At 62.1% G+C, this 42,775-nt stretch carries 36 protein-coding genes and 1 pseudogene; 10 read left to right on the top strand and 27 right to left on the bottom strand.

The window, feature by feature from the left end; translation table 11 throughout:
• On the top strand, positions 1-1,303 hold a 1,303-nt coding region (locus tag SPHV1_RS18550), incomplete at its 5' end, for a bifunctional diguanylate cyclase/phosphodiesterase (protein WP_231634742.1).
• 246 nt (positions 1,304-1,549) lie between these two features.
• Here SPHV1_RS18550 and rnk read toward each other — a convergent pair.
• From rnk to SPHV1_RS18450, 22 genes are all read right to left on the bottom strand, one after another.
• A complete protein-coding gene (rnk, locus tag SPHV1_RS26155; protein ID WP_082431059.1) occupies positions 1,550-2,308 on the bottom strand; it encodes a nucleoside diphosphate kinase regulator in 759 nt (252 codons plus the stop codon).
• Between the two features lie 557 nt (positions 2,309-2,865).
• The gene (locus SPHV1_RS25855) at positions 2,866-3,222 is read right to left on the bottom strand and encodes a hypothetical protein (protein ID WP_231634741.1); all 357 of its coding nucleotides are present in this window, start codon (positions 3,220-3,222) and stop codon (positions 2,866-2,868) included.
• Positions 3,223-3,254: 32 nt separating this feature from the next.
• Positions 3,255-4,361: a Fic family protein gene (locus tag SPHV1_RS18535; protein ID WP_054947513.1), complete on the bottom strand. Its 1,107-nt coding sequence runs from the start codon at positions 4,359-4,361 to the stop codon at positions 3,255-3,257.
• A gap of 406 nt (positions 4,362-4,767) precedes the next feature.
• On the bottom strand, positions 4,768-5,448 hold the full coding sequence (locus tag SPHV1_RS18530) for a response regulator transcription factor (protein WP_054947512.1): 681 nt from the start codon (positions 5,446-5,448) through the stop codon (positions 4,768-4,770).
• Positions 5,445-6,890 (bottom strand): DUF4118 domain-containing protein, encoded by a 1,446-nt coding sequence (locus tag SPHV1_RS18525; protein WP_054947511.1) that lies wholly within the window; start codon positions 6,888-6,890, stop codon positions 5,445-5,447. Before SPHV1_RS18525 ends, SPHV1_RS18530 begins: the two co-directional genes overlap by 4 nt.
• Positions 6,891-6,915: 25 nt before the next feature.
• Positions 6,916-8,820, bottom strand: a complete 1,905-nt coding sequence (locus tag SPHV1_RS18520; protein WP_054947519.1) for a potassium transporter Kup — start codon at positions 8,818-8,820, stop codon at positions 6,916-6,918.
• A 301-nt stretch (positions 8,821-9,121) separates the two neighbouring features.
• Positions 9,122-10,234 carry a Fic family protein gene (locus SPHV1_RS18515; protein WP_156367390.1) on the bottom strand — a complete coding sequence of 371 codons (1,113 nt, stop codon included), beginning with the start codon at positions 10,232-10,234 and terminating at the stop codon, positions 9,122-9,124.
• Positions 10,235-10,721: 487 nt separating this feature from the next.
• Positions 10,722-11,057, bottom strand: coding sequence for a GFA family protein (locus SPHV1_RS24530; protein WP_082431057.1), 336 nt, complete (start codon positions 11,055-11,057; stop codon positions 10,722-10,724).
• 224 nt (positions 11,058-11,281) lie between these two features.
• Complete coding sequence (locus tag SPHV1_RS18510) at positions 11,282-11,692, bottom strand: DUF1801 domain-containing protein (RefSeq protein ID WP_054947510.1); 411 nt, start codon at positions 11,690-11,692, stop codon at positions 11,282-11,284.
• Complete coding sequence (locus tag SPHV1_RS18505) at positions 11,689-12,096, bottom strand: VOC family protein (RefSeq protein ID WP_054947509.1); 408 nt, start codon at positions 12,094-12,096, stop codon at positions 11,689-11,691. The genes SPHV1_RS18510 and SPHV1_RS18505 overlap by 4 nt, the downstream gene beginning before the upstream one ends.
• 26 nt (positions 12,097-12,122) lie before the next feature.
• Positions 12,123-12,620 carry a helix-turn-helix transcriptional regulator gene (locus SPHV1_RS18500; RefSeq protein ID WP_231634740.1) on the bottom strand — a complete coding sequence of 166 codons (498 nt, stop codon included), beginning with the start codon at positions 12,618-12,620 and terminating at the stop codon, positions 12,123-12,125.
• A 158-nt stretch (positions 12,621-12,778) separates the two neighbouring features.
• Positions 12,779-12,937 carry a DUF6771 family protein gene (locus SPHV1_RS26150; RefSeq protein ID WP_369817950.1) on the bottom strand — a complete coding sequence of 53 codons (159 nt, stop codon included), beginning with the start codon at positions 12,935-12,937 and terminating at the stop codon, positions 12,779-12,781.
• 76 nt (positions 12,938-13,013) lie between these two features.
• Positions 13,014-13,517 (bottom strand): hypothetical protein, encoded by a 504-nt coding sequence (locus SPHV1_RS18495; RefSeq protein WP_054947508.1) that lies wholly within the window; start codon positions 13,515-13,517, stop codon positions 13,014-13,016.
• 373 nt (positions 13,518-13,890) lie between these two features.
• Positions 13,891-14,244, bottom strand: a complete 354-nt coding sequence (locus SPHV1_RS18490; RefSeq protein WP_054947507.1) for a hypothetical protein — start codon at positions 14,242-14,244, stop codon at positions 13,891-13,893.
• Between the two features lie 80 nt (positions 14,245-14,324).
• Positions 14,325-15,485, bottom strand: coding sequence for a tyrosine-type recombinase/integrase (locus SPHV1_RS18485; RefSeq protein WP_231634739.1), 1,161 nt, complete (start codon positions 15,483-15,485; stop codon positions 14,325-14,327).
• Positions 15,486-15,660: 175 nt separating this feature from the next.
• Positions 15,661-16,167: a hypothetical protein gene (locus SPHV1_RS18480; protein WP_054947506.1), complete on the bottom strand. Its 507-nt coding sequence runs from the start codon at positions 16,165-16,167 to the stop codon at positions 15,661-15,663.
• A 77-nt stretch (positions 16,168-16,244) separates the two neighbouring features.
• Entirely contained in the window at positions 16,245-16,733 is a 489-nt protein-coding gene (locus tag SPHV1_RS18475) for a hypothetical protein (protein ID WP_054947505.1), read from the bottom strand.
• Positions 16,730-17,356, bottom strand: a complete 627-nt coding sequence (locus SPHV1_RS18470) for a hypothetical protein (RefSeq protein WP_054947504.1) — start codon at positions 17,354-17,356, stop codon at positions 16,730-16,732. The genes SPHV1_RS18475 and SPHV1_RS18470 overlap by 4 nt, the downstream gene beginning before the upstream one ends.
• A gap of 2 nt (positions 17,357-17,358) precedes the next feature.
• On the bottom strand, positions 17,359-17,838 hold the full coding sequence (locus tag SPHV1_RS18465) for a hypothetical protein (RefSeq protein WP_156367389.1): 480 nt from the start codon (positions 17,836-17,838) through the stop codon (positions 17,359-17,361).
• A 1,040-nt stretch (positions 17,839-18,878) separates the two neighbouring features.
• A complete protein-coding gene (locus tag SPHV1_RS18460) occupies positions 18,879-20,141 on the bottom strand; it encodes a replication initiator protein A (RefSeq protein WP_054947502.1) in 1,263 nt (420 codons plus the stop codon).
• Between the two features lie 106 nt (positions 20,142-20,247).
• Positions 20,248-21,321 carry a ParB/RepB/Spo0J family partition protein gene (locus SPHV1_RS18455; protein WP_054947501.1) on the bottom strand — a complete coding sequence of 358 codons (1,074 nt, stop codon included), beginning with the start codon at positions 21,319-21,321 and terminating at the stop codon, positions 20,248-20,250.
• Between the two features lie 115 nt (positions 21,322-21,436).
• On the bottom strand, positions 21,437-22,579 hold the full coding sequence (locus tag SPHV1_RS18450; protein ID WP_082431061.1) for an AAA family ATPase: 1,143 nt from the start codon (positions 22,577-22,579) through the stop codon (positions 21,437-21,439).
• 956 nt (positions 22,580-23,535) lie between these two features.
• Here SPHV1_RS18450 and SPHV1_RS18445 point away from each other — a divergent pair.
• The gene (locus SPHV1_RS18445) at positions 23,536-24,285 is read left to right on the top strand and encodes a DUF2279 domain-containing protein (RefSeq protein ID WP_231634738.1); all 750 of its coding nucleotides are present in this window, start codon (positions 23,536-23,538) and stop codon (positions 24,283-24,285) included.
• A 169-nt stretch (positions 24,286-24,454) separates the two neighbouring features.
• On the opposite strand, the gene SPHV1_RS18440 is transcribed toward SPHV1_RS18445, so the two are convergent.
• The gene (locus SPHV1_RS18440; protein WP_054947499.1) at positions 24,455-26,524 is read right to left on the bottom strand and encodes a TonB-dependent receptor; all 2,070 of its coding nucleotides are present in this window, start codon (positions 26,522-26,524) and stop codon (positions 24,455-24,457) included.
• Between the two features lie 144 nt (positions 26,525-26,668).
• On the opposite strand from SPHV1_RS18440, the gene SPHV1_RS18435 reads away from it, so the two are divergent.
• Positions 26,669-27,949: a hypothetical protein gene (locus tag SPHV1_RS18435; protein WP_054947498.1), complete on the top strand. Its 1,281-nt coding sequence runs from the start codon at positions 26,669-26,671 to the stop codon at positions 27,947-27,949.
• A 303-nt stretch (positions 27,950-28,252) separates the two neighbouring features.
• On the opposite strand, the gene SPHV1_RS18430 is transcribed toward SPHV1_RS18435, so the two are convergent.
• On the bottom strand, positions 28,253-30,334 hold the full coding sequence (locus SPHV1_RS18430) for a spermidine synthase (RefSeq protein ID WP_054947497.1): 2,082 nt from the start codon (positions 30,332-30,334) through the stop codon (positions 28,253-28,255).
• Positions 30,335-30,595: 261 nt separating this feature from the next.
• Between SPHV1_RS18430 and SPHV1_RS18425 the strand changes: the two genes are divergently transcribed.
• The 5 genes from SPHV1_RS18425 (at position 30,596) to SPHV1_RS18400 (ending at position 36,605) form a co-directional block, all read left to right on the top strand.
• Positions 30,596-32,062: a glycosyltransferase family 39 protein gene (locus tag SPHV1_RS18425; RefSeq protein ID WP_156367388.1), complete on the top strand. Its 1,467-nt coding sequence runs from the start codon at positions 30,596-30,598 to the stop codon at positions 32,060-32,062.
• A 462-nt stretch (positions 32,063-32,524) separates the two neighbouring features.
• A complete protein-coding gene (locus SPHV1_RS18415; RefSeq protein WP_054947494.1) occupies positions 32,525-32,722 on the top strand; it encodes a hypothetical protein in 198 nt (65 codons plus the stop codon).
• A 196-nt stretch (positions 32,723-32,918) separates the two neighbouring features.
• Positions 32,919-34,352, top strand: a complete 1,434-nt coding sequence (locus SPHV1_RS18410; protein WP_054947493.1) for a DUF6880 family protein — start codon at positions 32,919-32,921, stop codon at positions 34,350-34,352.
• 420 nt (positions 34,353-34,772) lie between these two features.
• A complete protein-coding gene (locus SPHV1_RS18405; protein ID WP_054947492.1) occupies positions 34,773-35,888 on the top strand; it encodes a Fic family protein in 1,116 nt (371 codons plus the stop codon).
• Between the two features lie 207 nt (positions 35,889-36,095).
• Positions 36,096-36,605 (top strand): SgcJ/EcaC family oxidoreductase, encoded by a 510-nt coding sequence (locus SPHV1_RS18400; protein ID WP_082431060.1) that lies wholly within the window; start codon positions 36,096-36,098, stop codon positions 36,603-36,605.
• Between the two features lie 149 nt (positions 36,606-36,754).
• On the opposite strand, the gene SPHV1_RS18395 is transcribed toward SPHV1_RS18400, so the two are convergent.
• Both SPHV1_RS18395 and SPHV1_RS18390 read right to left on the bottom strand, forming a co-directional pair.
• A complete protein-coding gene (locus tag SPHV1_RS18395; RefSeq protein ID WP_054947490.1) occupies positions 36,755-36,988 on the bottom strand; it encodes a hypothetical protein in 234 nt (77 codons plus the stop codon).
• A 100-nt stretch (positions 36,989-37,088) separates the two neighbouring features.
• Positions 37,089-37,952, bottom strand: coding sequence for a hypothetical protein (locus SPHV1_RS18390; protein ID WP_231634736.1), 864 nt, complete (start codon positions 37,950-37,952; stop codon positions 37,089-37,091).
• Between the two features lie 341 nt (positions 37,953-38,293).
• Here SPHV1_RS18390 and SPHV1_RS18385 point away from each other — a divergent pair, with 341 nt between their 5' ends.
• Positions 38,294-40,330, top strand: a complete 2,037-nt coding sequence (locus SPHV1_RS18385; protein ID WP_054947488.1) for a TonB-dependent receptor — start codon at positions 38,294-38,296, stop codon at positions 40,328-40,330.
• Here the strand turns inward: SPHV1_RS18385 and SPHV1_RS18380 are convergent.
• Complete coding sequence (locus SPHV1_RS18380; RefSeq protein ID WP_197277746.1) at positions 40,249-41,898, bottom strand: winged helix-turn-helix domain-containing protein; 1,650 nt, start codon at positions 41,896-41,898, stop codon at positions 40,249-40,251. The two genes, SPHV1_RS18385 and SPHV1_RS18380, sit on opposite strands and share 82 nt — an antisense overlap.
• Before the next feature lie 261 nt (positions 41,899-42,159).
• Here SPHV1_RS18380 and SPHV1_RS18375 point away from each other — a divergent pair.
• Positions 42,160-42,775: pseudogene (locus SPHV1_RS18375) on the top strand (hypothetical protein); the annotation flags it as partial.

Raw genomic sequence — 42,775 nt, 5'->3', positions numbered from 1 at the left:
GCGGGAAGGCCACTTGTTCCTCGTCCCCCCCCGCCGATCGGCGGGCCTGCTGTTCGTGGATCTCGACCATTTCAAGGAGGTCAACGACGGATATGGCCACGCGGCCGGCGATGCCCTGCTGGTTGAGGTGGGACGCCGACTCGAGCAGGCGGTTCGTCCCGGAGACCTGGTTGCAAGGCTAGGCGGTGATGAATTCGTAGTCCTCTTATCCGATCTGCCCTCTCGCGAAGAATGCCTCGAGGTGGCCCAGCGCCTGCTTGGGGAATTTGAGAAGCCGATTGAGATCGACGGACAAGCCATGACGATCGGCGCGAGCATTGGCGCTGCCGTCGCCTCTGACGACGGGATGACGGCAGACGAACTTCTGCGCGCGGCCGATCTTGCCATGTATGAGACGAAGGTCGGCGGACGCAATGGCTTCTCCGTCTTCGACGCCAGCATGCGCGAACAGATGCAGGAAAGGCGAGATCTGGCGACCGGGCTGCGAAACGCGATCGGACGCAACGAACTGGAGCTTCACTACCAACCGCTTGTCGATCTACCCACCGGACAGACCGGGGGATATGAGGCGCTCGTGCGCTGGAATCATCCCGCCAAGGGAGTCCTGAATCCCGATGTTTTCATACCGATCGCCGAAGAGAGCACGCTTATCAACGAGTTGGGGGAATGGGTGATCCGCAACGCCCTCGCCGAAGCGGCCACGTGGCCGGATCATTTGACCATCGCCGTCAACGTCTCGCCGGCCCAAATGCGGGACAAGGGCTTTCTGAGGCTCGTCGCAAACGCGCTCGCCGCAAGCGGTGTGCAACCTCAGCGGCTTGAGCTCGAAGTGACCGAAAGCCTGTTCATCCGCGACGAGGAAGAAGTTCTCAAGCTGCTTCAGAGTTTCCGGAGAATGGGCGTGCGGATCAGTCTCGATGATTTCGGAACAGGCTATTCCTCTTTGAAATACCTGCAAGCGTTCCCGTTCGACAAAATCAAGATCGACCGCAGTTTCGTGTCTGGACTACTTGACCGCGAAGACTGCCAAGCCATTGTACAATCCGTCATCGCCTTGGCCAAAGACCTTGAGATCAGCACGACCGCTGAAGGTGTCGAGACCGATGACCAACTGGAAGCCTTGCGACAACGGGGTTGCGCCCAAGTGCAGGGTTTCCTTTTCAGCAAAGCGGTGCCTTCGCGAAACTTGCCCTTCAACCGGTCAGAAGGATCCGCTGAACGAGACCTGGAATCCAGCCTGGAATTGTCCGATGACAGCCTATCTCCAGTGCTCAAGGCCTCCTCTCAACGCGGAACGAGATGATGGCGAGAACGAATGCCGGTAATCGCCGACTTTGGTGCTGCTCGGGCCCTCGCAGGAACTGACGGGGCAGTCGTCAGAGCCCCGTCATGGTTCGTGCGGGGGCGCCGTAGCCGTGGATGAACGGGATGATCTCGGGCACCATACGCCAGGTTTTGGCGAGAGCGTGATTGGCGGACGGATCGCCGAGTAGCTCGACCCGGGAATGCAGTCGATCTAGTGGATTCGAACTTCCCTTCGACCCAGTCGCTAACCCTGATGCTCCCGTCTTCGAAGCAGGTCAGACACAACGAAATTGGCGGTCAATTTCCGGATGCCTGGCAAATTCGCCATCAGGCCGCTTTTGACGTGTTCGTACTCTCCAATGTTCTTGAGGCAAAGACGTAGCGAGTAGTTCATGTCGTTGGACAGCAGCAGGCACTCTTGCAGATTGGGCCAGTTCAATACGGCCTCTTCAAAGCGCGCGCGATACCCTGGTTGGCGTCGATCGATTTCGATCTGGATGATGACATCGATGCCGACCTGTTGCTCGGCTGCCGGTTCGGGCAAGCTGGACAAGCCTTCGGCGCGCAGCGGTTTCGCCGCAGGTTGCGGCGTCTCGGGCTGGGTGTCTTGCACAACTTTGATGACCGTCAGGAGCCTCTCTTGCCCCTCCCGGTCAGGCCATAGGATCGATTGCCCCTCGCGCAGACCTACAAGGCCAGCGCCTATCAAAGTGAGTATGGAAATTCGCCCCTGAACGATATCGGCTTCGCGGGGGTAGACCAATTGTACCCAGCGTGCAGTGCCATTCGCTTCGTCGCGATACTTCACTGTGGCACGCATGGTGACGACGTCTTTCGGGATGCGCTCGGCTTTCAATACCTTGGCGCGCAGAATCTCCTCAAGCAGGAGCTTGCTGACGTCGGGCGCAAGCTTCTCCGCTGAGTAGGCAAGCCCCGAGAGCGCATCGGCTTCGACGTCTATCAAGTGAATTGGCGGCCGCTTTGCCGCTCCTGACTTTGGCATGGCTGTAACTTTCCGGTGGATGGCATGGAGCAGCGCCGCTGTCGGGCGCCGTAGTTTCACCTTCACCCCGAGTTCGGGGCGCTATCCACCTGAACCCGGGGCTAAATGCCTGCGAGAAGCTGCCCCCCATGGCGGGCGTACCGGAAATGCCGAACGTCAAGAATCATGAGGTAAGGTTGCCGCAATCCGTGAGAGCAGTCAAATTGCGAGCCCGTGATCGGTCATGGTTTGGTCTTCACCGATCTCTCGCATCTGGCCAGCCACAGATCCCAATGCAGCCCCGCGAAACTCGATCAAGTGCGGGCCATGGTCGCCCCAAGGCGTAAGACCTCGATCCCGACAATCCTGAACGGGTCTACATTCCCATGGCGGAAGTTAGAGCGACCTTCGAATCCGCCTGATCCAGACAGGCACGTTGGCCGCCCAGCCATCCCAGACCCAACCCGATTTGGATGTCCGATTCCCTCCGCAGGAAAATCGCTGTCGAACGGCAAGGGTGGGCGCACGTTTGCCACTCCTTTCTCAGCGCAAGGCTCGCCGTTTCGGCGCGACTTTTCCTAAGCTTCTACTGCGATCCGTTCTACCTTGAGCGCGCGTACGCCAGCTAGGTCATAGGCCGACTGCATGCGAAGCAGGGTATCGGCCTTGATCCCGAATGCCCGTTCAGCAGAGTGCTGAGGGCTTGGCGCGAAAATCTCGTGAAAGGTCTCGGGTTTCATGCCCGCAAGCAACTCCTCGAGCGTGTAGTCCGGCTTCAGGACCGGCTTGATGATGAGCCGACCGCCCTCCTTGCGAATCTCGACTTCCTGACCGACATTCAGTGCGGCCGCGGCCGGGCATGATCGTCTTCCAGATGAGGGCGAAGGAACCCGGCCAGATTGTTTGACCGCGTGCGCACCGGCCAAAGGGACCAAAGCGGCGTTTCACTCTTCGGGCCCATCGCCCGCTATTTGCCCAGGTCGAGATAGTAGCGAGTTGATTTCAACGTGCCGGTCTGCCCCAATGCGCCCATACTGACCAACTGCTGCAAATCGCGGGTGGCGGTCGCACGAGAGGTGCCTGTGATGGTGATGTAATTGGCCGCACTCAGTCCCCCTGTGAAGCCATCCACCCCTTCGCGGAACATCCGGGCGATAACGCGGGCCTGCCGCTCGTTGAACCGGCCCCGGAAACGGTCGTAGAATTGCGTCTTGGTGATGAGAAAGTCGATCAGGGTAAGACTGTGCGTCTGAGCGTCCAGCACGGTTTCGGCGAAATAGGTCAGCCACGCAGTGATTTCGGTATGCTTGTTTGCAGCTTCCAGCGCATCGTAATAGGCGGCGCGCTTGCGCTGAATGACATGTGAAAGGGCGATTAGGCTTGGCTGGCCGATTGCCTGTGACAGCACCTTTTCGGCTAGCGCACGGGCCACACGACCGTTGCCGTCCTCGAACGGATGGATCGACACGAAATAAAGGTGAGCGATCCCGGCCCGGGTCAACCCTGGCAAGGGTCTTGGACCGTCGGGAGACGTTGCAGCGAACCATGACAGGAAACTCTGCATTTCCTGCGGCACGTCCTTCGAGTGCGGGGCCTCGAAATGAACTTTCGGCTTGTGGCTGAATCCCGAGACGACCTGCATGGTATCCGCGTGTTCGCGGTAGCTACCGACAGCCTCGATGTCGTGGCGCCCGCTGACGACCATGCGGTGCCAGGCGAACAGCGTCTCATCCGTAAGCGGCTTGGCAAACTCGCGATAGAGCCCAATCATCATTTCAGCGATGCCCCGCTCGGCCGGCGGGATGCGACGGTCGCCGATCTCAAGGCCGAACTGGCGGCGTAGCGAGCTTTGCACGCTGTCGCGATTGAGCACTTCACCTTCAATCTCGGAAGTTTTGAGCGCTTCGCCAGTCATGATGTCGATGGTGACGGCGGCACGGTCATCGTCGGCGAGGTGCTTTACCGACCCAATGAGAATGCCGGCTTGTTGCAGGAACTGGGCTTCAAGCGCCGCCAAGGGGGCGCTCTCCCAACGAAAATCAGGCCAGTCTGGCTGCTGCCAATTCCACTTCATGAGCTATAAATAGCCTCTTTATAACTCATTGAACACACTTTCCTGAGGCAAAAGCCTTCGATTTCTGCCTCATCCAGCCATCACACGCTCTCTTGGATCCTTGTGGTTCTTCGCCACATGGGGAGCAAGGGGTCTGTCGGCTCACCGGTTCGCGCTGCTGGGTGAGGGAATGTCGCAGCCATAAGATGAGCTGGGAGCCCGTGCCCGCGACCGGTCAGAAGAAGAAACATGATGAGTGGGAAGAGCGGGGGCAGGAAGATGCAGTACCAATGCCCCGCCAAGGTCAAACCGGAGTCTCAACACCTGGCCGCTTGCCGCAAACAGTCTGCAATGTTCAGAGCCCCCGTGAGAGAACCTTATTCCGGCTTGGAATTAAGGGCCTGGCAAACACCTTTGCACACTCAAACTAACCAACCAGCCTGTAGCCAATACCCGGTTCATTGCGGATCAGGCGAGGGTCCGAAGGGTCGGCTTCCAGCTTCAGCCGCAAGGCGCGGATGACGACGCGCAGGTAGTCGACGCTTTCGATGTGCGCCTTGCCCCATACCTGTTCGAGGATCGCGGCATGGGTGAGGATGCGTCCGGAGGCCTGCAGCAGGGCCTTGAGGACCGCGTACTCGCGTGGTGTCAGGGCAACCGGTGCGTCATTGCATCGCACTTCGTGGCGCGCCAGGTCCATGCTGACCGGTCCGAATTCGAGGCGCGCGTCGTCGCCGGTTATCGCCGTTCCGGAACGGCGAAGGGCTGAGCGCAGGCGCGCCAGCAGTTCGTCGCTGTCGAATGGCTTGGTCACATAATCGTCTGCACCGAGGTCGAGCGCCGAGATCTTTTCGGCTGTCTCGTGGCGCGCCGTCAGCACGATGATCGGAGTGGCGCAGCGTTGCCGGACCGCGGCGATCACCTCCAATCCGTCCCGGTCGGGCAGGCCCAGGTCGAGCAGGATGACATCGACATTGCCGCGATCGAGGGCGGCCAGCGCGCCGGCCGCGTTCGGGGCAGCGATGAAGTCGTGACCGGCGCGGGACAGGATTGCCTCGAGCAGGCGCCGGATTGCCGCTTCGTCGTCGACGATCAGGACCCTGCTCATTCTTCGGGCTCCGGTTGCCGGGGACTGACCTGCGCCAGCGAGAGGCGGAAACAGGCGCCGCCGGACGCGCTGTCCGACACGGTTATGGGGATCCCCATGGCCTCTGCAAAGCCCTTGACGATCGAGAGGCCCAGCCCACTGCCCTGCCCCCGGTCATCGCCTTCAAGCCTGATGAACCGTTCGAATATCCGCGCGCGGTCCGCTTCGGCGATCCCGCCACCGTCATCGCAGACCGCCAGCGCCATGCGGGAACCTGCACATCGCGCCGAAAGCGTAACCGTGCCGAAGGCGTGCCGCCCCGCATTGTCCAGCAAGTTGATCAGACAATGGCGCAGCAGCACCGGATCCGCATGGACGAACGGGAGGTCGGGCGGGATATCGCGCACCAATGCGATCCGGCCCGGCAGGCGCACGGCCTCCACCGCCGCCCCGACGACATCGACGAAATCGACGCTTTCCATCCGCGGTACGACCGAGCCATCTTCGATCCGCGCAGCGCCGAGCAGGTCCTCCAGCATCCGTTCCAGTCGCCGTGCCGCTTCAAGGGCCTCGTCGGCATCGGGTACGGTCTGACTGAGCGATACCAGACGTCCGGTTATGACTGTCAGCGGCGTGTGAAAATCATGCGCGAGCGAAGCAAGGAAGGTCCGCCTCAGCCGGTCGCCCTGGGCGAGGCGCTCGCGCTCGCGCGTCTCTTGTTCAAGCGCGACCCGGTCCCGGGCCTGACCGAGCAGGGCGGCAATCTGCCCCAGATGGGACAGGTCGCTTGCGCTGCGCGTGACGCCGGTCGCGGGACGGGCAACGGCAAGGACATCCGGGTCCGTCCCGAGGTGCGGGCCAAGAGGTATGAATGTCCAGTCTGCAGCGGGCATGACTTGCGTGGCGTGACCGGTCATGTCTGCGTTGTGCAAGGCCCATGATGCTGCGGCGAGGTCGAGCGCGGACAGACCGGCATCGTTGCCGGACAAAAAATCTTCGTCGATCAGCAGAATGCGGTCATGGCGCCGTTCAAGCCAGCTGATGGCCTCGCCCAGCGCCGATGCGGCATCCTTTGCCGCCAGCAACGCCGAAAGCGCTGCCAGTTCCTCGCTGCAGGCGGCGCGGGCCAGCGCTTCCTCCTCGCGCGCCTTCAGCAATGTCGCAAGCCGGCTCGTCACCACGGCGACCACGACGAATACGAGAACGCTGATCACGTTGTCGAAGCCGTGGATCCGCAGTGTGAAGCGCGGCGGAAGAAGGAAGAAATTGTAGGCGATCGCACCTGCAAAGGCGGCCAGCAGACCGGGCAGCAACCCGCCGCGCACTGCCGCGTAGAGCACGGGCAGAAGAAACATCAGCGCGGCCGAGGCAATCCCGATCTGGGGCAGCAGGGCGGCGGTGAGCCAGGCGATGGCCGCCACGCCGAACAGGGCAATCGCATAAGAGGCTATCGGGCGTTGCATACTGTCCAGTCCGGCTGCTCTCAGGTCACAATTCGATCTGACTTCCGAGTTCCACGACGCGATTGGCCGGAATGGCGAACCAGGCCGTAGGATCGGCAGCATTACGGTGCAGGAAGCGATAAAGCCACGTCATCCACCGCGGCAACATCGGATTGCTGGCGCGCCGGATGGCATTGCGCCCCACGAAGAACGAAGTCCCGCCTCGGCCCAGCAGCAGCCCTTCCCCGCGGGAGAGGTCGGTCGGAACGTCGACCTGATCCATGTAGCCATAATGCAGGACGGCCCTGGTGAAGCGCTCGTTGATCCGTTCCAGCGCCAGTCGATCGGCGGGCGCCACGTAGGGCACGCCCTCGGTGACCACCTTGAGCAGCACGTTCGTTTCGTGCAGCGCCTTGTTGTGCTTGAGGTTGTGCAGAAGCGCCGAGGGGGCAACGTCGAGGTTCTCGGTCGGGAACACGGCCACGCCGGGAATGATCACTGCAGGGCGCTGCTCCAGCGCTGCGGCCAGCTGCTGCATCGAGGCGCCCTGTCTGGCGATGCGCAGGCGCATGACCTGCCGCCCCCTCAGCCAGGTCGCAATCACCGTTCCCATGACGCCTGCAACGAGCAGCGGGACCCATCCGCCTTCCATGATCCGAAGCACATTGGCTCCCAGGAAGATGATGTCGAGGCCAAGGAACGGCGCAAGCAGCAGCGCAGTCCAGAATGGCTGCCAGTGCCATGCGCGCCAGGCGATGATGAAGGCAAGCAGGCTTGTCACGACCATGGTGCCGGTCACCGCGATTCCATAGGCCGTGGCCATGGCCGAACTGCTCTTGAAGACGAAGACGAGGACCAGCACGCCGCCCAGAAGCAGCCAGTTCACCATGGGCATGTAAATCTGGCCCCTCTGGGATGCCGAAGTCTGGCGGATGGTCATGCGCGGCAGCAGTCCCAGCGCAATTGCCTGATGCGTCAGCGAGTAGGCGCCCGTGATCACGGCCTGGCTGGCAATGATGGTCGCGAATGTCGCCAGGACGACCAGCGGCGCCCGCAGCGCGTCGGGCGCCATCAGGAAGAACCAGTCCGCATTCTCGAACGGCCTGCCCGCGGCCTGCGCGTCGGCAAGGGCCTGCAGCGCCATGGCGCCCTGCCCCAGATAGTTCAGCGTCAGCGCCGGCCAGACGAAGCTTAGCCAGCCCAGCTGGATCGGCCCACGCCCGAAGTGGCCCATGTCGGCGATCAGCGCTTCGGCACCGGTCACGGTCAGGAACACCGCGCCGAGCACGAAGAGCCCGGCCATTCCGTGCTGCGTGAGAAAGCCGATAGCCGCGAGCGGATTGAAAGCGGCCAGAATCTGCGGCGCATCGAAGATATGGGTCAGGCCCAGAGCCGCCAGCGCAAGGAACCAGACACAGCACACCGGGCCGAACAGGCTGGCAACGCCGGCCGTTCCCCGCGACTGGAAGGCGAACAGCCCGAACAGGATCGCCATCGTCAGGCCCAGGATCATCGGCAGTTCCATGCCCTCAAGCCCCGGCACGGTCCTTAGACCTTCGACGGCGGCGAGAACGGACAGGGCCGGGGTGATGATCGCGTCTCCGTAGAACAGCGCGGCCCCGGTCGCACCGAGGATGGTGACGATCAGCCAGCGGCCCCCGGTCGCGATCCGCGCCAGTGCCATGAGCGAAAGCACGCCGCCCTCGCCCTTGTTGTCCATCCGGCACAGAAAGAGCACGTATTTCAGCGTCACGACGATGATCAGCGCCCAAATCGCCAGAGACAGCACCCCGATGATGTCACTGCTGCCGATCTCCTGCCCGCCGACATGGGCAAGCGCCTCGCGGAAGGCATAGAGCGGACTCGTGCCGATATCGCCATAGACGACACCGATCGCGCCCAAGGTCAGGGCAGCGGTGGAGGCATGGGGCAAGGGAGATTTTTCGCGCATCTTGGTTTCCATTCGATCGTGGAAATCAAGATCGCGCGCCGGGGCATTAAGGCGCCATGGGAAAGCCGCCGGCGCGCCATTAAAAATGCATAAAGTCCGCCATCTATGTCTGCCCCCGGTCGTGCCCCCGCGCGCCTGTGCGACTGAAGCCTACCCGCCACCGAAGCCAATTCGTGCAAATCCCAATATCGGTACGCCGGGGATGAAAATGACCAACGTTTTGTCCGGTTGCCCGTGCTGGCTGGCGCCCGACCGGACTTCGCTTATGTGTGCCTGAATCGCTCATTTTCAGACGCCGTGGTCAGGCGTTTTTCGCATCTTCCACGAGCAGATAGCCAGTGCTGCGTCCCCCAGCGGCATCTTTCTCCAGAATGCCCTTGCGAACCAGGTCGTTGATGTCGCGCAGAGCCGTGTCGGACGACGTCTTGGTCATCGCTGCCCACTTGGCATTGGTCAGCTTGCCCTCGAAGCCATCCAGAAGACGATTGATCACCTTGCGCTGCCGATCATTGAGCGTCTGCCCTGCCATCGAGTCCCATAACCTCGCCTTGCGCATCACCCCTGCGAGGATCGTCTCAGCCCTGTCGAATGCACGATCGAGGCAGCCAATGAACCAAAGCAGCCAGGCCGTTATGTCCAGCCCGCCACTTTGCGTCGTTTCCAGCATGTCATAGTAAGCCTTCCGCTCGGCACGGATCTGAGCCGACATGCTGTAGAAGCGCTGTGCTGTGCCTTCCGCACGCGCCAACGCAAGATCTGCGATCGCACGCGCAATGCGCCCGTTCCCGTCATCGAATGGATGGATTGTTACGAACCACAGGTGCGCAACGCCAGCCTTCAGGACAGGGTCGAGCATCGCCGTCTCGAACCACACGAGGAAACCGGACATTTCCCGATCCAGCAGGTTAGACGCAGGGGCCTGATAGTGAACCCGCTCACGACCGATCGGCCCTGAGACGACCTGCATGGGGCCACCTTCATCGCCCCGCCAAGCACCGACCGTAATTCGGCTCATCCCGCTTCGCCCGGTCGGGAACAAGGCCGCATGCCAATCGAAAAGGCGCTCAGCTGTCAGAGGCCGAGCGTAGTTCTGGGTCGCATCCAGCATCATTTCCACGACACCTTCGACATCGCGATCGGCGTCGACCAATCCACCGATCTCCATCCCGAGGCGGCGCGCAATGGATGAGCGCACTTGCTCCCTGTCGAGCACTTCCCCCTCGATCTCGCTGGATTTCAGCACATCCTCAGTCAACGCTTGGAGCACCGCTTCTTCGCGCAATGGAAATCCCAATGCTTCCATATGCCCGATCAATCGGCCTTGCCTGTGGCGGACAGCCGCGAGCGGCTGAAAGAGCTGCCGCTCGTTCCAGATCAGGTTCGGCCAATCTGTCAGTTCGTGGATGCAGGGCACAATCACCGCTCCTTATGCGGTAAATATACCCATCATTCACCGCGCAGTGCAATGATTTTTCACCGCACAAAATACGGCGAATGCGGGCGTTAATCACCGCATTCCAGCGAGCGATCTCATGGCCAGGATTCGCTTCGAACCTGTCCACCACTGGCCGTATTTGGCCATTGCAGGTCCCGCGCAGGAACGACTTCCCCCGACAAATCTGTCCATCCGTGAACGTCCGAACCACCGCACGTTCGTACTAAGTCAACAGCGCGCGAAGGCTGGCACGAGCATGTACTTGATCGCCTCCTCGATCCAAAGCTTCGAGGTTGAATCACGTCCAGAGAATTGCGCCGACGAGCTTGATTATAATCTCCTCGTTGGAAGAATTCCCGATAGCACCTGCACTGAACGTGCCGGTTTCCTAACGGATAGCGAAGCCTGAACTGCCGGGCGGCGGCGCGGCTTCAGGCTGCGGCGAGGCAAAGAATCACCGGATTCCTTACCAGCTCGCGCCGTCGATGAACCGGCGAGGCAGCCCTTCCCACATCGCCCGGTCAAATAGCCTGAGATTGACACCGACGCGGTCGCAGGTCGGATCGCGAGGCGTCCAATGCGTAGTTACGCCGCAGGTCCCACAGTGCCACAAGGTCAACGTCGCGTCGCCCTGTACGTAGCCTACGCCCACCCCCGTGACTTCCACCTGGCCAAAAGTCCGGTAGGTCCAGAGTGCACCGGTTCGCTGGCAAATCGAGCAATTACATTCGCTCGCGTCGCTGGGATCGCCCTCGATCGCGACACGAATTCTCCCGCAGTGGCAGGCTCCTTCATACTTCATGCCGATGTCTCCTGCACCGATCCGACAAACCCCGGTTCTCCGCGCTTCGCCACATTAGATTACGAGATGCCGGGCACTACGGCTCGCGCCTCGCGCTCATACCAGTGCGGGGCGTCGCCTGTCATGGTATGCGTTGAACGTCCGTGGTTCTTCGTGCGAATGGCCCGATTTCTTCGAGCCCGCCGACGCGAAGCAAACGGTGACCTTCGCAAGCCCAAGCCAGCCTAGGATCGCCTGGGCGTTTGCCCGGCAGCATTCAGTGCCACTGCTTCCCTGACCAGCGTCTTGAATGCCGAGCTGTCGACCGCCTCACCTTCGTGCAAGTCGATGGCACGGCGAATTGCGCCGTTGAATCCGGCATTGAACAATCCGGCAGGATCTTTCAGCGCCGCGCCCCGCGCGAAGGTCAGCTTGACGTAATTCTTGTAAACTTCGCCTGTGCAGATCAGCCCGAAATGTTCCCAGGTCGGCACACCCGAAGGGTTCGTTGGCTTGATCCACTTTACGACTTCGATCACCTCAGGATCAGCCTCATGGATCAGTTTACGAACCTGTGCCAACGTTTCGCCTCGCCAGTCACGAAGGCCGGCGAGTTTCGCGTCGATCATCGCAGATGCGCAAGCCCGGTCGCTCATGCACCCTTCTCGATAATCTTCCAACCGTTCCCGGAAGGATCACGGAAGTTTGCGTCCACGTTGCCGTAGCGCGCGATCGGCTCCTGAGTGAACTCCACGCCCCGCTCGCGCAGCCGCGCGTATGTCGCGAAGCAGTCATCGACCGCCATGACCAGAGGCGGCATCGCGCCTTTAGCCACAAGTTCGTTCAGCGCTTGAGCAGTGGCGGCATCGTGCATTGGCGCCTGCGGTCGGAACAGGCCAAGCTGGAACGACGGCTGCTTCGGATGCTGCACGGTAAGCCAGCGATAGTCGCCGTTGCGCTGATCGGTGTGGACGCGAAAATCAAGCTTGCCGACGTAAAATTCGTAGGCCTCGTCCTGATCCCGCACGTACAGACCGACGACCTGAATTGCTTCACTCATGGGACCTCCATCGCTTGGGTTCCCACTCACTTATAGCAGCGGTTGCGACGACGCTTCTCCGAAACTGCTATGGTTAGGTCCGGGCGGTGGGCCGCGCTAAGATAGCAAGGTGGCACCTGACCCATTCCATGCGCCACACTCCTTTCGCGAGTACGGAACATACCGGGACTTTCCCCCGTAACGTCGCGGAAGGTGCGCCCGAAAGTGCCAAGACTGTTCCAACCGCTTTCGAAAGCAATATCGGTGATCGCAAGCTCGGTATCGCGCAGCAACGCCTTGGCACGCTCAATTCTGCGAGTCAGGAGGTAACGGTGCGGCGGTATGCCAAATGCCTTGCGGAACGCGCGCGCAAAATGGGCCTCCGACACACCGCTGACCTTGGCAAGCCGCTTGACCGGCCATGCCTCATGCGAAGAAGCGTCCATCCGGTCCTTGGCACGCAGTAGGCGACGAACAAGGAGCGGACATTGCCCATTGGCGGTCTGAGTTTCGCCATGAAACAAGAGAACGAGGTCGTCGGTCACGATCTGCTTGTTTCTAGCCCGAATAACTCAATGTTGCCAACGGAGGGACAGCAGTATGTCGCGCACGGCCGACTTGGCCAGCCCTTGCCGGCACGGCTCGAGGCAAGAGCCTTTGTCCCCTCGCCCCGCCTCCTCCCGTGAAACGGCTCCCCGAGCTGCTATTGTGCTCCACTCTTCGCAATCGCGTCGGCGATCATCGCTGCCAAGGCCTCTTCGGCACGCTCTCGCGCCAGAGCATCACTGCCTGCAAGATCCTTGCGAATCCATTCGGGTGCCCGCCCGACAACGTTGAGAATGATCTCACTAAGTTGCTCCATAGCCGGTGCCATTGCAGGTCATGGCCAAGCACTCAAGGATGAAAGGGACATCCGAGACGAGCCCGTTGCCTTGCCATCAAACCAACATGTCTCGGCGTCGAAGCGCGGCCGACACGTCGGCATCGAGGACGCACACGAGATTGCGCGAGCCACCCCTGTTGGCGTGATTGGTGCGGTATCCCTCGTAGTAGCGCGCCACGTACCCTGCCCTCTCGAGTTCGGTCACCACGCGACTGAAGTTGTCGGCTCCGGTCACGCGCACATGTTCCTCGACCGCGGCATCGATAATCCTTTGCGCTTCAAACAGGTCATCGGGCAGCTTGTCGGCCAGCTCTTCGCGCAGGCGCTGCTCGACCTTCTTGCGCCGCTTGCTGCGACCGGAAAGCCGCGAGAGCCTCTTGCCCACCCACGCGCGCAGCGGAAGCACCTCGGTCTCGTCCTCGACGAAAGGACCTATCTTCGAACCGGGACCTGCCTGCTCTGCCAGGAGGTTGAGAACAGCGAAGGCATAGCGCGGACGACTGGACACTTCAGACAAACGATCAAGGATCTGCCCGACGTTGGTTGCAGTCTTGCCCATGGGTAACGGCTGTTCCTGATCCTTGTTCGCCTCTGTTCCCACTATGCCAGAATCTGATGAATCTGACTAGAGGAACAAGACAAATAAGAAATGAATCCATGGCTTTAGCGGAAATATCTGTCGTTTTGACAGTTTGCCCGAAGCGCAGTTGAACACGCCTGACGTTCCCGTAATGATCCGGAAATGCTCAGAGTATGCTGCAAGCCACTGAAAAGGAATCACTTCGCACACCGAAGGCCAGTGTCCCTCCTGGCAAACTGTCATTGCGACAGCTCCTGCATATGGAGACTGTGCCGCAAGATGGCCGGGCAATGCTGGGCGATGCCTACCCGCTACCGAGGCGACCCGGGTGCACCTTCCTTGCAAGTGCGCCTTAGAAGGCAACGCTGAGTGAAGCACAGGCGGTCAGGTCAGTAGTATCCGACGTCTGTTCCATCCGCGTCGCGATCTGCCAGGTGAAGTTGTAGCCACCGGCCAGCATGCGCAACTCGCCGATCCAGGCACCCTGCAGGTAATTGGGCGTGATCGTGAAGGCATCGCCCGAATCGTAACTGTCACCGCCGCGGAAGTATGCGGTGGTCTTGCCATAGCTGCCTGCAAGGACCTCGCGACGGCCACCCTCGAACTGAAACGTCAGCGGGCGGCAGTCCGGCGAAATGGGTCCAAGGCTGTAGGAAGCCGTCACCGTCGTAGACCTGCTCGTACGGTCGGCCACCGTGAGTGCCATGGCATCGCTGTCCGCGGATTTCGTACAGCATATCGGGAGGGGCGCACAGGCACGCATCGGGCGGCTTTCTGACCGCATTGCTACCCCGGCTCCAGGTCCGCCGCGCGCAGCTTGCCGAGCACTCGCGCCGCGGCATTGCTGCCGACCGCCAGCTCGCGCGCGTAGTGCAGCGCGGTACCGGGCGAGGACCAGCGCAGCGCCAGCGCGATGCCGGCACCGTCCTCTCCGGCGGCGAACAGGTCCTGTGTGAGGCCCACCCGGAACGAGTGCGCGCTCAAGGACCGGATCACGTCCTCCTTTCGGCCGGGTTCGAGTTGAACATGGCCAAGCTCGATGGCCGCGATGGCCCTGCGTCGAAGGATGGCGACCACGCCTTGCCGGGTGAGCGGCCTGGTGGCGACATAATGCCGCACCGTCTGTTGCCCGGCCGCGTCCGGCCGACCGGTCAGCACATGGATCCGCCGGAACACCGGGCCTTCCAGAATTCCTGCCGCCGCATGCCAAGCCAAGAGGCGTGCCATGGTATCTGGGGAAATCCAGGCCAGAGTGCCCTCTCCTGTCTGGTCCGTCTTGGAACGCGCGATGTGCAGGCGGCCGCTGCCGTCTCCCACCCGGGTCAGATCGGCGACCTGACACGCCACCAGCTCGGAGACGCGAAGACCTGCATCGTAAGCCAGACTGATGAGCGCCGCGTCACGCAAGTCCTGTATGCCTCTGCCACAGGTGGCGAGCAGCGCCTGGACGGTCACGCCGTCCGGCGCGGCCTGTCCGTCCGCCATCGCTTCGCCGAAGCGCAGGGGCGCGGCCTGACGCTGCTTTTCGGGCCTTTCGCGCCGAATGCCCTTCAGCGTATCGCGCACCATTCCGGCCTGCGTCGGCAGCGGTTCGCTCTCCCCGAAACCGAGGACCCGGTGGATCCGGGCGATCGAAGCGATCCGGCGCGCCAGCGTCGCCGGCTTGACCGGGGCCCGAACTTGCGAGTCGGTCGAGAGCCAGCGCAGGTAGTGAACGAGCGTCTCGGGGCTCGCAGGCACGGCCTGCACCGCGGGCCGCTGCTGGGCGCACCAGGCGAGAAAGCACTTGAGGTCAGCTGTGATCGCCGCGCGGGTCGCAGGCGCCATAGCCGAAACCGCCGCCTCGAGCGCGATCACACTGGCCCGGCGCGTGTCGATCAGCGGCGCGTGGGCTTTGAGGACCAGTTCGACCGATGACGGGAACAGGCGCCCAGGCTCAACCAGCATCAGGGGTCACGGCGGATGTCATGGGGCGAAAATGGCGAAAAACATGGCTTTCGGCAACATCGATTTTACCATAATGTCCGATTATGGAAATATCGTAAAAAGCACTTATACCAGAGGGTGTATAGCTATTTGGCATTTGCTATACTTCGAGAACAAGGCCGGGTTGCGAGCCCCATCAGCAATAGACACCAGACTCGATCCGCCGGATCAGGGCGAGGACTTCCTCGAAACCCTGCTGTGAACGCATGGCACGCTCGCCAGGTGCCTCTCCCAGCGCGACGGCAAAGGCATCCACCCAACGCAGGGCTTCCGCCCGCTCCCCTTCGAAGAGGCGCTCTGTTGCAGCCTGTACGGCCAACTCCAGACGGTAATGCGGGCCACACAGGCTTCTGACCGTGCCATTGCCATCATGGAGGGACGCAACCGCGCCGCACTCTTCACAAAGTGCAGCTGATGCGCGCCTTGCAGCGTCTATCAGACGTTCGACGCCCGCCGGCACCGCAGCGTGTGAAGCCAAGGTGACTGCGAGTTCGCCTCGATGTGCACCCGCGGCGGTAACCTCTGCAGCGCAATCGAGCCGATAGAGATCGACGATGAGCCGATCGTAGAGTCTGCGCCATCCCGGCGGAACGCCGTCGCGCATGTCGATGTTCTCGACCAGACTGTCTGCTGCATTCTTCATCTTGCCAATCCTCCTTGCTGGTGAAGAGCGCGCCATGGTCCGGGGGCCAATTGCGACCTCCGGTCCACGGCCGCGGTTCAGGAACGGTTCTCCGCGTACCGTGCGAAGAAGACCATGGTCGCAGGGGCGCCCTCCCCTCTTTCGAACGCCTCCAAGGCCGAACGCAAGGACGGTGAAAGGAAGAAATCCGCGAAAGATACCGCGGCGCTGCCTTCTGCCAGTTGTGCCCGGTTGGCCAGTTCACGGCCGAACTCCAGCGCGATCCTGCGGCGAAATTCATCTTCGTCCCGCGCGAAGCCGGACGCAAAGTATGCGCAAAGGCCTGCCCCGGTGACATGATCTTCGCCGCTCGCACACCAGATGCGGCGCGGCGCGTTCAACCGGCGCTCGGTCGCTTCCCATGGGTACGAAGTCTCGGGCAGCGGCAGTTCAGGGACGGTCTCACCCGTCTGCAACAATTCCCGCGCCCGCGCGATCGTTGCAGCCCATTGATCGAGCGTCTCTTCCCCTTTTCCAGCAAGAAGACGGGCCATGGTTTCGGAGACCAGAGGCGTTTCGCGGCTCATGCTGCAGCCTCCGCGATGTCTGCGTACGTCTGCCACGCGCTCAGGGCCGCGGCATAGCCCCGATCCGAGCACAGGACATGGCACGCCCCGCCAAGCCCGTTTACGCCCAGAAACCGTGACAGGACGATGCAATGAACATGACTGCCATTGCCTTCCAGACCCGCAGTGCCGGGAACGTGAGCGACAAGGACAACGGGAAATCGGCCGGCGAAGTGGTCCCGCGCAAATGCCCGGACACGTTCGTAGCCCACATGCCACGGCTCGCTATCGTCAAGCGTGATCTTCGCCTGCACCATGGCATGGCTCTCGAACGGCGGCAGAGTGTCATCGAAGCGCTGCAGCAGAAAATCTATGCTGGCATAGTCGCCCGGAGCACTGGGCGGCAGCAGCACCTCGCTGCGCGCGGCGTGACCGAATTTCGGATCGTCGCCCGGTTTGAGTTTCCTTCGGACCCAGGGCGCAATCCCTTCCCGGACGCCCTCCCCCAGCCACCAGTAGCGTGTGAACGAAAAGCCGGGATGGTCCCAGTCGCCTTTCGAGAACGACTTGAGCGTGGCGACGGCCTTGTCAGCCGCGACTTCCGGCGTCGCAGCGGCCAGTTTCAGCATATGTTTGCGCGCCATGGTCAGAAGCCTGCCTCGAAGATGGGCAGGTCGACGGTCCGGATCAGTCCGGTTCGTCGATCTTCGGGGTTGAGGAAAGGCGCTGCATCGCCGCGGACCAGTCCGGACGGCAAGGCACGCAAGTACGGTCCTTCCTCCAGCCTCGGGATGAACCACAGGTCATGGCCTTCCCCGCGCCACGCTGCATAGCCGTACAGGATGTTGGCGCGGTCCTGCAGCAGAATGTCGAAGCTGACGCCCCGCGTGGCGTCAAACCGCGACAACACCACTTCGAGACCGCTCTCCCGGGCGAGATGGACCATTTCGGGGAACAGCAAGGGCCGCTGGCAATTGGTGCCGGCGATGAGCAGCTGCGCGAAAGGCATGACGATAGTTCCGGCGAGAGATCGATGCCGTTCGCTCGCCTCCGGATCGATTTCAGCCCCGATGGCCAAGGCCAGCGCCATCATGCGGTTGCGCACTTGCTGGGTAGTCCAGGGCATCAAGCGTACATCTTCGCCTGCGGAGCCCAATTTCATCTGCTTCATATTCTGGGTACTTTCTGGGCGAGCCGCCCCAGGGCAAAGCACGCGGCTCAGTCCTGAATTTCATTCGAACTGCCTTGCCGACAGGCCTTCTTCCCTTCCTTCCTGGGCTCGGGTCTGCGGACGTGTTTGCGCGGCACTGCAGACCTCCTGATGATTGTTTCACTTTCCTGAACGGGACAATTGAGGGCACGCCATGGACACTGCCGTGATCGGCAATGGCGTTAGGCGCCCGGTCTGGTGGATGCGGGCGTGCCCGGTGATCTGTCACAGGTCATTGCAGAGAGGGCGGGACGTTTGACGCCCAAGGCTTGCCAATAAGCGCTTTGGCCGGATCTGGGGCGAGACCTGGCCTTTCCCCTTTTCAAACCAGGCCACAGGCTTCCTGCCGGTTAGAATGGTATTTAGGGAATCTGTTACAAGGTTAGAGGAGCGCGCTTGGGGCGAAGCCTGTCTGAATCAGGCGAGTCGCACTCTACAGGCCGTTCCCGTTGGATCGTCGATCCGTTCCTGAAATGTCGGCGCCCCCGTTCCCGAAAGGTCGTTGGGCTGTTCCCGAAGGGTCGAAGCCCGGGTTCAGAGCGTTCCCGGAGTGTCGAAGACCCGGTTCTAGGCCCATTTTTTGAATCTCTTTTTGAGCCTTGTCGGGAAACGACGTTCAAACCCGGTGGGCGCGCCCTTGAAGTCTGTTCATTGTCCGACATGCAGCGATCCCGACGCGACACTTCGGGAACGGGGGTGCGGATTCCTGTCGTGAGTGGGGCCCTGACTCCTCCTTTCGCAAAGGCACGAGAACGTGGCGCAGGCTGTCCCGACGAGACGGAACGGGCCTTAGCATCCATGCGCTTGGAACGTTGAGGAGTGCCTTGACGGTCTTGCTGTCTCGCCCATGACGGGGAAAGAGACCGGAATGCAGGTGGTTTCGGCAAGGCGTGACGGGCTGCGTGCGAGGGTAAGGCCGGGTATCTGCAAGACGCCCTCCCCTCGCGTTCTGCGTCTCACCCGCGCAAGGTGTGCCGGTGCTTTTCGTGATGGCGCTTGACCCATCCGATGAAGGCGCGTTGCCAGTCGGCCGGGGTCCGTTCGGACGAGGCGTTGACCCAGCGTTCGAACTCGGCGTGGAGGGCATGAAGATCCCACCCCGGACAGTTCTGGCGCAGATAGTCGATCGTCTCGTCGGTCATGAAGCCGCGCGTCGCCGCATCGGAAAGGCCCGCCACGGTCGAGCGGATCAGCTTGCGGGCATCGATGACGTCCACCTGTGGTGAAGGCGATGTCGCTGGCTTTCCGCCCTGGCCCCTGCCCTGCCCTGTTTCGGCCAGAACCGGTTTGACAGGCACTGCTTCTTGCTCAGGCATGGCGTGTTTCCCCGGGGAAACATCCGGCTCGGTGGGATTGGCAGGCAGGTATGTTTCCGCCCCGCCCTTCCCGTCGATGCGGCGCATGCGCAGCATTGGTTCGCCGTCCTTGGCCGTTTCGACGGAAAGTCCGTAACCGGGCAGTTCGTTTTTCTCGGCGAGCTTGAGCATCTCGAACTTGAAGCGGCGATATTGCCCTTCGGCGCCGGACTTTTCGAACAGCACGGGCATGGAGATCGCAAAGCCAGCCTCTCCAGCCCCGCCTGCATGCTTGCGCGCGACGCGGTAGAGCCAACGCTCGCGGCCGCCGGTGATGTCGAAGTAGGCACGGTCGATCGAGAGGACCCCGCCCTTCATCATCACCCCTTCCCAGAACCAGTTGGACAGTTCCAGCGTCATGCCGCGCGAACGCTCGGTGCGCTCGTCGACGAGCTGGGTCCAGCCATCGAGCCAGGAGAAAGTCGCCTCGCGGCGGTTCTCGGCGCGGATGTTGGTCTTGATCGTGGTCGAGACGAGACGGTCGAGCGCCTGTCCCAGCAGTTCGTAGGCACGTCCGGTGGTCGGTCGTCCGATCGCCCGCAGGAGGTCATAAGGCATGATGTGCAGCTTGCGCGGGACATCGTTGACGCCGCGCCGTGCCATGTCAGCCAGCACGCTGGCGCAGTAGATCAGGATGTCGGCATCCCAGATCGTCGCCATGCCATAATCGGGATTGGCCGAGACGTGGACCCACAACTTCCCGTCGGGGCTGGTGTAGTCGATCGGCTTCACCCGTTTCGACTTTGCCAGGCTGAAGAAGGGCCGCTCCATCATCTCGCGCTGGTCGCGCAAGGGCAGGTCGGCAATATAGGGCAGGAATAGGTCGAACTGCTCGGTGACAGCAGCTTTGCGCGCGCGGCTCATCTTGGATGTTTCCCCGGGGAAACACGCGGACCGATCAGGGGCAGATTAGCAGAGGGCAGGGGGGCAGGCGGCAGCTCGCCACCGCCCATCCCGCTATAGCAGCCGTTCACCGCTGCAGCCCTCGGCCTTCGTTCTCGAGCCTGTCGAGAGCTTCGCGCACGGCGGCGAGCACTTCTTCCGGATCGGCGCCCGAGCCGGCGTGAAGCCGCAAGGTCACACCCTGCCGGTTCGAGGTCTGCACGCTGACCAGCGGTCGGCCACGGGAGGAGCTGACGACGAGAGGCTCGGCCTTGACCTGTTCGGCATCCGGCGCGGCAAGCAGCGCCTTGAGCACGTCGGCGGCGGGCAGGGCAGGGCGGCCCGAAGCACGACGGACCTCCTGTTCGCGGGCAAGGCGCGTGGCCTCCTTGCGAATCGCCGGGGCCTTGTCCTTGTCGTCGAGCATCTGGGCCAGCGGATAGGCGGGCTTGAGCTGGACGTCGGCCGGCGAGGCGAAGGCGGCCAGCACCGCATCGGGAATGCCTGCGACCTTGAGCATCTTCGACAGCCATCCCTTGGACAGCTTGAGGCGCTCGGCCATGCGGGTCATGTGGTCGCCGTAGTGATCCTTGAGCGCTGCGGCATAGTTGCGCGCACGCTCGAGATCGGAGACGTCCTTGCGCGCCCGGTTCTCAAGATCGGCAAGGCGGAAGGCGGCCTCGTCATCGAGCTGCGCGACTTGCGCCACGAATTGCATGTCCGGGTAGGAGTGGGCGCGCAGCCACGAGATCGACCAATGTCGCCGCGTGCCTGCGATGACCTCGTAGTCGTGCTCGGGGTCGCCCTCGATCCGCCGCACCACTGCCGGCACTTTCTGCCCGCCTTCGGCAATGATGGAATCGATCAGCTCGCGGCAGGATTCCTCGGAGAGATGGGCATAGCTGCGGGCATTGCCTTCCCACACGCGGACGCGCGCGGGATCGAGCAGCAATTGCGTGACCTGCCGAACTTCGCCGGTTGCCACGCGGGCCAGCGCACTTTCGCGGCCCAGTAGTGTCGTTCCGCGGGCGCGCTCTGACCGCGGCGCTCGCTCCGCCGGGGCAGGGGAGGGCGATGCCTCTTGCGAAGCTCCGGTCGCGGGTGCGGCCTCCTCTTCGTCAGAGAGCAGGGCGGCGAGATAATCGGATTGCTTGCGGGCCATGGTTTACCTCGGGCAACGCGCGGAAAAAGGGCTTGGCAGGGAAGAGGTTTGGAACATATGGTGAACAAACCTTGTAGGAAAGTCCTTTTGCTCCATCAATCCCAAGGGCAGGGGCCTAGCCATTGACCAGCAGCTCCTCGTCGATGCGTTGCGACCGTCCCCAACCGGTCCGCACGAGCTGCTCGATCTGGCCGAGCGCTTCGTCGAGATTGGCGCGGCAGCGCTTGTGGGTACGCGGTGTGCCGATTGGCTTTTCCAGCTCGTAGACCGTCATCATGCGCAGCGCGGCATGGCTGATTTCGGCGCTCTCGAGGATCGGAACCGGAAGGAGGGCAGGACCGAAAGTCTGCTCCATGATCGTTCGCACCATCTCGTGGCTGGGATCGCCCTGGTCGAACTTGGAGCAGATCAGCCGCACGAAGCTGTAGTCGACGGCAATCCCCGCGCCGGTCAGCTGGTCGAGGACCTGGTCCATCATCGAGAGGAACTGGACCGTCGAGCAGAAGTCGGGCGTCGTCGCCGCCAGCGGCACGAGCAGGGCGTTGGCCGCCTGCATCACCGCAAGGCTGATCGTACCGAGCGCTGGCGGGGGATCGAGGATGACGACGTCATAATCGCGCGCAAGGTCCATAAGGCCCTGTTTCAGCTTGCGAAAACGCGCTGCCAGAACCGATTGCCCGTCCGCCCCGGCTGCCGCCAGTTCGTACTCGACGTCGAACAGTTCGAGGTTCGATGGGATGAGATCGACATTGGGCCAGGGCGTGTGCTTGACCGCATAGAGCAGGTCGGCCTGGGTCGGATCGATCGAAAGGTAGGGGTAAAGCGTTTCCTCGCGGGTGATGTTGAAATGCGGGTTGAAGCCGAACAGCGTCGTGGTCGTCGCCTGGCTGTCGCAGTCGACGACGAGGACGCGGTAGCCCTGCACCGCGAAATAGTGGGCGAGGTGGGTGGTGACGGTCGACTTGCCGACGCCGCCCTTGAAGTTCTGCACCGCGATCATCGCCGGAACGTCGAGCGGCGCGCGGGCAGGGGAGGCGCCCAGCACCTCGCGCATGTGCAGCAGCTCCTCGACCGTATAGCCGACCCGGCGCCCGTTCTCGCTCGCGGGGGGAGGGGGCAGTCGCCCGTCGTCCTCGGCCATGCGGATGCGGTTGGTCGAACAACCAAGCAACTGCGCTGCCTCGGCAATGCCGAAACGCACGTTGAGCCCCTTGCGGCTTTCGGGCAAGAACGCCTTTCGCCGGAGACGCTCGATCATCTTCTCACCAGCTTGAGCAAGATCGCCGATCTGGGAACCGATTGAACTCACATGTCCTCCGCAAGGAAATTTTGAACGTTGCGGGCGGCAATTTGCATCGGATGCGTTCAATTCGCAACTTCTATCTGACAGCTCCTGCAATTGGACGCTTTGGCTTGTGGCGCGGCGTGAAAGAAAATTAAAATCTTCAGAGCGCAGGTGTGGCTGAGTTGCTGCGATAGACCAATACGCGCCGACTTTCGCCGCCGTCTCTTACATCAGGTGTGACGCCAACCCCCATCACCCGTGATCTGGTAAGAATTACCGATTACCCGAGGTAGATTGTCGATTAGTATTGGTCGAATTGAGTCGGTCGAAAACAGCAAGGTGAACGTGCTGAACTTTCGGGAGGCGTAATGGGACCAGGGCGCAGGAAGGGCTCAATTCTGCCCGTTCGTATCAGGCAGACATTGCTGCTTGCCTTTTGCTGTCCATCACTGCCCTCATGGGCTGCTGATTTCAATTCGGACATCAGGTCTAGTGGCACGCCTGCCTCCGAATTTGCAAAGAACAGCGGTCGAAATGTTCAGACCATCACGTCAGGTTGGCCTGAAGGTCCGGGCACTCCGAAGTCCGTGGCAGAAATGTCGGCCATGCCGGGCTTCCCGGTCGTATTATTTCCATTAGAGCACCGATGCCGCTCCGCGGAAGGAAGTCCGACCGGGGTTTGCGTCCTGCCGGACCCCGCAGTTTCAAGTCCCCAAGCTCTTGGGAAGTGGGATTTGTCTGACCTGGCTCCCGCTGAAGCTCATGCGTTGCCGTTAAGCGATGATGGCGATGATCCCGAGAATTCCGACGAAACTGAATGCCCGGGCGCTTGCATAGCCGAAGGAAGTTCAATTGAGCGCGAGGGATGGGCCGATCACGTCTCGAAGGACCATGCCACGCACGCCGGCTTCTGGAAGCAAGCGGGGACTGTGAAGACTGAATCGCTCGTGTTTCTGGGCTATTTCAGCATGCTGAGCGGCAAGAAGCTGTTCAAGGAGACCACCAAGTTTCATTTCAAGGACGAGGGTTGGTTCGGTAAGGACACGGCCAACATCGGCGTCGACAAGCTGACCCACGCTTTCGACACCTACCTCCTTGCCGAATTCCTACACAGTCGAATTCACCGGCGCTCCAATGCCTCGGAAGGAGACGCGCTGACAGCGGCGATGCTGGCTTCGGGCCTGATGATCTTCAATGAGTTTTCTGACGGTATCGAGCCCGACAGTGGCTGGTCGGTTCAGGACGTTGCGATGAATCTGGCCGGAGCTGGCTTTTCTGTCCTGCGCAACACGGTCCCCGGGCTCAAGGAGAAGGTGTCCTTCAAGATCGAGATCGTGCCCAACGGGCACATCTACAGCTACGAGGGCAAGCCGCACTATGAACAGCAGCGCTTCATGTTCTCGATCAAGGGCGCCGGTTTCAAGCGGTTCAGCCGTTCCCCCTTACGCTTCCTTGACCTTCAGGTCGGGTACTACGCCTCGGATTTCCTAAACAAGGACCGCGAGGCTGGCATCAAGCCCAAGCGCCACGTTTTCGTCGGCATCGGCCTGAACGTCGGGGAACTGCTGTTCGGCAATTCGGAGTCCAGCTTCGGAACGGCGGCCTATTCGGCTCTGGATTACGTCCAACTGCCCTATACCTCGATCCGTTATGATACGACCGGGCGGTTCGGGACTTGATCGGGGCTATCTTCAGTCGCTTGTAACGGCCTGCCATGCCGGGATGCGATCAGGGGATACAGGCAGCGAAAGAGCGCCCGGCGACCCTTGGAAGCGTAGGGCGAAATAAGCGAACATGCCCGAAGACTGGACCAGCCCGCATCGTGGGATGCGGGCTGGAGGAAGGGGTTCAGAAGGTTTTCTTCACGCCCAGTCGAACCTGCCGCGGTTCGACGGTCCGGCTGATCAGGTCGACCACGCCACCTGCTGGTTCGCCGGGCAGGCGAGTTGCATATTGATAGTCGACGTCATGCGCGTCCGTACCCAGCGCATTGAGCAGTTCGCCATAGACCTCGACTCCCTTGAGGAACGATGGAGTCCAAGCGGCGCGCATGTTGACCAGCAGCGTTTCGTTGCCGCGGCGCGAGTTGTCTTCGACGAGCGCGTGCGGGCCAAGGTAGCGGAAGCGCAGTGCCGCGTTGAATTCGGGGAACACCGCGGAAAGGCCCAGCTCTCCCGCGCTTTCGAGCGCACCGGGGACGTGGTTTGCGCCCTTCGGCAGATCGGCGTAGCGCGCGTGCGATCCGGTCCAGACCGCATCGAGGGCAAGCCATGCGTTCGGCTTCCAGAATGCGGTCAGCTCATAGCCGTGGCGACGGCCACGGCCCTTCGGTTCGACCGAGCCGGAATCGCCGACGTAGATCAGTTCGCTGTCGATCGAGCTGAACCAGTACACTCCGGTCAGGATCAGGCCGCCGCGCTCGATCCTGACGCCCACTTCCTCCATGTCGCCCTTGACGATGCCCGGCGCCGGGTCCTTCGGATTGGTCACGCCGCGCGCGTCGTTGGAATGGAAACCCTCGCCGTAGTTCGCGTATAGCGCCAGTCCATCGGAGATTTCGTAGTTGACGCCGGCCTTGAAGCCCAGGCTGCTGTCCTTGACCAGTCCGCTCCATCCGATGGCGCCGCCCCGGTCGGTCGTGCGGAAGCGATACCAGTCACCCCGCAGGCCGCCGATGAGCATCAGCCGATCCACCGGACGCCAGATCGCCTCGCCATAGAGCCCGGCACTGGTCTCGTTCACATCGAACCTGGTCGTGGCGGACTCGAATTGCCCCCGGATCGTATGATCGAGACCGACCGGATTGATCGAGTCCTGACGCAGCTCGGTGCCGCCGCGCAGTTCCAGCCTGTCGCTGACGATGATGCGCCGTTCCACGCGGCCTCCCCAGCTCCAGCGCTCCTCGTACTGGCGCAGCTGGTCGCCATCGACCGGATTGTCGAGGAAGAAGGTGAAGTTGGACAGCAGGCTCCAGTCGTAATGCTGGCCCCATGCGGTCACGCGCCAGTCGTCATCGGTGTAGCCGAGGGTGAGGATTTCGCGCTTGGTCGAGCCGCGCAGGGTGGGGTCGAGCGAACAGTAGACATTCTCGCAAAGGTCGGTGCCGATCGCGCGCTCGGGGATCTGCTCGGTCGGCGCCCAGGTCGCGTGGTAGATGTTGAGCGATGCCTGGAACGTGCCCCGGCCCAGCGGGACGGAGTACTTCACGAAGCCGGAATAGCCCTTGAAATCCTCGGGCAGTTCCCAGGGGCCGTCGTAAAACTTGGCCTGCCCCGCCATGGTCAGGGTGCCCGCGCCGATGGCAGTCGAACCGCCTGCGACAAGGCGGGCATAGTTGAATGCACCTGCCTCGGCGAGGACGAAGGGCGCCATCCGGGTGCGCGTGGTGATCCGCGTCGATCCCACGAAGCTGAAGTCGCCGGTATCGGCGCGATACGGCCCCTTGCGATAGTCGACCCGCTCGACGACCTCCGGGATCAGCCCGTTGACGTCGAGATAGCCTTGCCCGTGACCGTGGGTGCGAAAGTTCATCGGCATGTCGTCGATAGAGACCGACAGGTCGGTACCGTGATCGAGGTTGAATCCGCGCAGGAAGTATTGGTTCGCCTTACCGCCGCCCGAATGCTGCGTGGCGATCAGTCCGGGCGTCGCCTCCAGCAGTTCGGCCGGGCGCAGCAGCGGGCGGATCTCGATGTCGGCGCCGGCCACCGCGCCTTCGCTGGCGGCACCGGCGATGCCGATGCGCTGCTCGCTGCGACCGTAGACCACGATCGCATCGGCGGAATAACCGGCAGCGCCGATCTCCTCGGCCGTTCGGCCACTGTCGAGCGGCGCCGCATTGTCATTCGGCGTTTGCGCAAAGGCCGTTCCATGGGCCGTGCAAATCGCCGCGGCAGCCGCGAAGGTGCCGTAAATCACTGGTTTCAAGAATTCCTCCCGTTCGGACGATCGTCCGACTTGTGTTGATCTCGATGGAAGGCACCGCTATCCGGCTTCGCTCGCCAATGTTCGTAAATTACGGTAATCCCGCGCGTTACGCCGGCGTTACATGGGGGGAGCCGGATGGCGCCTGGATTTGAGCACCGGGACAAGGATGACGAAGCTGGCGGCGGGAGCGCTTTCGCTGCCGAAGTCGAGCGCTTGCGCGAGAAGAACGTCGTCGGAAGATCGGGCCGCCTGCGCGAACTGTTCGATTTCCTCGCCGCGCGGGGCGCCAATGCCGAATCGGCATCGCAGGCGGAGATCGCCGAAACGGTGTTCGGTCACGTCGATACCGATGGCGATGACGCCACCGTGCGCGTCTACATCCACCGCCTGCGCAAGCGCCTGGACGACCATTATGCATCCCACGATGCAGCCGCACGGGCCGGCAGGTTGCTGGTTCCATCGGGCGTCTATGCCCTGCAATTCATCGCTGACCGGGACGGGGCGGCGAAGGCCGAACCCACATCCGCACCCGAGCGCGAACGCGAAACCGAGCCCGGCCGCTCACGGAATTTCCCACGCTGGCTTGCCATCCCGATGGTGCTGGCGTTGCTGGCGATGGCCATGGCGGGATGGTGGCTTCGGGGCGATCCGGCGCCGGAGCGGGCCAATGCCATCTGGCAACCCTTGCTCGCTTCGGACCGTCCGGTCATGCTCGTGCTGGGCGATTACTACATCTACGGCGAATTCGATCAGCGCTTCTCGCAGATCGACCGGCTCGTCCGGGACTTTTCGGTCAATTCGGCAGCGGACCTCGCGCGCCTGAAGGAGTCCGAGCCGGATCGATACGCGCGGTCAGAGGACATGGGGCTCAATTATCTGCCGGTGTCCTCCGCCTACGGCCTATCGGCGGTCATGCCGATCCTTGCCCGGCACGCCAAGCCGGTAAGCGTCATGCCCGCCTCGCAGCTGACCAGTGAGACCTTGCGCGATTACAACATCGTCTTCATCGGATTGCTCAGCGGCATGGGCATGCTCGAATCGATCGGTTCCGCCGGGTCGAATTTCGCGGTCGGCGAGACCTACGACGAGATCGTCGATATCGATGACGGGAAGTCCTTCCACAGCGAGGAAGCGCTGAGCCTCGCCTCGAACCGGTATTACAAGGATTACGGCTATGTCTCCCAGTTCAACGAACCCGGCGGGGCTAAGGTCGTGGTCCTCGCGGGCCTGCGCGATACGGGGCTGAGAGGACTGGCCGCGCTGCTTGCGGTACCGAACCTTCCCGACCGTCTCGCAGCCGTCGCCGGGCGAGACAAGGGCTTCGAGGCCGTCGTCGAGATCACCGGGCAGCAAGGCACCGACCTGTCCCACCGCATCCTGCGGGCAAGGCCGCTCGGCGACAGAGCGCGGGACTGAAGTTAGTTTGCTTGGAAACTCCGAGCGACCATGCGGGGTAGGTTGCTTGCCTATCTTACCGCCGAACTGATTGAAGTCGAAGCTACCTGTGCGCAGGTTATTGCTTGCGTCGAATTGAGCGGACTTCCGCCCGACGTTGTCTATGCCGAACCGATGTGATCCTTGCGGACTTTCCCCGTTTCAAGGAAACAGACGCCATCGCCCGGTCACTGAGCATTCCCTTCTAGGTGCATGTCAGCGACACGGACAACAATGGCAATCATCGTCAATGACGTGCAGACTATCGTTGGACGATCACTGCGATCAGGCGGCTTTAATGGTTCCCTTTGGTATGAGCAGGAATGCCGCCAGATAGAGCAGGCCTGTCACAATCAGCAGGTTATTGTAGCCCGTGACCAGGGCGGAATACTCCAGACATCCGCCGACAATGGAACCGAGCAGGTTGATTGCAAAGGCGGATTGGGAGTCCGAGGAACTCTGGAAGCGTTTCGCGAAGGCCACGTTGGCGAGGTAGATCGGCAGGAATGCCAGAATCGTTGCAGCCAGCAGGCGCGGAAGGAAGGGCAGGGGAAGCAACCAGTCAGGGCGGATAGCCCAGGCCAGTGCCAGCGAGGCGGCGATGCCAGCATAGATTACCGGCAGCGGCGGCGTGCGGAACTTGCGTGTCGTTTCGACTGCCGCCAGGACAATGACCAGTACGCCCGAGAAGACGAGGGCATTGACGAACCAGGTCGTCCCGAAAAGCAGGGCGAAAGTCGCCACGTTCTTGGTTTCCAGCAGCAGGAATGCCGCGCCCATGAAGAACAGGTCCGCATAAGGGCGCATCGGCCGCAGCGGTCCGCCCAGCGCGCGCACGGCGGCGATCGATGCCAGCAGGATGCAGATCAGCGTGACTGTGTAGAGCTGCGGGAATGCGCCGCCCTTGAAATAGAGGAACGGAGCGTCGTCGGTTGCGGGCTTGATGACTTTGTTTGGCGACTTGGGCGCCCAGACACCGGCGCAGCTCTGGTCCGCCTTGTCGACACCGACCGCGATCACCGCCTGAGCTCCGGAGAAAGTGTCGACGCACGGCGCGTGCCCGAAGGCCTTGGCCACCGTCCCTGCCAGTCTGTCGATCAGCCAGGTTTCGCGGTAATAATTGTACATGGCGAAGCTGCCGCCCGGTTTGAGGTGCCGACGCACAGACTCCATCGCCTCCTCTGTGAAGAGGAACGACTCAAGTCGGATCTGGGAAGCACCGCTGACCAGTGTAAGAGAGTCTGGCAGCGCGAAGAGGATCAGGTCGTACTTGCGGTCCGTGCCTTCCAGGAATGCGCGTCCGTCGTTGACGTGTCGCACCACGCGCTTGTCTGAGTAAGGACGGTCCGGATTCCGTTCCGCGCCGATTTCCATGATGCGCGGGTCGATATCGACCGCATCGATGTGGCCTGCGCCTTCGGTGAGCGCGATGGAGACGTCCGATCCCGAACCTGCGCCGACGATCAGGACATCCTTCAGAGGATTGGAAGGGAGCCGCAGATAGGGCGTTTCATAGATCCGTTCGCCCTGTTCGAGCTTCCACTTTGCGGGAGCCATGAGCTGATGAGGTACGCCATTGACGCCAATCAGCAGCATACCCTGTTCCGGCGGGCCGATGGGTTCGGTAATGACCTTGTAGTAGGGCGACCAGCTGACTGTCGGATTCAATGTCTCCATCAACAGCTTGCCGACCAGTACGAGGGCCCAGGCACAGGTCACGAGGCGGCGCGAGGGACTCGCCAGCACGAGATAGATGACAAACGCGATCGCGCCCCAGGCAACGGAAGGTGCATGGAGGAAGCTGAGCCCGGTGAAGGCAGCGATCCCGATCAGGGAGCCCATGAGATCATAGCGATAGGCGGTGAGCGGCGGCAACTTGCCGAAGCAGCGCCCGACCACCTCGGCGGGTCCTGCCAGGACGATGGCGACCAGCACGAAGATGACTGGCAGAGCAAGCCATGCTGGCGGTCCGCTTACCTCGAGCGACGTGAAATAGATGATTTCAGACCCGCTACGCTCGATCGTCACCGGGAAACGCAAAACGCCGGCAACAAGGATACTGAGCAGGGGCATAGAGGCTGGCCAAATCGACCAGCTCTTCCGACTGATGAGAAAGCCTGCACCGATCCCGAGGAAGGACCCCAGCAGGATGAAATTGGAGAAGTAGGAAAGGTGGATGACGTTCGCGCCGAGCCAGCGGATCAGTGCAAGCTCGAGAAAAAGCATTAGGGCGCTGGCCAGCAGCAGCCGCATGATCGTCTTTGACCGGTCGCCCCCGTTTGAAGACTCTGCATCTGCCGTTCCGCCGGGAGGCGAGACGCCATCCTGCACGAACGGATCGTTTGGCTCGCTATCAACTCTGAGCAATTCTGGTTCCCCCCAATGCCCGCATTCCCATGGATGGCTTCCAGATCGCAAAGCGCAATCCGAAAGATGCCAATGGCCCCGGCGTGCCCCCAATTTTGCGGGTTGCCGCTACAGTGCGATACTATGTTCTTGAACCCCAAAATTTAGTTAATTTTGACTTTAGGTCCCCGTCAGGTCTTGATTACGCCCTTCACCCTTGCTTTTCGATGCACCATTCTGGATTTGCCATGAGTACAAGGCAGAAGAGGGATCAGGTATTTTATGGCGTTGGAGGCACGCAGCGCCTTGTCAGTTAAGCGCCATTTCTGGATGGCAGTGTTATTTACCGCAGTCGCACTGGTTTTGCGCTGCTCGACTTTCGGCAATCCCAATCTCGGCGTGGATGAGCAGTTCTATCTGCTTGTTGGGCAACGGATGCATGACGGGGCGCTCCCCTATGTCGATGTCTGGGATCGCAAGCCCTTCGGCCTTTTCGTTCTCTACTGGCTTTTCGCCTTCTTTCCTGACCCGGTGCTTTCCTATCAGTTGGGCGCAACGTTGTTCGCAGCGGCAACGGCGTGGGTTATCTGGCAGTTGCTTCGGGATTGCGCGGAGCTTCAGGGCGCGCTGTTGGGAGGACTGGCTTACCTCGTCCTTCTGGGACCATTTAACGGTTTCGGCGGGCAAGCTCCTGTTTTTTACAATCTGTTCATAGCGACGGCGGCCATGCTGGTCTGGCGAGAGCGGATCGCGCCGCTCACCAACCGGGGGTACTCCCGCATCGATGTTGCCATGGCGCTTTGCGGTCTGGCTATCGCGATCAAACCTACTGCCATGTTCGAAGGTGCATTCCTGGGCCTGTGGTGTGCCATTGGCCTCTGGCGCGAAGGCCACCGCAGGGCCATGATCGGGCCGATCCTTCGCTGGATGCTGTTGGGCGCCATTCCGACGCTTGCCATCGGCGCAGCCTATCTGACGATCGGCCATGGTGACGAATGGTGGCATGCAATGGTCACGTCTTCGCTGACAAAGCAGGTCAGACCACCTGAGCAGTTGTCCTTCCTAAGCTATGCCCTTGCAATGCGGATCGGCCCTGTGGTCTTGCTGGCTCTATGGGGGCTTGTCGCCATTCGAAACGAACGGCCTCTGCTGGTCTTTTTGGGGGGATGGCTCATGGCGGCAACGGTAGGGTTGCTGGTGCTGCTGTCCTTTTTTGCGCATTATGCGCTTCCGTTATTGGTGCCGCTCAGCGTTGCTGCCGGTTTGGCTTTCGCTCGCGGAGGGGCAGGGCGTATCGGTTTTGCCGCTCTGATAGCGGTCTATGCCTTATGGTATGACCCCACGAACTTCGCTTTGAGCCGGCAGGCCAGGACGGAAATGGCACAGCTCTCCCAACTTGCTCAGGCGCACGATCGGGGAAGAGGCATGTTGGTCTTCGACGGGCCGTCATGGCTTTACGCGATAACCGGCGAGCGCTTTCTTTCGCCACTCGTCTTCCCCCAGCACCTCAATTCCGAGATCGAGCGCAACGTGAGCCATCTGGAGACAGATCATGAGGTCGATCGCATTCTGGCGGGACGACCGGGAGTAGTGATCACGGCGCTTAGCCCACGCAATGAACCGGTAAACCGGTATGCGACTGAGCGCGTGTGGTCGTACATTGCTGCAAACTGCCACCGCATTGGGGTCATCACTCTGCATGAACGAGGTGATGAGGCTGCTATTGGCGTGTTCGGTGATTGTCACTAGGCCAGCCCACGGCTTGCCCGCTTGTTGCGCAACCCAATTGGGCGTTGCTTCGTGGGTACTCTCGGGGCCCTAGTCGTCCAACGAGGATCAGGAGTTCGGCGCGGCCGAGCGAACGCATCAGGCGATCATGGAGTCCTAGTCCCCGAGCGAGTACGAGAGAGGCGAACAGTCTGGGCGCTCGATGATAGGCGACCGAGAAGTCGTCCCGGCAGGCCTTCTGGCCGAGGCCGCAGACCAGTCAGCTTTTGCCGAGGCCAGTCGGCCCTGTAACCAGGAGGTCATGCCCGGCTCGGATCGGATCCAGTTGCAAGTGGTGAGCTTGAGGAACATCGCCCGGTCGAGGCCCCGCACAGCCCGGTAATCGACGTCCTCGATAGTGGCATTCATGTGCAACCTTAGACCCCCACAGCGGCGCGCTGCTGGCTCAGCAGAACGCAAGCGGTCGCAGCTATCGCTGGCTGTTTGTTCAACGCGCTGCACGGTTTCGCCCTGCCGTTACTGCTCGCCAATCGCCTCCTGCGCGATCCGCTGATGTGGCTGCGGTTGGCCCTTGGGATCCTCCTGTCGCTGTCGGGCGTCGTGATCGGATGGCGGCATTTCGTGAAAAATTTCGCCGCCATGTTGCGTGACACGGGTACCGCTGCATATGGCCCAACGTGAGCGGCAACAATGGAAATGCGGAACGTCCGGACCTGAGGTTCGAAAATTGGTGGCTGAATATCTCGGAAGGGTCGGGCGCAGAAGGGCCTCCACGAGTCTGCGGTGGGAAAGGCTGCCAGGCGCCCGTTCCAGTCATCCCTCCATGCCAAGTCTTAATCGCCGTTGACCCGCGCGGCCCAGCGGACGAAGACGGCGGATGGCCAGATCAAATACACTCAATACCACCAACCTTGCCGCACTCGGCGCCGAGAGACTCGCGGCGCTGTTGATCGAACTCGCACAGGGTGACGCCGCCATGAAGCGGCGCCTGCGCCTTGAACTGGCAAGCCAGGGCGGCGGCGGAGACGTCGCCGCCGAAGTGCGCAAGCGGCTAGTCGCGATCGCCCGCGCGCGCGGTTTCGTCGACTGGCGCAAGATCCGTTCGCTGGGACAGGACCTCGAGACCCAGCGGGCCGCCATCATGGCGCATGTGGCGCCAGACGCGCCGTCCGAAGCCTTCGACCTACTCTGGCGCATGCTCGAAATGGCCCCGTCGATCTACGAGCGATGCGATGATAGCAATGGCATCGTGAGCGGCGTTCTCAATGAGGTCCTGACGAACCTTGGCGAAGTGGCCGTGCCATCCGGTTTCAGCGCCGACCGATTGGCCGAGCGCGTCTTGGCCGGCACATGCGCTAACGACTATGGCCAGTTCGACGATCTGATTTCGCTGATGGCGCCGGCGCTCGGGCAGTCCGGACTTGCCATCCTAAAAGCGAAATTCGAGGACCTGGCCAAAAGACCACCTGTTGCGCCGAAGGGCGAGGCCCGCGGTATCATCGGCTACGGTTTGCAAGGACCGGTCTACGAAGACGACTACAAGGCACGCAATCACGCGCGTCTCGTCAAGCGCACGCTCGCTGAAATCGCCGATGCTTCGGGTGACGTCGATGGGTTCGTCGCACTGCAGTCCGATGACGAGCGGACGAACCCGGCGATTGCCGCGCAGATCGCGCGAAGGCTGCTCGATGCAGGACGCGCAGACGAGGCATTGGCCGCCCTTGACCAGGCCCCTGCCGAGATGCGCGACGGCGGTCGCTGGCCCGAATGGCCGAAGGTTCGGATTGATGCGCTCGAAGCTGCGGGACGATCCGAAACGGCACAGCGCGAGCGGTGGGAGGTGTTCGAGCGCACGCTCAATGCCGAATACCTGAAGGCCTACATCAAGCAACTGCCCGACTTCGACGACATGGAAGCCGAGGAGCGTGCGCTGGACCATGCGCGCGCGTTTCACAGTTTCCATCAGGCGTTGGCATTCCTTGTCGAGTGGCCCGCACTCGATGCCGCTGCCGAATTGATCCTTGCGCGGCCCAATGAAATCGACGGAGACCACTACTGGCTACTCACCCCAGCAGCTGAGGTGCTCGAGCCCAAGCATCCGCTTGCAGCGACGCTGCTGCTGCGCGCTATGATCGACTTCGCGCTCGATAGGGCTCGCGCCAAGCGCTACCCCCACGCCGCCCGCCACTTGCAGACCTGCGCTTATCTTGCCGGTAAGATCGAGGCGTTCGGCGACCATGCCGACCACGAGGCGTACGCGGGATCACTCAAGGCGAAGCATGGAAGGAAAAGTGGGTTTTGGAGCAGTTGAGCGAGGAGGGATTGCGTAAGCGCTGCTAATACCAAGAGGCGATGAGCTTGACTCATCGGGTCTTGGTTAAGCTCGTGCGGCGCTTGAGCAAATCCAAAGCGTGATGCGTCAGCAGATCAGCGCCTTGGTATAAGCCATTGGTTTAGCAGGATCGGACAGACTGGATTCAAAAATGCGGGAGCGGACCTTCCGCACCTGGAACGCGAAAACCGCCCCTTGAAGGGCGATAAAGGGTCGGCCGCACAAGCGACGGCGGCGCATCCCTGCTCGGGCGGCTTCAGGTTTGATGATCGACTTTCGTCATCAAAGCACCTTGATGTAAGCAAATTGCCTTTTCGTGATCATCAAATGCGCTAGAGAGGGGCAGACGATCATCAAGAATGAGGCTGCCCCGGCTTCATATGTTCGGGAGAGTTATACGTGCCCGTCCTGTACCATGAAGGCCGCTTTCCTCCTCAGGCCCTTGATCTGGCCACTTTGTTCCCGCTGGTGGGGCCTGCCAATGCGGCAGTCGCTCGCTACGAAGGCGTGCTTGCCGGCATTCCCAACCCGGATATCCTGCTGTCGCCACTTACTTCGCGCGAAGCTGTCCTTTCCAGCAAGATCGAAGGCACCCAGGTCACACTCGGCGAAGTCCTCGAATTTGAAGCGCAGGGCCACCTCTTCGACGAAAGCAGCCCTAAGAAGGCCGACGCCCGCGAGGTCCTAAATTATCGGGCCGCCCTTCATGAGGCTACGCGGCTCATGGAAAATCTGCCGCTGTCGCAACGTCTCATCAAGGCCACGCATCAGGTGCTGATGAACGGGGTTCGAGGTCGCAACAAGGATCCCGGGCGTTATCGGGGTATTCCCAACTGGATTGGTGCAGACGGATGCTCCATCCAGCAAGCGCGGTTCGTTCCCCCCGGCGCGGACCGTATCGATGCGGCTATGGCCGGATGGGAAGAGTATATCCATGCCGAAGCGCCTGACCGGTTGGTCCAGTTGGCCATCGTCCACGCCGAGTTCGAAGCGATCCACCCTTTTCTAGACGGCAACGGGCGCATCGGCCGCCTCATCATTCCCCTGTTTCTCTACAATCACGGACTGCTTTCGCGACCGAATTTCTATCTCTCGGAATATCTGGAAGCGAACCGTAGCGAGTACTATGACCGGATGCTCGCCGTTTCGCGGGACGATGACTGGAGCGGATGGGTCGCTTTCTTCTTGCGCGGTATCATCGCCCAAGCAGACGCCAATACGAAAAAGGCACAGGCCATTCTGGCCCTCCACCAGGAAAAGCGCGATGCCGTCGTCGAGATCACGCATTCGCAATACGCCGTGCGCGCGCTTGACTGGATCTTCCAGCGCCCGCTGTTCAAGACACCGGACTTCATCGAGTCAGCGCAAATTCCTGCTGCTACCGCGAGAAAGCTCGTTCGGGACTTTCGCGACCACGGAATTCTGCGTGAGCTTGTGGCAGCCTCCGGGCGTGCTCCCGCGACGCTGGTGTTCTCCGAACTTCTAAACATAGCCGAGGGGCGGAACGCTTTTTGAGGCCGCGAACCACAAAGACGAATTTTTGCTCCAGATCGATCTTCCGTTCTTTGCGCGAATGCGAACATGAAAGGCGAGCGTCGGAAAGGCCGAGTCCTCGCCGCCAAGTCGGATCGGCCACAGGACGACAGACTTGGGCGCGTAGCTGCGCGCTGGCGCGAACGGTGGTGTCGGTGCTATGGGGAGGACTGCAAAAAGGAGGGGGTAATGACCAAATCCATATTGCTTCTTTCTCTCCCAGCATTGCTGACCGCGTGCCAAGCAAGTGAGACGCCTGCAGGTGGTGGTGCCGCGCTGAACGATAGCGCCGCTGCGGACACTGGCGTCGATGAGCGGGCCATCCGCGGGCAGATCGATCAATGGGGTCAGCTCGTGAAAGCCAAGGATGCCGCGAGCATTGCGGGGCTCTACACCGGGGACGGCGCGGTGATGCCACCCAATTCACCGATCGGCAAAGGACGCAGCGCGATCCAGCAGACTTGGGCTGCAATGATGCAGACGCCTGGATTTGATCTGACCATCATCCCGGAGCAGATTGTCGTGTCAACCTCGGGCGACATGGCACTCGATCGCGGGGCGTATCGCCTGACAATGGCGCCTGAGGGCACCACGCAGACCGACACCGGCAAGTATGTGGTCGTATGGCAGAAGGTCGGTGGCGAGTGGAAAGCCGCCGCGGACATTTTTAACAGCGACCTGCCAGCGAGCGGGAACTGATCGGCCGCGAGGCGTCGACTGGGTTGTGAAAGGCCAGTTCCGCCGGATGGAGGTGCGCGTCCGAACGGTTCGTTTTCAGATTGCACCCGCGACAGTTCCCGTGCCGCGAATTGCTCACGCTAGAACACTGCGCGGATTCCCACGCGTCGTTAGGCCTGACCGGGTATCGTGTCGGCGTCGGGATCGTCGCACAGGCTCGTTGCGGTTTTCCAACGTGTCTCTACGCGAACGCCGGGCATGAGGCAGCGCATTGTTTCGGCGATCGTTTCCGCCCGCTGCCGGGCGAGATCAGCAGGCTCGGCGAGCGTGACGCCTGACACCTCGACCGGATCAGTGGCTGCAAAATCCGCCGCTACGGCGAGGGTTCGGCGCTTCCCGACCATCCCATCGACGTCGGCTTCAGGCTGATCGCCAGGGAAAGCGCCTGAGCGCAAGCCTGGTGCTCAGTTGCGACCTTGCCTGCTCGCTTCAGACCGTTCAGTCTCAGCGCCGGGCGCCTGCGAAGACGCCGGCAGCCTCGTAGATGCCCTGAAAGGCCGGCGGGAAAGCTGATCCGGAGGGGATTTCGATGGGAACTTGCCAGCGGCCGCCGACTTCTGCGGCGTCGCGGCCCATGAAACGGCCTTCGAACGTGGCGGGGCCGGTCAGGCCAGCAGGGGCGGTGAAGTCGCCGGAGAAGGTCGTGCTGCCGACCGGATGGACGCCATCGGCGATCGGGTAGGCCCCAATGGACCGGTATCCTCCGGTCCCGTCATTGGCCGTGAGGTCCATTTGGCCTGACAGGCCGGTAGAGGCGAAATCGAAATTGAGCTGGAGAGTGCCCTTGATGTTGGTCGCCGCGGTCGATTGGCCTCTCACCTGCGCGGAATACCGGGCAGACCCGGCAAGGGGAATCTCGGCTTCCGGGGTGGGAATTCCTGTTACGAACTCCAAGTAAGCGCCTCTCCAGGAAAAATCTCCGATGGCGGTGTAGGTCAAGTTTATCCTTACCTTCTTTTCGACTGATACCCAACCTACCCGGGCTCCTTGCGGATCGATCACGTCGAAGTAGCGAAACCCGGGGCTTGGAGTGGCGTCTGTCGTGTTCTCGACGGTGCGACCGGCAATCTGGCCAGGGATAGCAATCGTGTAGTCCTGTGTCGCAGGATCATAGTCGATCTTCATTTCGTCGGAGCCGTAGGTCTCAACGGTTTGCGTCTGCATCGAACCTTCACCGGTTTGCCTTATTCCTGCGGCCACGGAAACGAGGGCGGCGTCGCTGTCCAATGGGTAGAAACCGGCCGGTCCGGACGTATCGAATGCCGGGCCCGGCGAAGGGGTGCCAGTCGGGGAGAGGGCGCTTGCCACGCCGCCACTGCCAACTCCCCCGCAGGCGGAGATCAAGCCTATAAGCGGAAGGGCCCAGATGGCGCGCTTTGTCCGATCGTGTTGCATGATCAACCTCTCGTTTGAACCGAATGAAGATGATCGCGTCTTGGGCCGAAAGGGAATGATGGCGACCCGATGGTTTGCCGATATTCTCGCGCTGGTTCCGCTTTGGGCCCAAGCCCTCCGATGTAAGAGGCGTGGGCTGGGGCGTTCGAAGCGAACCGGCCATATCCGGTGTCTCCCCAAGCGGAATTGTACTACGGTAAGCCAGCGCGCAAAGGGGTATAAGCGCGTGAGCAAGGGGGCTGGCTCGGTCGATCATGCTGGATGCACTGCTTCTCGCTTCGGCTCTTGCAGATGGGGTGCCTCCATCGGCCCCGGCCTCTGTCGATGAAATCATCGTCACGGGCGAACGCATCGCCCGGAGCCTGCAGCAAACCGCTTCCAGCGTTGCGGTCGAAACCCACCGCACGATCGCTGACAAGGCAGCCCCCGATCGCATCGAGCAACTCCTGCAGCAGGCAGTGAACGTCCAGCTGGGCTCCGGCGGCGAAGGACCGGTCATTCGGGGCCAGGATTCGACCGGGGTCGTGCGCGACCTGGCTGCTTTCCTGAGCGGGTCGAGGCCGCGCGCCACGATCCAGGTCGATGGCCGTGCGGCATCCTACTACGAGCTGGCATTCGGCCTGACCCCACTCTGGGATGTCGAACGGGTGGAGATATTCCGCAGCCCCCAGACCACCACGCAGGGTCGCAATTCCATTGGCGGGGCGATCTTCGTCGAAACGCAGGACCCGCAATTCGAGTGGGACGGCAAGGCCCGGCTGCTTGCCGGAGAGGCCATGACGCGGCAGGCTTCGGCAGCGGTTTCCGTACCGCTCGTAGCGGACCAGCTTGCCTTGCGCCTGTCTGCCGATCTGCGCCGCAGCCGCACGGCCAGTCGGATCTCGAGCCCGGCGGCAGGGATCGATCCTGAACGGGACGATTCCGATATGGTGCGCGCCAAACTGCTGTTTCGGCCCGCAGCGCTGCCCGGTTCCCGATTGCTCGTCACTTACGCGCATGGCCGCTCGCAGATGCCCCAGATCGAAGGCGTCGAGGAGCCGTTCCGGGCCCGCCGCAATCCCGATGCGGGTTACGGGATCTTCGCGATCAACACCGATTTCCTGACCGGGCGCTTCACTTACGCACCGGGGAATGCATTCGATGTCAGCGCCACGCTGAGCTACGGCGATGCCGATGTACGCCGCTACGCACCGCCGGGTCTCGGCCGTGCCCGCATCGCGACGCAGGATATCTCGGTAGAGCCGATCGTGGCCTGGCATTCGCAATCGGGCGCGCGCCTGAGTGCAGGGCTCCATCATACCCGGGTGACGCTCGACCAGGCCATCGACATATCGGCCCTGCTGCTGGGCATCGGCACGTTCTCCGACCTGCAGAAAAGCACTGGAGTGTTCGGTGAAGCGCTACTGCCCCTGACCGGCACCCTCTCGCTTACCGCAGGGCTGCGCTATCAGACCGACAGCCAGGTGCGGATCGGCGACTTGCGCGGGGGTCTGCGCACGCTGCAACTCGATTATGACCGCACCTTCAGGGCGTGGCTGCCCAAGGTCTCGCTCGCGTGGGAGGCGGCGCCGGGGCTGCATCTCGGCCTTCAGGTACAGCGCGCTTACAATCCGGGAGGCGTGTCGCTGAATACGCAGAGCGGGCGGGCGGAGTTCTTCGAAGCGGAGTACCTGTGGGACTATGAAGCCTTCGTCCGGACGAAACTGGACGACGGTCGGTTGTCGATCTCCGTCAATGGCTTTGCCTATGACATGATCGATGCCCAAAGGACCCAGACGATCGAGTTCTTTGCCGCCAACGGCCAGCTCACGACCGCAGTGCAGGTGAGCAATGCCCCGCGCGCGTGGACGCGGGGGCTTGAGCTGGAAGCGGACTGGCAGCCATCCACGCGCTTCAGCCTGCGCGCGGTTATCGGCCTGCTGGGCACGCGGATTACCCGGACGCAGGTGCAATCGGACCCGATGCTCGGCAAGGAGTTCCAGAGGTCGCCGCATCTCAGTGCCTCTGCGGCCCTTGCCTGGCAGCCGGTAACCCCGCTTCGGCTGACGGCGCAGGTTCGGCATAGCAGCGGCTACTTCAGTGACGATATCGAAACGCCGGACCGGCGCGTTTCCGGCTCCACGACTTTCGATGCCAAGGCCGCGTGGACCCTCGGGCGGCTTACGGTCTTCGGCTATGCGCGCAACCTGTTCGATGAATTCCATCTCACCTACAGGTTTTCGGTCCTCTCCGGGCTGGCGACCGCAGGCGACCCGCGCGAACTGGGGCTGGGCATGGAGCTCAGCTTCTGATCCGGCATGAGAAAGGCATCGGGACCGGCGCCGCGCGCCTGCCAGTAGCGGGTCAGCCCGATGCCCTCGCACAACGGGATAAAGCGGGGGTCGGCGCGCATCGCCATCGTGGCCGGGGTGAACAGGTTCATCGTGCGCCGCCAGCGATCGTCCGGTGAGATCATCTGGTTCTGCGCGGGCCAGATGGAGCCGACGAGAGGTCCCTTGCGCAAGAGGAAACCCTGCGCCACGGCAAAGGCCGCATCAAGGTCACCCAGGGCCGACAGAAACATGACGGCCTGAACCGCGAAACCGGGCCTGGCTTCATCCGCCAGGGCGCGGCGCACTTGCGCCAAGTTGCCTGCGGTGGGCGCTTCGAGTGCGGTGAGCGCGACCTGCCAGCGCTCTTCGAGTTGGCTCGTGAACATGGCCGGGCGCAGGCTCCGGTCCTTGAGCAGGGTGAGCGCGGCCTGCGTTCGTCCGGTAAATGCAAAGATGTAGAGGCGCGCGCTCCAGATCGCCGGGTACTTCGGCCAGAGCTGCATGGCGCGATCGATGGTCAGGTCGGCTTGGGCGATGTCTCCGAATATCCAGTACTTGAGAGCCTTGCGGAACTGGTGCGGGGGAGAGAGCGGTTCTTTCGCGATCGCGCGTTCGTTCAGATCCCACGAAGCCCGCGCATGCCCGACAGATTGCAGCAATGTGACGAGATGGAGCAGCACATTGGGATTGTCCGGGGCGACTTCCAGTACGCGGCGCATCCGGTCTTCGGCCGCTTCCCAGTCGCCAAGGTAAGGGCGCAGGGTGGCGAGCGCGGCGAGGGCATTGCCTTCATTCGCATCGAGCGCCAATGCGCGCCGTGCCGCCTCTTCGCACCCGGTGACGGCAGCGGAAACCCTGTCGGGCGGGGCTCCTTCGGCGACATTGCGCCAGGCCATGGCAAGCAGGCCCCAGGCCCTGGCATTGCCGGGCTCGATCTTGACGGCCTCGCGCAGCACTTCGACGCCGCGCTCATCCTGATCGGGCCAGAGTTCGCGCAGGATGCGGCGTCCTTCGGCGATCTGCTGGGCGGCGGACCGGTTGCCGCTGCCTTTGGCCATCCACCATGTTGATCCGCCTGCCGCGGCAAGGACCGTCAACCCACCGGCTAGCCATGTGCGCCGGTCCAGTCCCGGCCTGGCTTCAACATCGCCAGGCGATGCTTCCACCGCTGGCTGCACCGGGATGTTTTCGATCTCGCCGACAAGGCGAAAGCCGATGCGGGGAATTGTCTCGACCACGAACCCGGCGCCGGTCTCACGAGCAATGCGCCGCAGTTCGCCGATGACGCGATTGACGGCATCGTCGCCGACAATTCTTCCGGCCCAGCAGACCTCAAGCAGATCCGCCCGGCTGAGAACCGCGCCTCCCACATCGGCCAGCGCCATGAGCACCTGCATGACGCGCGGTTCTGCGGTGAGAGTGGCAAGCGGCCCCTCCACGGTACGCAAGGAAGGGCGCACGAGGGCGCGGCCCAGACGAAAATCCTCGCGATGGGCTAGCTGCATGGAACCCGGCGGCCTCGGCTCGGCCGCGATTGGTTCGTTCATCGGCAAACCATCGGCCAAATATCCTGCCCCCGTCATTCACTTCGGCCTGACTTGATAGCACCTTGGGGGCATTTCAGGGAAGCGGCAGGAATTACCCATGACGCATGAGGCCGCGGCATTTTGCCAACCGATCGACCACGACGCACATGCGCCGGTTGCCGGTTTCGCCAGACGTTCGGGCGAGGACTTGGGCATCGACGCGTGCGGGAAGAATGGGGCGGGCTGGCGCAGCGGTGGCCACCGAAAGTGGAGAGCGGAAGAATGAGACAGGTACCGCTTGCATTCGCCTTGGCACTCTCGACCGCATGCGCTGCGCTTGCCGGATGTGGCGGGGGCAGCGGCGGCGTCTCTTCCACGCCCACGCCGTCTCCTGCGCCCACGCCAACACCCCCTCCGGCGCCGGTCATCATGCCCGAGCATATCGGCCTCATCAGCAGCGAACCCTTCAGCGTCTTGGGGTTGGGCCACGAGTTCAGGCCGGAAGACGCGGTCGAGACGCAGCCGGCCTCGCAGGGCCAGCAAGTTGAAATCAGCTACAACGCCGCGGACGAGACTTACCTGATCGCGCTTCCGGGCTTCGAAGCGGGCGCGCTGAACACACTGAGCTACGACGGCACAGGCGGCCAGGTCGCCACGTCGACGTGGAACAGCATCGAGCCGTCCGGGGGAGGCTCGCAAAGTGTGCGAGTATCCCTGCAAGTGCCAGGCAGCGGCTTTTCGCCATGGACCTATACCAGTCTTGGATCCTGGTACGACGAAGCGGAAGATGGCGAAGGCCGTATCGTCCGACGCGAGGGTGTGTTCGCTTATGGTATTCCTACCAGTCCCTTGGACATGCCGCTGAGCGGAACCGCCAGTTATGGCGGGGGGGGGGGCG

Origin of the sequence: Novosphingobium sp. KN65.2 (genome assembly GCF_001368935.1) — a bacterium.
Taxonomy (GTDB): domain Bacteria; phylum Pseudomonadota; class Alphaproteobacteria; order Sphingomonadales; family Sphingomonadaceae; genus Novosphingobium; species Novosphingobium mathurense.
The sequence above is the reverse complement of the archived record's forward strand: the minus strand, read 5'-3'. Positions and strand labels throughout refer to the sequence as shown.

Excerpts from the sequence above, each read along its gene's own strand:
- rnk (WP_082431059.1), bottom strand. The coding sequence starts at position 2,308 with ATGCCAAAGTCAGGAGCGGCAAAGCGGCCGCCAATTCACTTGATAGAC.
- SPHV1_RS18535 (WP_054947513.1), bottom strand. The coding sequence starts at position 4,361 with ATGAAGTGGAATTGGCAGCAGCCAGACTGGCCTGATTTTCGTTGGGAG.
- SPHV1_RS18530 (WP_054947512.1), bottom strand. The coding sequence starts at position 5,448 with ATGAGCAGGGTCCTGATCGTCGACGACGAAGCGGCAATCCGGCGCCTG.
- SPHV1_RS18525 (WP_054947511.1), bottom strand. The coding sequence starts at position 6,890 with ATGCAACGCCCGATAGCCTCTTATGCGATTGCCCTGTTCGGCGTGGCG.
- SPHV1_RS18520 (WP_054947519.1), bottom strand. The coding sequence starts at position 8,820 with ATGCGCGAAAAATCTCCCTTGCCCCATGCCTCCACCGCTGCCCTGACC.
- SPHV1_RS24530 (WP_082431057.1), bottom strand. The coding sequence starts at position 11,057 with ATGAAGTATGAAGGAGCCTGCCACTGCGGGAGAATTCGTGTCGCGATC.
- SPHV1_RS18510 (WP_054947510.1), bottom strand. The coding sequence starts at position 11,692 with ATGAGCGACCGGGCTTGCGCATCTGCGATGATCGACGCGAAACTCGCC.
- SPHV1_RS18505 (WP_054947509.1), bottom strand. The coding sequence starts at position 12,096 with ATGAGTGAAGCAATTCAGGTCGTCGGTCTGTACGTGCGGGATCAGGAC.
- SPHV1_RS26150 (WP_369817950.1), bottom strand. The coding sequence starts at position 12,937 with ATGGAGCAACTTAGTGAGATCATTCTCAACGTTGTCGGGCGGGCACCC.
- SPHV1_RS18495 (WP_054947508.1), bottom strand. The coding sequence starts at position 13,517 with ATGGGCAAGACTGCAACCAACGTCGGGCAGATCCTTGATCGTTTGTCT.
- SPHV1_RS18490 (WP_054947507.1), bottom strand. The coding sequence starts at position 14,244 with ATGGCACTCACGGTGGCCGACCGTACGAGCAGGTCTACGACGGTGACG.
- SPHV1_RS18485 (WP_231634739.1), bottom strand. The coding sequence starts at position 15,485 with ATGCTGGTTGAGCCTGGGCGCCTGTTCCCGTCATCGGTCGAACTGGTC.
- SPHV1_RS18480 (WP_054947506.1), bottom strand. The coding sequence starts at position 16,167 with ATGAAGAATGCAGCAGACAGTCTGGTCGAGAACATCGACATGCGCGAC.
- SPHV1_RS18475 (WP_054947505.1), bottom strand. The coding sequence starts at position 16,733 with ATGAGCCGCGAAACGCCTCTGGTCTCCGAAACCATGGCCCGTCTTCTT.
- SPHV1_RS18470 (WP_054947504.1), bottom strand. The coding sequence starts at position 17,356 with ATGGCGCGCAAACATATGCTGAAACTGGCCGCTGCGACGCCGGAAGTC.
- SPHV1_RS18465 (WP_156367389.1), bottom strand. The coding sequence starts at position 17,838 with ATGCCCTGGACTACCCAGCAAGTGCGCAACCGCATGATGGCGCTGGCC.
- SPHV1_RS18460 (WP_054947502.1), bottom strand. The coding sequence starts at position 20,141 with ATGAGCCGCGCGCGCAAAGCTGCTGTCACCGAGCAGTTCGACCTATTC.
- SPHV1_RS18455 (WP_054947501.1), bottom strand. The coding sequence starts at position 21,321 with ATGGCCCGCAAGCAATCCGATTATCTCGCCGCCCTGCTCTCTGACGAA.
- SPHV1_RS18450 (WP_082431061.1), bottom strand. The coding sequence starts at position 22,579 with ATGATCGAGCGTCTCCGGCGAAAGGCGTTCTTGCCCGAAAGCCGCAAG.
- SPHV1_RS18435 (WP_054947498.1), top strand. The coding sequence starts at position 26,669 with ATGGCGCCTGGATTTGAGCACCGGGACAAGGATGACGAAGCTGGCGGC.
- SPHV1_RS18425 (WP_156367388.1), top strand. The coding sequence starts at position 30,596 with ATGGCGTTGGAGGCACGCAGCGCCTTGTCAGTTAAGCGCCATTTCTGG.
- SPHV1_RS18410 (WP_054947493.1), top strand. The coding sequence starts at position 32,919 with ATGGCCAGATCAAATACACTCAATACCACCAACCTTGCCGCACTCGGC.
- SPHV1_RS18400 (WP_082431060.1), top strand. The coding sequence starts at position 36,096 with ATGACCAAATCCATATTGCTTCTTTCTCTCCCAGCATTGCTGACCGCG.
- SPHV1_RS18395 (WP_054947490.1), bottom strand. The coding sequence starts at position 36,988 with ATGGTCGGGAAGCGCCGAACCCTCGCCGTAGCGGCGGATTTTGCAGCC.
- SPHV1_RS18385 (WP_054947488.1), top strand. The coding sequence starts at position 38,294 with ATGCTGGATGCACTGCTTCTCGCTTCGGCTCTTGCAGATGGGGTGCCT.
- SPHV1_RS18380 (WP_197277746.1), bottom strand. The coding sequence starts at position 41,898 with ATGAACGAACCAATCGCGGCCGAGCCGAGGCCGCCGGGTTCCATGCAG.